The 55417-nt window shown below is 72.1% G+C and carries 56 protein-coding genes (3 of these 56 cut by a window edge); 29 read left to right on the top strand and 27 right to left on the bottom strand.

The features are described 5' to 3' along the window. Positions 1-46: the 3' portion of a DUF1295 domain-containing protein gene (locus tag CF165_RS36810; protein WP_093952208.1), read on the top strand. It extends 749 nt beyond the left edge of the window; only the last 46 of its 795 coding nucleotides appear in the window; its start codon lies off the left edge, out of view; it ends in the stop codon at positions 44-46. A 61-nt stretch (positions 47-107) separates the two neighbouring features. Here CF165_RS36810 and CF165_RS36805 read toward each other — a convergent pair whose 3' ends face one another. From CF165_RS36805 to CF165_RS36790, 4 genes are all read right to left on the bottom strand, one after another. Continuing rightward, positions 108-854: an SDR family NAD(P)-dependent oxidoreductase gene (locus CF165_RS36805; RefSeq protein WP_093952207.1), complete on the bottom strand. Its 747-nt coding sequence runs from the start codon at positions 852-854 to the stop codon at positions 108-110. A gap of 92 nt (positions 855-946) precedes the next feature. Continuing rightward, positions 947-1840, bottom strand: coding sequence for a LysR family transcriptional regulator (locus CF165_RS36800; RefSeq protein ID WP_240521953.1), 894 nt, complete (start codon positions 1838-1840; stop codon positions 947-949). Continuing rightward, the gene (locus CF165_RS36795) at positions 1840-3093 is read right to left on the bottom strand and encodes a cytochrome P450 (protein WP_093952205.1); all 1254 of its coding nucleotides are present in this window, start codon (positions 3091-3093) and stop codon (positions 1840-1842) included. The genes CF165_RS36800 and CF165_RS36795 overlap by 1 nt, the downstream gene beginning before the upstream one ends. Positions 3094-3110: 17 nt before the next feature. Then, positions 3111-3848, bottom strand: coding sequence for an SDR family oxidoreductase (locus CF165_RS36790; protein ID WP_093952204.1), 738 nt, complete (start codon positions 3846-3848; stop codon positions 3111-3113). A gap of 86 nt (positions 3849-3934) precedes the next feature. Between CF165_RS36790 and CF165_RS36785 the strand changes: the two genes are divergently transcribed. The 3 genes from CF165_RS36785 to CF165_RS36775 all read left to right on the top strand — a co-directional run bounded on the left by CF165_RS36785 (position 3935) and on the right by CF165_RS36775 (position 8746). Then, a complete protein-coding gene (locus CF165_RS36785) occupies positions 3935-4507 on the top strand; it encodes a TetR/AcrR family transcriptional regulator (RefSeq protein ID WP_093952203.1) in 573 nt (190 codons plus the stop codon). Positions 4508-4521: 14 nt separating this feature from the next. After that, positions 4522-5250: an alpha/beta fold hydrolase gene (locus tag CF165_RS36780; protein ID WP_093952202.1), complete on the top strand. Its 729-nt coding sequence runs from the start codon at positions 4522-4524 to the stop codon at positions 5248-5250. 244 nt (positions 5251-5494) lie between these two features. Continuing rightward, a complete protein-coding gene (locus tag CF165_RS36775) occupies positions 5495-8746 on the top strand; it encodes a tetratricopeptide repeat protein (RefSeq protein ID WP_093952201.1) in 3252 nt (1083 codons plus the stop codon). A gap of 97 nt (positions 8747-8843) precedes the next feature. On the opposite strand, the gene CF165_RS36770 is transcribed toward CF165_RS36775, so the two are convergent. Further along, positions 8844-9626 carry a methyltransferase gene (locus tag CF165_RS36770; protein WP_093952200.1) on the bottom strand — a complete coding sequence of 261 codons (783 nt, stop codon included), beginning with the start codon at positions 9624-9626 and terminating at the stop codon, positions 8844-8846. Positions 9627-9654: 28 nt separating this feature from the next. On the opposite strand from CF165_RS36770, the gene pdxR reads away from it, so the two are divergent. From pdxR to CF165_RS36750, 4 genes are all read left to right on the top strand, one after another. Beyond that, positions 9655-11100: a MocR-like pyridoxine biosynthesis transcription factor PdxR gene (gene pdxR, locus CF165_RS36765; RefSeq protein ID WP_093952199.1), complete on the top strand. Its 1446-nt coding sequence runs from the start codon at positions 9655-9657 to the stop codon at positions 11098-11100. A gap of 543 nt (positions 11101-11643) precedes the next feature. Then, positions 11644-13413 carry an MFS transporter gene (locus tag CF165_RS36760; RefSeq protein WP_093952198.1) on the top strand — a complete coding sequence of 590 codons (1770 nt, stop codon included), beginning with the start codon at positions 11644-11646 and terminating at the stop codon, positions 13411-13413. Between the two features lie 58 nt (positions 13414-13471). After that, positions 13472-13984 (top strand): hypothetical protein, encoded by a 513-nt coding sequence (locus CF165_RS36755; RefSeq protein ID WP_093952197.1) that lies wholly within the window; start codon positions 13472-13474, stop codon positions 13982-13984. Positions 13985-14021: 37 nt separating this feature from the next. Continuing rightward, positions 14022-14300, top strand: coding sequence for a DUF6881 domain-containing protein (locus CF165_RS36750; protein WP_093952196.1), 279 nt, complete (start codon positions 14022-14024; stop codon positions 14298-14300). A gap of 1 nt (position 14301) precedes the next feature. Here the strand turns inward: CF165_RS36750 and CF165_RS36745 are convergent, their stop codons facing one another. Both CF165_RS36745 and CF165_RS36740 read right to left on the bottom strand, forming a co-directional pair. Then, on the bottom strand, positions 14302-14961 hold the full coding sequence (locus CF165_RS36745; RefSeq protein ID WP_093952195.1) for a peptidylprolyl isomerase: 660 nt from the start codon (positions 14959-14961) through the stop codon (positions 14302-14304). Positions 14962-14986: 25 nt separating this feature from the next. After that, the gene (locus CF165_RS36740; RefSeq protein ID WP_020644532.1) at positions 14987-15244 is read right to left on the bottom strand and encodes a DUF2631 domain-containing protein; all 258 of its coding nucleotides are present in this window, start codon (positions 15242-15244) and stop codon (positions 14987-14989) included. Between the two features lie 94 nt (positions 15245-15338). Here CF165_RS36740 and dxr point away from each other — a divergent pair, with 94 nt between their 5' ends. From dxr to ispG, 3 genes are all read left to right on the top strand, one after another. Then, entirely contained in the window at positions 15339-16541 is a 1203-nt protein-coding gene (gene dxr / locus CF165_RS36735; protein WP_093952194.1) for a 1-deoxy-D-xylulose-5-phosphate reductoisomerase, read from the top strand. A gap of 3 nt (positions 16542-16544) precedes the next feature. After that, positions 16545-17771, top strand: a complete 1227-nt coding sequence (locus CF165_RS36730) for a M50 family metallopeptidase (protein WP_093952193.1) — start codon at positions 16545-16547, stop codon at positions 17769-17771. Positions 17772-17889: 118 nt separating this feature from the next. Beyond that, complete coding sequence (gene ispG / locus CF165_RS36725; protein WP_167441674.1) at positions 17890-19041, top strand: flavodoxin-dependent (E)-4-hydroxy-3-methylbut-2-enyl-diphosphate synthase; 1152 nt, start codon at positions 17890-17892, stop codon at positions 19039-19041. A 46-nt stretch (positions 19042-19087) separates the two neighbouring features. Here the strand turns inward: ispG and CF165_RS36720 are convergent, their stop codons facing one another. Next, positions 19088-19342 carry a hypothetical protein gene (locus CF165_RS36720; protein WP_093952192.1) on the bottom strand — a complete coding sequence of 85 codons (255 nt, stop codon included), beginning with the start codon at positions 19340-19342 and terminating at the stop codon, positions 19088-19090. Positions 19343-19423: 81 nt separating this feature from the next. On the opposite strand from CF165_RS36720, the gene CF165_RS36715 reads away from it, so the two are divergent. Together CF165_RS36715 and CF165_RS36710 are read left to right on the top strand one after the other, a co-directional pair. Next, positions 19424-20230: a helix-turn-helix domain-containing protein gene (locus CF165_RS36715; RefSeq protein WP_205661069.1), complete on the top strand. Its 807-nt coding sequence runs from the start codon at positions 19424-19426 to the stop codon at positions 20228-20230. Next, positions 20227-20619 carry a VOC family protein gene (locus CF165_RS36710; RefSeq protein WP_093952190.1) on the top strand — a complete coding sequence of 131 codons (393 nt, stop codon included), beginning with the start codon at positions 20227-20229 and terminating at the stop codon, positions 20617-20619. The genes CF165_RS36715 and CF165_RS36710 overlap by 4 nt, the downstream gene beginning before the upstream one ends. Before the next feature lie 19 nt (positions 20620-20638). Here the strand turns inward: CF165_RS36710 and CF165_RS36705 are convergent, their stop codons facing one another. Next, positions 20639-20845 carry a DUF4177 domain-containing protein gene (locus tag CF165_RS36705; protein WP_093952189.1) on the bottom strand — a complete coding sequence of 69 codons (207 nt, stop codon included), beginning with the start codon at positions 20843-20845 and terminating at the stop codon, positions 20639-20641. A 98-nt stretch (positions 20846-20943) separates the two neighbouring features. On the opposite strand from CF165_RS36705, the gene CF165_RS36700 reads away from it, so the two are divergent. The 3 genes from CF165_RS36700 to map all read left to right on the top strand — a co-directional run bounded on the left by CF165_RS36700 (position 20944) and on the right by map (position 24534). Next, positions 20944-21798 carry a GNAT family N-acetyltransferase gene (locus CF165_RS36700; RefSeq protein ID WP_093952188.1) on the top strand — a complete coding sequence of 285 codons (855 nt, stop codon included), beginning with the start codon at positions 20944-20946 and terminating at the stop codon, positions 21796-21798. A gap of 61 nt (positions 21799-21859) precedes the next feature. Next, the gene (locus tag CF165_RS36695; protein WP_205661068.1) at positions 21860-23653 is read left to right on the top strand and encodes a penicillin-binding transpeptidase domain-containing protein; all 1794 of its coding nucleotides are present in this window, start codon (positions 21860-21862) and stop codon (positions 23651-23653) included. Between the two features lie 23 nt (positions 23654-23676). After that, entirely contained in the window at positions 23677-24534 is an 858-nt protein-coding gene (gene map / locus CF165_RS36690) for a type I methionyl aminopeptidase (RefSeq protein ID WP_093952186.1), read from the top strand. Between the two features lie 3 nt (positions 24535-24537). Here the strand turns inward: map and CF165_RS36685 are convergent, their stop codons facing one another. The 5 genes from CF165_RS36685 to CF165_RS36665 all read right to left on the bottom strand — a co-directional run bounded on the left by CF165_RS36685 (position 24538) and on the right by CF165_RS36665 (position 28485). After that, the gene (locus CF165_RS36685; RefSeq protein ID WP_167441673.1) at positions 24538-25341 is read right to left on the bottom strand and encodes an ABC transporter permease; all 804 of its coding nucleotides are present in this window, start codon (positions 25339-25341) and stop codon (positions 24538-24540) included. Beyond that, the gene (locus CF165_RS36680) at positions 25341-26297 is read right to left on the bottom strand and encodes an ATP-binding cassette domain-containing protein (protein ID WP_093952184.1); all 957 of its coding nucleotides are present in this window, start codon (positions 26295-26297) and stop codon (positions 25341-25343) included. The genes CF165_RS36685 and CF165_RS36680 overlap by 1 nt, the downstream gene beginning before the upstream one ends. Positions 26298-26324: 27 nt before the next feature. After that, positions 26325-27167, bottom strand: a complete 843-nt coding sequence (locus CF165_RS36675; protein ID WP_093952183.1) for a DUF4097 family beta strand repeat-containing protein — start codon at positions 27165-27167, stop codon at positions 26325-26327. 56 nt (positions 27168-27223) lie between these two features. After that, positions 27224-27709: a toxin-antitoxin system HicB family antitoxin gene (locus CF165_RS36670; protein WP_093952182.1), complete on the bottom strand. Its 486-nt coding sequence runs from the start codon at positions 27707-27709 to the stop codon at positions 27224-27226. 92 nt (positions 27710-27801) lie between these two features. Beyond that, a complete protein-coding gene (locus CF165_RS36665) occupies positions 27802-28485 on the bottom strand; it encodes a FadR/GntR family transcriptional regulator (RefSeq protein WP_093952181.1) in 684 nt (227 codons plus the stop codon). Positions 28486-28534: 49 nt separating this feature from the next. Here CF165_RS36665 and CF165_RS36660 point away from each other — a divergent pair, with 49 nt between their 5' ends. Beyond that, on the top strand, positions 28535-29752 hold the full coding sequence (locus CF165_RS36660) for an MFS transporter (protein WP_093952180.1): 1218 nt from the start codon (positions 28535-28537) through the stop codon (positions 29750-29752). Positions 29753-29759: 7 nt separating this feature from the next. Here CF165_RS36660 and CF165_RS36655 read toward each other — a convergent pair whose 3' ends face one another. Beyond that, on the bottom strand, positions 29760-31154 hold the full coding sequence (locus CF165_RS36655; RefSeq protein WP_093952179.1) for a mycothione reductase: 1395 nt from the start codon (positions 31152-31154) through the stop codon (positions 29760-29762). 96 nt (positions 31155-31250) lie between these two features. After that, the gene (locus CF165_RS36650; RefSeq protein WP_093952272.1) at positions 31251-31934 is read right to left on the bottom strand and encodes a M15 family metallopeptidase; all 684 of its coding nucleotides are present in this window, start codon (positions 31932-31934) and stop codon (positions 31251-31253) included. Positions 31935-32287: 353 nt separating this feature from the next. Here CF165_RS36650 and CF165_RS36645 point away from each other — a divergent pair, with 353 nt between their 5' ends. Together CF165_RS36645 and CF165_RS36640 are read left to right on the top strand one after the other, a co-directional pair. Next, the gene (locus tag CF165_RS36645; protein ID WP_093952178.1) at positions 32288-33103 is read left to right on the top strand and encodes a S1 family peptidase; all 816 of its coding nucleotides are present in this window, start codon (positions 32288-32290) and stop codon (positions 33101-33103) included. 17 nt (positions 33104-33120) lie between these two features. Next, on the top strand, positions 33121-33564 hold the full coding sequence (locus tag CF165_RS36640; protein WP_093952177.1) for a GNAT family N-acetyltransferase: 444 nt from the start codon (positions 33121-33123) through the stop codon (positions 33562-33564). A 164-nt stretch (positions 33565-33728) separates the two neighbouring features. Here CF165_RS36640 and CF165_RS36635 read toward each other — a convergent pair whose 3' ends face one another. From CF165_RS36635 to CF165_RS36625, 3 genes are all read right to left on the bottom strand, one after another. Then, positions 33729-34904 (bottom strand): 8-amino-7-oxononanoate synthase, encoded by a 1176-nt coding sequence (locus tag CF165_RS36635; protein ID WP_093952176.1) that lies wholly within the window; start codon positions 34902-34904, stop codon positions 33729-33731. Between the two features lie 99 nt (positions 34905-35003). Next, a complete protein-coding gene (locus tag CF165_RS36630; RefSeq protein ID WP_093952175.1) occupies positions 35004-36572 on the bottom strand; it encodes a DEAD/DEAH box helicase in 1569 nt (522 codons plus the stop codon). Positions 36573-36895: 323 nt separating this feature from the next. Then, positions 36896-37861, bottom strand: a complete 966-nt coding sequence (locus CF165_RS36625; RefSeq protein WP_093952174.1) for an RIO1 family regulatory kinase/ATPase domain-containing protein — start codon at positions 37859-37861, stop codon at positions 36896-36898. 276 nt (positions 37862-38137) lie between these two features. Here CF165_RS36625 and CF165_RS36620 point away from each other — a divergent pair, with 276 nt between their 5' ends. Further along, positions 38138-39670 carry a phytoene desaturase family protein gene (locus tag CF165_RS36620; RefSeq protein WP_093952173.1) on the top strand — a complete coding sequence of 511 codons (1533 nt, stop codon included), beginning with the start codon at positions 38138-38140 and terminating at the stop codon, positions 39668-39670. Positions 39671-39676: 6 nt separating this feature from the next. On the opposite strand, the gene CF165_RS36615 is transcribed toward CF165_RS36620, so the two are convergent. Then, positions 39677-40564, bottom strand: coding sequence for an MBL fold metallo-hydrolase (locus tag CF165_RS36615; protein WP_093952172.1), 888 nt, complete (start codon positions 40562-40564; stop codon positions 39677-39679). Positions 40565-40647: 83 nt separating this feature from the next. Here CF165_RS36615 and CF165_RS36610 point away from each other — a divergent pair, with 83 nt between their 5' ends. The 3 genes from CF165_RS36610 (at position 40648) to CF165_RS36600 (ending at position 42896) form a co-directional block, all read left to right on the top strand. Beyond that, complete coding sequence (locus CF165_RS36610; RefSeq protein WP_093952171.1) at positions 40648-41493, top strand: LysR family transcriptional regulator; 846 nt, start codon at positions 40648-40650, stop codon at positions 41491-41493. Between the two features lie 65 nt (positions 41494-41558). Continuing rightward, positions 41559-42362: a class I SAM-dependent methyltransferase gene (locus CF165_RS36605; RefSeq protein ID WP_093952170.1), complete on the top strand. Its 804-nt coding sequence runs from the start codon at positions 41559-41561 to the stop codon at positions 42360-42362. Then, complete coding sequence (locus CF165_RS36600) at positions 42363-42896, top strand: TetR/AcrR family transcriptional regulator (protein WP_093952169.1); 534 nt, start codon at positions 42363-42365, stop codon at positions 42894-42896. Here CF165_RS36600 and CF165_RS36595 read toward each other — a convergent pair. Further along, a complete protein-coding gene (locus tag CF165_RS36595; protein ID WP_240521951.1) occupies positions 42893-43447 on the bottom strand; it encodes a suppressor of fused domain protein in 555 nt (184 codons plus the stop codon). The two genes, CF165_RS36600 and CF165_RS36595, sit on opposite strands and share 4 nt — an antisense overlap. Before the next feature lie 83 nt (positions 43448-43530). Between CF165_RS36595 and CF165_RS36590 the strand changes: the two genes are divergently transcribed. Then, positions 43531-44634, top strand: a complete 1104-nt coding sequence (locus CF165_RS36590; RefSeq protein ID WP_205661067.1) for an NAD(P)/FAD-dependent oxidoreductase — start codon at positions 43531-43533, stop codon at positions 44632-44634. Here CF165_RS36590 and yaaA read toward each other — a convergent pair. After that, positions 44621-45367, bottom strand: a complete 747-nt coding sequence (gene yaaA / locus CF165_RS36585) for a peroxide stress protein YaaA (protein ID WP_093952167.1) — start codon at positions 45365-45367, stop codon at positions 44621-44623. The two genes, CF165_RS36590 and yaaA, sit on opposite strands and share 14 nt — an antisense overlap. Positions 45368-45422: 55 nt before the next feature. On the opposite strand from yaaA, the gene CF165_RS36580 reads away from it, so the two are divergent. Further along, a complete protein-coding gene (locus tag CF165_RS36580) occupies positions 45423-46376 on the top strand; it encodes a GNAT family N-acetyltransferase (RefSeq protein WP_093952166.1) in 954 nt (317 codons plus the stop codon). Positions 46377-46410: 34 nt separating this feature from the next. Here the strand turns inward: CF165_RS36580 and CF165_RS36575 are convergent, their stop codons facing one another. Both CF165_RS36575 and CF165_RS36570 read right to left on the bottom strand, forming a co-directional pair. Further along, on the bottom strand, positions 46411-47313 hold the full coding sequence (locus CF165_RS36575; protein ID WP_093952165.1) for a 2-hydroxyacid dehydrogenase: 903 nt from the start codon (positions 47311-47313) through the stop codon (positions 46411-46413). A 157-nt stretch (positions 47314-47470) separates the two neighbouring features. Continuing rightward, positions 47471-47821, bottom strand: a complete 351-nt coding sequence (locus CF165_RS36570) for a VOC family protein (RefSeq protein ID WP_093952164.1) — start codon at positions 47819-47821, stop codon at positions 47471-47473. Positions 47822-47944: 123 nt separating this feature from the next. On the opposite strand from CF165_RS36570, the gene CF165_RS36565 reads away from it, so the two are divergent. The 3 genes from CF165_RS36565 (at position 47945) to CF165_RS36555 (ending at position 51432) form a co-directional block, all read left to right on the top strand. Further along, positions 47945-49693, top strand: a complete 1749-nt coding sequence (locus CF165_RS36565; protein WP_093952163.1) for a proline--tRNA ligase — start codon at positions 47945-47947, stop codon at positions 49691-49693. Further along, on the top strand, positions 49693-50559 hold the full coding sequence (locus CF165_RS36560; RefSeq protein WP_093952162.1) for a DUF8017 domain-containing protein: 867 nt from the start codon (positions 49693-49695) through the stop codon (positions 50557-50559). Before CF165_RS36565 ends, CF165_RS36560 begins: the two co-directional genes overlap by 1 nt. Positions 50560-50745: 186 nt before the next feature. Next, complete coding sequence (locus CF165_RS36555) at positions 50746-51432, top strand: hypothetical protein (protein WP_093952161.1); 687 nt, start codon at positions 50746-50748, stop codon at positions 51430-51432. On the opposite strand, the gene CF165_RS36550 is transcribed toward CF165_RS36555, so the two are convergent. Both CF165_RS36550 and CF165_RS36545 read right to left on the bottom strand, forming a co-directional pair. Continuing rightward, entirely contained in the window at positions 51410-53536 is a 2127-nt protein-coding gene (locus CF165_RS36550; RefSeq protein ID WP_240521950.1) for a bifunctional lysylphosphatidylglycerol flippase/synthetase MprF, read from the bottom strand. The two genes, CF165_RS36555 and CF165_RS36550, sit on opposite strands and share 23 nt — an antisense overlap. 114 nt (positions 53537-53650) lie before the next feature. Next, on the bottom strand, positions 53651-54346 hold the full coding sequence (locus CF165_RS36545) for an HAD family hydrolase (RefSeq protein WP_093952160.1): 696 nt from the start codon (positions 54344-54346) through the stop codon (positions 53651-53653). A 105-nt stretch (positions 54347-54451) separates the two neighbouring features. Between CF165_RS36545 and CF165_RS36540 the strand changes: the two genes are divergently transcribed. Next, positions 54452-55417, top strand: partial view of a YhgE/Pip domain-containing protein gene (locus CF165_RS36540; protein WP_093952159.1) — the 5' portion only. The gene runs 39 nt beyond the window's last position; only the first 966 of its 1005 coding nucleotides appear in the window; its start codon is at positions 54452-54454; its stop codon lies beyond the right edge, outside the window. After that, on the bottom strand, positions 55394-55417 hold the final stretch of the coding sequence (locus CF165_RS36535; RefSeq protein WP_093952158.1) for a secondary thiamine-phosphate synthase enzyme YjbQ. Its footprint extends 387 nt past the window's final position; only the last 24 of its 411 coding nucleotides appear in the window; its start codon lies off the right edge, out of view; it ends in the stop codon at positions 55394-55396. The two genes, CF165_RS36540 and CF165_RS36535, sit on opposite strands and share 63 nt — an antisense overlap.

Here is a 55417-nt window from a genome sequence, read left to right as displayed (position 1 = left end):
GGCGGTGGTGCCGTGGCGGCCCGGGCGCGAGCCGGTCCGCGGCTGACGGTGGACGAGCGTCCCCAGGACGGCGTCACCTTCCTGCGGTGACGCCGTCCTGACCGGGCTCAGACCGCCGCGCGGCCGCCGTCCACCGGGAGGATCGCGCCGTGGACGAAGCTCGATTCGTCCGCCGCGAGGAACGCGATCGCCGCGGCGATCTCCTCCGGCGAGGCCACCCGGCCCGCCGGGCCCGCCGCGGCCAGCTCGTCCAGGCCGTCGCCGAACGCCGCCGTGCCTTCGGTGCGCGTCGGGCCCGGGCTGACCGCGTTGACCCGGACGCCGGACGGCCCGTACTCCGCCGCCCACGCCTTCGTCATCAGCTCGACGGCCGCCTTCGACGAGCCGTAGAGCGCCATCCCGGTCATGCCGTTCTTCGCGACGATCGTGGACACGTTGACGATCGCGCCGCGCCCGCGGGCCGCCATCTCCGGCGCCAGCTCGGCTACCAGGAAGAACGGCACCTTCACGTTGGTCGCGTAGACGCGGTCGAAGTCCGTTTCGGAGATGTCCGCGGTGGGGCCGGTGGGGAAGATCCCGGCGCTGTTCACCAGCACGTCGACGTGCCCGCCGATCTCCCGCGCCCGGTCGGCGAGAGAACGCGCCGACGACGCGTCCGTCAGGTCGGCCGCGACGAAGTCCGCCTTCCCGCCGGCCGCGCGGATGCCTTCGACGACCTCGGCGCCGCGTCCGGCGTCCCGCCCGGACACCACGACGTGCGCGCCGAGCCCGGCCAGTGCGGCGGCCGTCGCCCGGCCGATCCCGCTCGTCCCGCCGGTCACCAGCGCCGTCGACCCGGACAGTTCCGTAGTCATGCTCAACTCCTTCGAAACCGGGGTGTTTCCCCTGTCGCAGAGTTCAAGCAAGACCGCCCGTGAAACACTTCCGAACGAGCCTTCGGCACTGCTTATGCCCGCGATTCGCCCCGCCGATGGTCTTCCAGCGCCGCGACGAACTCCGCGACGTCGCGCCGGTGCGAGTTCGCCGGCCACACGGCCCAGGTCCGCCGCACGATCGGGTTCCCGGCCAGCGGCCGCCACCGCACCGTGTCCGGCAGCGGGTACGGCCACTCGGGCGGCGCGAACGCGTAGGCCGTGCCCGCGCTGACCGCCGGGATCTTCAGCTCGACGATCAGCCGCTGCTCCTCCGGGACCTCGGCACCGACGTCGAGGCCGTGGCTGCGCAGGATCGCCGCCAGCTCGTCGTACCACGCCGGGCTGCCCGCGCGGGGGAAGGCGAACCAGTCCAGCCCGGCCAGCGCATCCAGCCGCACCGGCGAGCCCAGCTTCTCGGCGAGGTCCGCCGCGAGCAGGACGCCCACGTCCTCCTCGACGACCAGCACCGCGTCCAGGTCGGGCCCGGCCGGGCGTTCGCGGACCAGCCCGACGTCCAGCTCGCCCGCCCGCAGCGCGGCGACCTGCGCCACCGACGACAGGTGCCGCGCCTGCACCCGCGTGTCCCCGAGCCGCGCGAGCGCCGACGGCAGCAGCTCCGGCGGCAGTTCCAGCGGGACGCCGACGCGCAGCACGCCGCCGCCGGTCTCGGTGTGCCGGGCCATCGCGGCGAGCGCCTGGTCGTGGCGCGCCAGGACCGCGCGCGCTTCGCCCAGCAACGTCGTCCCGGCGTCGGTCGCCTGTACGCCGGTGCTGGTGCGCACCAGCAGCCGGACGCCGAGGCGGCGTTCCAGCGCGGTGATCGTCTGGGACAGCGCCGGCTGGCTCACGTGCAGCAGCCGCGCCGCCTTGGACATCGCCCCGGCTTCGACGACCGCGACGAACGCCCGCAGTTCCCGGATCTCCATCAGCGGGCCCACCGGACCGGCAGCGACTTGAGGCCGTTCTGGAAGTTCGACCGCAGTCGCACCGGCTCCCCGGCGAGTTCCACGAAGCCGGGCAGATCGAGCACGGCGTCGAACATCGCCCGCAGCTGGACCCGCGCCAGGTGCGCGCCGAGGCAGAAGTGCGGGCCGTGGCCGAAGGTCAGGTGGTCGTTCGGCGTCCGGGCGACGTCGAAGACGTCCGGGTCCTCGAACACCTCCGGGTCCCGGTTGGCCGAGGAGAACCAGACCACCACCTTGTCCCCGGCCCGGATGTCCACATCGGACAGCCGGACGTCCGCGGTCGCGGTGCGCCGGAAGTGCATCACCGGCGTCCACCAGCGCAGCATCTCTTCGACCGCCGACGGCAGCAGGGACCGGTCTTCCCGCAGCCGCCGGTACTGCCCGGGGTGCGACAGCAGGGCGAGCAGCCCGCCGGGCAGGCCGTTGCGGAGGGTTTCGTTGCCCGCCACCGAAAATAGCCAGAACAGGTTCTCGAACTCGGCGAGCGAGACGCGGGCGCCGTCGTCGCCGACGTGCCGCATCAGGTTGCTCATCACGTCGTCGCCCGGGTGCTCGCGCTTGTACTCGCCGAGCGCGTTCGCGTACGCGTAGAGGTCCGGCATGCCCGCGCGGGTCCGCGGGTCCGGCATCGCGCCGTCCGGGCCGGGCACCGGTCGGACGGCGAGCGCGGCCCGCGCCAGCCCGGTCACCTCGGCGGGGGAGACGGTCGAGCTGACCGCGTACTCGGCGTCCTGGTAGCCGATCACGCGGTTGCTCCAGTCGTACATCAGCCGCCGGTCCTGTTCCGGCACGCCGAACACCGCGGCCAGGGTGAGCAGCGGCAGATCGGCGGCGACCTGAGCGAAGTCGCACTCACCCTGGCCGGCGACCGCGGCGACGAGGTCCCGCGCCCAGGTCTCGATCTGCGAAGTCAGCTTCGCGACCGCACGCGGGGTGAACGCCTTGGTGAGCAGCCCGCGCAGCCTGCCGTGCTCCGGCGGGTCCATGTTGAGCATCATCCGGCGCACGTATGCCAGGTCGGCGGCGTCACGGATCTGCGTCCCGCCGAGCTGCGAGGAGAACAGCGCGGGGTCGCGCAGCACCCGCCGCACGTCGGCGTGGCGCAGCACCGCCCAGAAGTCGTCGACGCGCACCACCGGCGACTCGCGCCGCAGCCGCGCCAGCTCCTCGTACGGGACACCCCGCACGTAGGTGTCCGGATCGGTGATCCCCACGAACCGACCCTAGCCGCTCAGCCCTGCCGGGTGGGCCGGATGGTGAGCTCGCCGATTTCGACGTCGTCCGGCTGCTCGATCGCGAACGCGATGGCGCGCGCGACGGCGTCGGGGCTGATCCCCAGGGTGGCCATGGCCTGCTGGGCCTGCTCGCGCTGACCGGGGTCTTCGACGTGGTCGACGAGCTCGGTGCGGACATACCCCGGGGAGATGGCCGTCGTCCGGAGCACGCCGTCGGTGGACTCCTGGCGCAGCGCTTCCAGCAGCGTGCGGACGGCGTTCTTCGTCCCGGCGTAGATGGCCTGGCCGGGGACGATCTTGAGGCCCGACGTCGACACGGTGGTCACGAAGTGCCCGCGGCCCTGCTCGCGGAACACCGGCAGCGCGGCAGCGATGCCGTGCAGGACCCCGCGCAGGTTGACGTCGATCATCGCGTCCCAGTCGTCGACGTCGAGGGCGGCCACGGGCGCGATCCGGGCGACCCCGGCATTGCCCACCAGCACGTCGAGGCGGCCGAACCGGTCCACGGCCAGCGCCACCAGCCGCTCGAGGTCGGCGCGCCGGGTGACGTCGGTTTCCGCCAGTTCCGCGCGGCCGCCCGCGGCGCGGATGTCCGCGACGAGCGCGTCGAGCCGGTCGGTGCGCCGCGCGCCGAGCACGACGGCCGCACCGCGGGCCGCCAGCTCCCGTGCGGTGGCTTCGCCGATCCCGCTGCTGGCTCCGGTGATCGCGACGACCTTGTCCAGGGTGCTCATGAGACTCTCCTCGGCTAAGTTGACAACTGTCCGGTTAACGGCACCACCGTACCGGACAGTTGTCCACTTATCTGAGGAGGCCCTTCGTGAGCCGTGAGCGCCGGTCGGACGCGGTCGCCAACCGCGACCGCATCGTGGAGGCCGCGCGGGCCGAGCTGAGCAGGTCCAACGGCGCGGTGGACGACCTCAAGCTGCACCTGGTCGCCAAGGCGGCCGGGGTGGGGCAGGGCACGCTCTACCGGCACTTCCCGACCCGCGAGCACCTGCTGGCGGAGGTGTACCGCCACGAGCTGACCGAGCTGGTCGACGCCGTGGCGCCCTTGCTGGCCGAGCATCCCCCGCTCCGGGCGCTCACCGGGTGGCTCGACCGGCTGGTCGAGTACGCGCGCGTCAAACGCGGGGTCATGGCGGCGATCGAGGCGTCGGCGTGGCAGGACCTCTACGCCGGCCAGCACCACCGGCTCGACGAAGCGCTGGAGCTGTTGCTCGACCGGGGGAAGGCCGCCGGCGAAGTGCGTGAAGGCGTCGACGCCACCGACGTCATCCTGCTGCTGGGCGCGTTGTCGCGGATTCCCGGGCCGGAGTGGGACAAGCGCGCGCCCACGGTGGTGACGGTCATCGTCGACGGCCTCCGCCCTAGCCGCGCGCGGCCGTCTTAGGGAAGGCTGCTGCGATGGACACGCTCAACATGCGCACCGGCGGCCAGGGCGAACCGGCCGTCCTCCTCCTGCACGGCCTGGGCGCGACCGGCGCCGTCTGGGCCCACTTCTCCGTCGCGTTCGAGCGGCGCGTCCTGGTGCCCGACCTGCCCGGCCACGGCCTGTCCGCGCCGCTGCCGCACTACAGCTTCGAGACGCTCACCGCCGCGGTCGCGCGGGCGCTGCCGGGGAAGGGCCCGTTCGTCGTCGCCGGGCACTCGCTCGGCGGGGTGCTGGCGCTGGAACTGGCCTCCGGCCGCTACGACGTCGAGGTCGAAGGCGTGCTGGCGCTTGGGGTGAAGGTCGAGTGGAGCCAGGACGACCTGGGCCGCGCGGCGTCCTTCGCGGCCCGGCCGGCCCGGGTGTTCGAGACGCGGGAAGACGCCGAGCAGGCCTACCTGAAGGTCTCCGGGCTGCTCGGGATCGCGCCCGCCGACCCGGCCGGGCTGCGCGAGACCGAGGGGGGTTGGCGTCTCGCGATGGACCCGGCCGCGTTCGGCGTCGGCGCGCCGGACATGCCCGCTCTGCTCGCCGCGGCGCGATGCCCAATCGTGTTGGCAGCGGGCGAAAACGACCCGATGAGCCGTCCGGAGCAGCTGCGGGCACTCGATCCGGACGCGGTCACGCTCGACGGTCTCGGCCACAACGCCCACGTCGAGGACCCGGCCGCCGTACGCGCGCTGCTGAAGCGCTTCGGCGTGTGAAGGTCCGGGCGCAGCCGTCGTACCCCATGCGACGGCTGCTCCCTCGAACCCCTCGCCACCACTACCGGACGCGGGAAAGCCTAGGAAACGGCGGTGGACGAGCGCCTGTACCGCCGTCCCCCGCCGTCGTCACCGTCCGCACCTGCGGAAATGGTTATCTTCGCCGTTCGGTGGTACATCCGGAGCGGCACGATGGTGATGCTGGAGGGGTACGTGCCGCGGGGGTACGCGGGAGAGGACGTCTGTGGAGGAAGGCCTGTCGTTCGCCGGCTGGCTGCGGAAGCGGCGCGGGCTCGCCGGCCTCACCCAGGCCCAGCTCGCCGAACGCGCCGGACTGAGCCTGCGCGCGGTGCGCAACGCCGAGCTCGGCAGCGTCCGGCGGCCCCGGCCGGAGACCGAACGGCGGTTGCGGGAAGCGCTTGCCGAAGCCCCGCCGGAGCCGGTGCGGATCGGTGTCCTCGGACCGCTCGCCGTGACGCGCGGGGCCGAGCCGGTCGAGATCGGCGCGGAGAAACAGCGCCTGCTGCTGGCGTTGCTGGCCCTGCAGCCGAACCGGACCGTCCGGCGGGAAGACCTCGTCGACGTCATCTGGGACGAGCCGCCGCCGTCGTGCCTGGAACTGCTCCACACCTACGTCGCGCGGCTGCGGCGGGCGCTGCGTCCCGCCGACCTGATCGTCACCGACAAGGGCGGCTACCGGCTCTCCGCCGGCGAAGCCGAGCTGGACCTCCTCGAGTTCGAGGCCTTTCTCAGCCGGGAACCGCCGGCCTACCGCGAGGCCCTGGACCTGTGGCGCGGGCCCGCGCTCGCCGACGTCGAACGGCTCCGGCAGCATCCCGTCCGGCTGGCGCTGGCGATGCGGCACGCCAAGACGGTCCTGGCCTACGCCGGGACCGCGGACCCCGAAGACGCGGCGGTGCGGCTGCGGGCGCTGACCGCCCAGGAGCCGCTCGACGAGGCCGCGCACGCCAAGCTGATGCTGGCGCTCGCCGCGTCCGGACGCCAGGCCGCCGCCCTGGACGTGTTCGAGGACGTGCGCCGCCGGCTGGCCGGCGAGCTGGGCATCGAACCGGGCCCCGAGCTGCGCGCGGCCCAGCGACAGGTGCTGCGGCAGGACTTCGCCGTCCCGGAACCGCCGTCCCGGGTGCCGGCGCAGCTGCCCGCGGACGTCGCCGGGTTCCGCGGCCGCGCGGCGCAGCTGGCCGAGCTGGACGCTCTGCTGCACCGCGCCGAAGACGACACCGGCGCGCGGATCGCCGTCCTGTCCGGGACCGGCGGGGTCGGCAAGACCGCGCTCGCCGTGCACTGGGCACAGCGGTCGCCCGCCGCGTTCCCGGACGGGCAGCTCTACCTCGACCTGCACGGCTACGGCACGGTCCGGCCGGTGGAGCCGGGTGACGCGCTGTCCGGGTTCCTCCGCGCCCTCGGCGTCGACGGCGCCGACATTCCCGCCGAGCAGGACGAGCGGGCCGCGAAGTTCCGCACCGTGCTCACCGGCCGCCGGATGCTGCTGGTGCTGGACAACGCCGGTTCGGCCGGGCAGGTCCGCCCACTGCTGCCCGGTTCGGCGTCGTGCCTGGTCCTGGTGACCAGCCGGGACGCGCTGCCTGGCCTGGTCGCCCGCGACGGCGCCCGCCGCGTGCTCGTCGACCTGCTCACCGAGACCGAAGCCCGCGACCTGCTGCGGGCGCTGCTCGGACGGCGTGTCGACGACGAACCCGAGGCCACCTCGGCGCTGATCGGGTACTCCGCGCGGCTGCCGCTGGCCCTGCGCCTGGTCGCCGAGCTGGCGATCGGCCGGCCGGGGGAGCGCCTCGCCGAGCTCGCGGCGGAGCTGGCCGACGAACGGCGGCGGCTCGACCTGCTCGACGGCGGCGGTGACCCGCTGACCGCGGTCCGTGCCGTGTTTTCGTGGTCCTATCACCATCTGGAGCCCGACGCCGCGCGCGTGTTCCGGCTCTGCGGCCTGCACCCGGGCCGCGACCTGACGCCGGCCGCGCTCGCCGCGCTCGCCGGCGTTCCCCTGACCGAGGCGGAACGGCTGGCCGGCACGCTGGTGCGGGCTCACCTCGCGCAGCAGACCGGCGAGGACCGCGTCCAGCTGCACGACCTGCTGCGCGTCTACGCGGCCGAGCTGGCGGCCGCCGATCCGGACGAAAGCCACGCGGCGCGAGAGCGGCTGTTCGACTTCTACGTCCGGTCGGCGGCGCAGGCCATGGACGTCGTCCTGCCGCAGGAGCGGCACCTGCGCCCGCGGGTGCCGGACCCGGACGTCAAGGTGATCGACGCGCAGGCGTGGCTGGAGGCCGAGCGCCGCAACCTCCTCGCGGTGGCCGCGCACGCGACCCGGCACGGGTGGCCGGAGCACCTGCGGCTGCTGTCCGGGATCCTCTGGCACTACCTCGACGTCGGCGGCTACCACGAGGAAGCGCTGGTGCTGCACACGCACGCGTCGGCGCTGGCCCACTACGCCGGCGACCGGGCGGCCGAGGCCGAGCCGCTGATCCTCATCGCGCTCGGCCACTGGCGCGTCGGCCGGTCGCGGGAAGCGCTGCGGTACCTCGAGGAGGCGCTCGTCCTCGCCCGCGAGACCGGCGACCGGCGGACCGAGATCCACGCGGTCAACACCCTCGGCCTGGTCTGCCGCGCACTGGGCCGGTTCGCCGAAGGGATCGGGTACTCGGCGGAGGCGCTCGAGCTGGCCCGGCGGACGGGCGACCGCACCAGCGAAGGCCTGGTCCTGGTGGTGCTCGGCTGTTCGTGCCGCGGCATCGGCCGGTACGGCGAAGCGATCGGCCACTTCGAAGCGGCACTCGCCCTCGCGCGGGACATCGCCGACCGCACCAGCGAGGGCTACGCGCTGGTCAACATGGGCGACGCGTTGTCGGCACTGGGACGCCACGACGAAGCGGTCCGGGCCCTGGAAGAGGGGCTGGAACACCTCCGCGCGATGGGCGTGCGGGTGAGTGAGGGGTACGCCCTGGGCATCCTCGGCGACGTCGAACACGCCCGCGGCCGGCACGCGGAAGCCGCCGCGCACCTGGAGCGGGCGCTGGAAATCGCGCAGGAGACGGGAAGCCCGACGAACCGCAGTGTCGCGCTGAAGCACCTGGGCGACGTCCGGCTGGCCCAGGGGCGGCACGCGGAAGCGGCCCGGCACCTCGAAGAGGCGCTGAGCCTGGCCCGCGAATGCGGCGACCGGGGCGTGGAATCCCGCGTGCTCAACAGCCTCGGTGCCCTCTCCGCCGCGCGCGGTGCTTCTTCGGACGCGCTCGCGTACCACCGCGAAGCCCTTGCGGTGGCGAAGAAGACGGGCTGCCGTCCCGAACAGGGGCGGGCCCACTGCGGGCTCGGCGAAGTCCACTGTGGACTCGGCGACCCGGATGCCGCGCGCGAGCACTGGGAACGCGCGCTGGCCTGCTACGCCGGGGAATGCGTGCCCGGCGCGACCCGGGTCCGGAACCACTTGACGGCCTTGGACCGCGTCGTGGGATAGGAACGTTCGAGAGCCGCGATGTCCTGTTCGATCCGCTGGAGATCCCGGTCGACGACGTCGGTACTGCCGGCCAGCCGCGGCCGTGGGCGCCAGGTGCTCATGACTTCCTCCCGGTGGCCTTGAAGAACGTGTAGTGGAAGGTCCCGTCTCCGGTGCCCGCGCGGTGGAGGTCGGCGACCCCGCGCGCCCAGCCGTCCTCGGTGGCGAGCCCGCGGGCGACGGCGGTCTCGCCGACGCCTTCGACCATCGCGGTGAAGGTGTCGCGGGTGAACCCGGTGACGAGGTGGGGCCGGGACGCGTCGGCGTAGACCGTCCGGGGTTCGACCGCCACGCCGTCGAACCCGGCGCCGGTGAGCAGCGGGTACAGGCGCCGTCCGATGAGCGCGTCACCGCCGGCGTCGGCCTGCAGGCGGACGAGGCAGTCGATGGCGGCCTGGGCGTACTCGCTGCGCGGGTGGTGGAACGCCGACCCGTGGTCGCCTTCGATCACCGTGATCGTGCCGCCCGGCCGCAGCAGGGTGCGCAGGTGCGCCAGGGCTTTCTCCGGCTCCGTCAGGTGTTCCAGCACGAAGCAGACGAAGACGTGGTCGTATTCGCCGTCGAGGTCGAAGAGGTCGGCTTGGCGGAACTCGACGCCCCTGACTCGCTTCCGCGCCTCCGCGAGGGACGCCGCGGAGACGTCGACCGCGGTCAGGTGCGCGCCGGGGCTGCGGGCCACGAGGTGGACGGTCTGGGCGCCGACGCCGCAGCCGGCCTCCAGCACGCGGCTCCCCGCCGGATAGGCCGTCCCCGCGTGCAGCAGCTCAGCCAGGGTGTCGGCCTGGTCGCCGAGGCGCCGGGCTTCGGGTTCGGTGTATCCGTGCACGTAACCGGTGTCCATGAGCCCAGCGTGCTGCGATAATGGTCCGATGGACAGAGCCAAAACCGCCCTCGCTGAGGGGTCCATAGGGTCGGACTTCCTCCAGCTGGACGTCCGCGAGGCGCCACCAGGCGGGCTCGCGGACTGGCTCGCCGGGCAGCTGCGCGCGGCGATCGCCGACGGCAGGCTCCCGGTCGGCGGCCGGCTGCCCGCGTCCCGGGTGCTGGCCGCCGAGCTGCGCGTGTCGCGGGGCGTGGTCACCGAGGCCTACCAGCGGCTGGTCGACGACGGCCACGCCGCGGGCCGCGGCCGGGCGGGCACCGTCGTGGTCGCCGCACCGGTGGTTCCGCCCGAGCCGGTCCCGGTTTCTTCGCCGGCGAAGGTGATCACGCCATCGCCCGGTCCCGACATCTTCGACGTGATCCGCGCGGCTCCGGCCCGGATCGACCTCACCCCCGGCGTGCCGGACCTGACGGCGTTCCCGCGGGCGGCCTGGCTGCGGGCGGAACGCTCGGTGCTGGACGAGCTGGAGCCGTCCCAGTTCGGTTACGGCGATCCGCGCGGGGCACCGGCGATGCGGCGGGCGGTGTCGCACTGGCTGGCGCGCAGCCGCGGGATCAGGGCCGATCCGGGGGAGATCATCATCGTGGCCGGGGTGGCGCAGGCGCTGACGCTGCTCGGGGACGTGCTGAGGCAGCGCGGCGTCACCGAACTGGCGGTGGAGGACCCGAGCTCGCTCGGCGCCCGGCAGCACCTGCACCACTGCGGCCTGGCGACACCGCCAGTCGGAGTGGACGACGACGGCCTGCGTGTCGCCGAGCTGAGCGCGCCGGCCGTGCTGCTGACGCCGGCCCACCAGTTCCCGATGGGCGTGGTCCTGGGCGGCGAGCGCCGCCGGGACCTGATGCGCTGGGCGGCCGAGGGCGGCATCGTCGTCGAGGACGACTACGACGCGGAGCACCGCTACGACCGCGCGCCGGTGCCCGCGGTCCGGTCGATGCTGCCCGAAGTGTGTTACATGGGCAGCGTTTCGAAGCTGCTGGCGCCGGCGTTGCGCATCGGCTGGCTGCTCGCGCCGCCGCGGTTCCGGGAAGACCTCGTGGCGGCGAAGCGGTTCGCGGACCTCGGCAACGGAGTGCTGCCGCAGCTGGTCCTGGCCCGCTTCATGGAGACCGGCGAGCTGGAGCGGCAGCTGCGGGTGGTGCGGGCCCGCCACCGCCGCCGCCGCGACGCGATGATCCGCGCCCTGTCGGCGGCCCTGCCGTCGGCGGTGGTCCACGGCGCGGCGGCGGGCCTGCACCTGACGATCACGTTCGGCGGCGAGGTGGACGACGTCGCCCTGGCGGCGGCCGCGCTGGCGGAGGGGGTGAAGGTCCAGCCGCTGTCGTGGCACCGCCAGCACCCGGGGAGCCCCGGTTTGGTGCTCGGCTACGCGGCGCGGACGGCGACGGAGATCGCCGAAGGGGTGGCCGTGCTGGGGAAGCTCCTGCGGTGACGCCCGGGTCGCCTCGCTCCGGCAAAGTCGTAGCGCCCCTTCCCAGGCGCCTCACCGGCGTGAACGGCACGCTGAGGCACGACCGGCACCCCACCCAGACCTCCCCCGCCGCCCCGATCCGAAGCCAGAACACGGCCGGTAGTACCGGGTCAAGGCACGCTTTCCCGCCTTGACGCGGTGCTACCGGCCGTAGTCACAATCGGGCTTCGGGGTGGTGGGTCGATGAGCGCCGTGCGGAGCTACCTGGAATTGCCAGAACCCCAGACCCGCGAGGGGGACCCCCGGTTTCAACGTTACCGGCGCCCACCGACAGTTCCGCCCACAAGAGCCCGAGTTGTCCACACCGCACCCCCGGACGACCGAGTTGTCCACAGGCTGCCGAACTGTCCACAGCCCAGCACCTCCGCGGCCATCAGTAAACAGTCCTCAAAGGACATTCAGCGACTGTGATCACGCTCTCCCATGCGTTTCGCATGATTGGTTGCCATGGGCAATCAAGTTGCTTAGCCTAGCTAAGGGACTGATGAGCAGAAGGGTTGCACAGTGGCGGAACGCCGGACGTATTCGATCGCGGAACTGGGGCCGCGGTACAAGTGGATCGCGCTGTCCAACACGACGCTGGGCATGCTGATCGCCACGATCAACTCCTCGATCGTGCTGATCGCGCTGCCCGACATCTTCAAGGGCATCGGCATCAACCCCCTCGAACCGGCCAACACCAGCTACCTGCTGTGGATGATCATGGGCTTCCTCGTGGTCACCGCGGTGCTGGTGGTGAGCTTCGGCAGGCTCGGCGACATGTACGGCCGCGCGAGGATGTACAACCTCGGCTTCGCCGTCTTCACCGTTTCTTCGATCATGCTGGCCATCACCTGGTTCGACGGCGACGCGGCCGCGTTGTGGCTGATCGGCTGGCGGATCGTGCAGGGCGTCGGCGGCGCCTTCCTGATGGCGAACTCCTCGGCGATCCTGACCGACGCCTTCCCGGCCAACCAGCGCGGTCTCGCGCTCGGCATGAACGGCGTCGCGGCGATCGCGGGCTCGTTCCTCGGCCTGGTCGTCGGCGGGGTGCTCGCCCCGGTCGACTGGAACCTGATCTTCCTCGTGTCGGTGCCGTTCGGCGTGATCGGCACGGTCTGGGCGTACCTCAAGCTGCACGACACCGGCGTCCGCAAGCACGCGCGGATGGACTGGTGGGGCAACATCACCTTCGCGGTCGGCCTCATCGCCGTCCTGATCGGCATCACGTACGGCATCCAGCCCTACGGCTCGTCCCCGACCGGCTGGGGCAGCCCGTTCGTGCTCAGCTGCCTGATCGGCGGGTTCGCGGTGCTGGTCGCGTTCGTGATCATCGAGTCGAAGGTCGACAACCCGCTGTTCCGGCTGTCGCTGTTCCGGATCCGCTCGTTCACCTGGGGCAACGTCGCGAACCTGACGGCGTCGCTCGGCCGCGGCGGGCTCCAGTTCATCCTGATCATCTGGTTGCAGGGCATCTGGCTGCCGCAGCACGGCTACACGTTCGAGCAGACGCCGCTGTGGGCGGGCATCTACATGCTGCCGATGACGGTCGGCTTCCTGCTGGCCGCGCCGACGTCGGGCATCCTCGCCGACCGGATCGGCAGCCGCCTGCTCGCCTCCACCGGGCTGCTGATCACGGCGATCACGTTCCTGCTGCTGATCATCCTGCCGGTGAACTTCGACTACTGGGCGTTCGCGGCGATCCTGCTGATCAACGGCATCGGCATGGGCATGTTCTCCTCGCCGAACCGCGCCGAGGTGATGAACAGCCTCCCGGCGGACGCCCGCGGCTCCGGCGCGGGCATGATGACGACGTTCCAGAACGCGGCGATGGTCCTGTCGATCGGCTTCTTCTTCAGCCTGATCATCGCGGGCCTGTCGAGCAGCCTCCCGTCGACGATGAGCCAGGGCCTGACGGAGCACGGCGTCCCGGCGGCCTCGGCGGCGCAGATCGCCAACCTCCCGGCGGTGGCGGTGCTGTTCGCGGCGTTCCTGGGCTACAACCCGATCCAGCAGCTACTGGGTGGTCAGCTGTCGGCGCTGCCGCCGGACCAGGCGGCGTTCCTGACGGGCCGCAGCTTCTTCCCGAACCTGATCTCGGGCCCGTTCCAGTCGGGCTTGGCGGTGGCGTTCGGCTTCGCGATCGTGGTCTGCCTGATCGGCGCGGTGGCATCGCTGTTGACGAAGGACACGCGCCCGGCGGACGGCGAATCGGTGGGCGAGGAACTGGCCGCGGTGGCCGGCGAGTCGGGCGGCGGGCCGAGCGAATTGGTGTCGCCGTCCCGCGAACGCTGACGATAGTTTGAAGCCGGGTGCCGGACGGCACCCGGCTTTTGACGTCCTGGGGAGCGCCATGCGGGAGCCGACGATGACCGCCGCCCGCCTGGACGAGCTGCTGGCCGAAGCCGGCACCGAACCGTGTGCCCTCGCTCGCGAGGCCTTGGCGGCAGGTACACCGGCCGAGTTCCAGAACGGTACCCAGCCGCTGGTGCCGATGCGGTCGCTCTTCAGCCGCCGCGAAAACCGCAGCCGCCGGAGCGGCCAGGGTTCAGTCGGTTTCGAAGCGGCTCTCCGAGCGCTGGGGACGTACCCAGGCGCCTCGCTGGCCAGGGCGACGATCGACGACCGGCAGCGTGACCGCTACTTCTTCGAGCTGTTCTTGACGCCGGATCTCACCAGGGTCGTCGCGTGCTTCGGCGTGGCCCGGCCGTCCCGGGACGGAGTGCGGCATCCGGACGGCATTGGCCGAGCTTCGGCAGGTACGCAGAACTCGTGCCGTTCTTCCCGTCCCCCGAGGCCGCGACGTATCTGGCCGAGGCGCTGGAACGGGCTCGGAGGGATCCGCGCGCCGGCGACGTCCTGGTGACGACGGTGAAGGACGCGCTGGCCTCTATCGTCGGTCCATGACCTCGTACGTGAAGGTGCGCTGGGACCACGGCTTCGCCGACGAGCCGGTCGAGCTGTTCAGCGAACTCGGTGAGGACCGCTACGAGGTGCGCAAGGTCGACGTCTACCGCGACGGCCGGGCCGACTGGGCGGACGCGGGGCGGGAGACGGACACGATCGGGCTGGGGGAGGTGCCGTTCCCCGGCCTCGGGGAGATCAACGCCCAGCCGGAGTTCCACGCGGAAGTCATCACGGCCGAGGAGTTCGAGGCCGCTTGGGTGCGTGCCCGCGGGTGAGCTACCAGCCGAGCGAAGCCTTCCGGATCTTCACCGGATGCGCCGGCGCCCCGTCGAGCGGCCCGTTCGGGTCGGTCGGAATGATTCCGTCCGCCACCATCCGGTCGAGGGCGTCCATTCCGCGGATCACCTTGCCCATCACCGAATAGTTCGCCGGGATGTTCGCGAACGAGTGCACGATGAAGAACTCCGACCCGTTGGTCCCTGGCCCCTGGTTCCCCATCGCGATCGTCCCACGCGGGTACGTCTCCGTCCCGGAAACCTCGTCCGGGAACTTGTACCCCGGCCCGCCCTTCTCCACCTCGTAGATGTCCCCGCACTGAAGAACACCGAGCCGGGCGGAGTTGGAAAGACGCCAGCACTGGGACCGGTCGTAGAACCGCTGCGAAACCAGCGAAACCATGTTGTGCACCGCACAAGGAGCGGCTCCGGCGCGGTTCAGCCGCACCGTCACCGGCCCGTAGTTGAACCGGAACGTCACATCGACGGTCCCGCGCGTCAGAGCGAACGGCAACGGACGCACCACCGGCCGCGCGGCCGGGTTCGAGGGCGTCGGCGTGAACGTGCATCGGACCAACGGCACTGATGCGGAAGCCGGCGCGGGAGCCGCCACCAGCGCACCCAACACGGAAAGAACAGCCAGACCCCAGCGCAGCTTCATGCCGGGGACGTTAGCGAATGACGAACTACTTGCGCCAGGCCGTGCGCCGCTTGCGGATGTCCAGCACGAGCAGGAGGACGAGGAACAGCGCCAGGCCGACCAGCCAGACGTTCTCGGTGTTGTTCTCGTGGTTGCCCTTGATCATCACCAGCAGGATGATCGCGCTGACCCAGCCGGCGATGCGGGTGGCCTTCGGGAACGAGCCGTGCCAGCCCCAGGCCGCGGACGGCTCGTCGCGCGGGTCGACCTCGGGCCGCCTCTTCTCGACCGCCTTGCCTGCCACGATGAACTCCTCAAACCCCGTGAACCTCGGACCCGCCGATGATCCCACACCTCCGGGTGCGCCGCGGAGACGCCCCGCGCGACAATGACCGGCGATGACTACCTCGCGAAGCGTTCTCGTGCTCGGCTCGACCGGGTCCATCGGCGTGCAGGCCCTCGACGTCGCCGCGCGCAACCCGCACCTGTTCCGGGTGGCCGGGATCGCCGCGGGCGGGGCCGATCCGGCCGCGCTGGCCGCGCAGGCGCTCGCCCACGGCGTCGAGGCCGTCGCCGTGACCAAGGCCACGGCCGCCGAAGACGTGCAGCTCGCGCTGTACGCCGAGGCGCAGCAGCGCGGCTACGCCCAGGGCGAGTTCAAGCTCCCGCGGCTCTTCGCCGGTTCGGACGCCGTCACCGAGCTGATCGACGCCGTGCGAGTCGACACCGTCCTCAACGCGCTTCCGGGCTCTCGAGGCCTCGAGCCGACGCTGCGGGCGCTCGCCACCGGCGCCACGCTCGCTCTCGCCAACAAGGAGTCGCTCATCGCCGGCGGGCCGCTGGTCCTCGCCGCGGCCAAGCCGGGGCAGCTCGTGCCCGTCGACTCCGAGCACTCCGCCATCGCGCAGGCCCTGCGCGCCGGGCACCGCGGCGAGGTCGCCCGGCTCGTGCTCACCGCCTCCGGCGGCCCGTTCCGCGGCCGCAAGCGCGCCGAGCTGGCCGACGTCACCGTCGAGCAGGCCATGGCGCACCCGACGTGGTCCATGGGCCCGCTCATCACGATCAACTCCGCCACCCTGGTCAACAAGGGCCTGGAGCTGATCGAGGCCGCGCTGCTGTTCGACATCGCGCCGGACAAGATCGACGTCACCGTGCACCCGCAGTCGATCGTGCACTCGATGGTGACTTTCGCCGACGGCTCGACGATCGCCCAGGCGAGCCCGCCCGACATGCGGCTGCCGATCGCGCTGGCGCTGCACTGGCCCGACCGCGTCCCCGACGCCGCCCCCGCCTGCACCTGGGACAAGGCCGCCACCTGGACGTTCGAGCCGCTGGACGACGAGGCCTTCCCGGCCGTGGAGCTGGCCCGGCACTGCGGTGCCGCCGGCGGCTGCCTGCCCGCGGTGTACAACGCCGCGAACGAGGAGCTCGTCGCCGCTTTCCTCGCGCAGAACACCGGCTTCACGTCGATAGTGGACACTGTTTCCGAGGTGGTGGGAGCCGCCGACGAATGGCGTCGCGAACCCCGTGACGTCGAGGACGTACTAGCGGCCGAGCGCTGGGCTCGCGCCCGGGCAGGGTCGATCATCGAGGGGAAGTAGCGGGTGCTCGCCTACATCATCGGCATCGTGCTGTTCGCGCTGGGGATCTGTGTCTCCGTGGCGTTGCACGAGGCCGGGCACATGGTCACCGCGAAGGCCTTCGGCATGAAGGTCCGCCGGTACTTCGTGGGCTTCGGGCCCACGGTGTTCTCCTGGCGCCGCGGGGAGACCGAATACGGCCTGAAGTGGATCCCGCTCGGCGGGTTCTGCGACATCGCCGGCATGACCGCCCTCGACGAGGTCACCCCGGACGAGGCGCCGCGCGCGATGTGGCGGTTCAAGACCTGGAAGCGCACCGTCGTGATGTCGGCCGGGTCGATCACCCACTTCATCCTGGGTTTCGTGGTGCTCTACCTGCTGGCCGTGACGATCGGGCTGCCGAACGCGGCGGCCGCGGCCCCGGCCCAGCCGGTGCTGGACTCGACCTCCTGCGCCCGCTCGGCCACGACGAAGGAGCAGGCCGAGGCTCAGGCGAGTTCCGCATGCCCGCAGGGCGCACCGACCCCGGCGGCGACGGCCGGGCTGCTGGCCGGCGACAAGGTGCTCGCCGTCGGTGGGAAGCCAGTCGCGACCTGGGACGAAATGCTCGCCGCCGTGCAGGCCACCAGCGGCCGGACGGTGTTCGAGGTGCAGCGTGGCTCCGAGCAGCTGTGGCTCGTCGTCGACGTGCCGAAGGTGCAGCGCTGGACCTCGGCCGGGGTCAAGGAGGTCGGCATGATCGGCGCCTCGCCCAAGGTGCCGCAGCTGACCACGCAGTACGGCCCGGTCTCCGCGATCGGCGCCACGTTCGGCTTCACCGGCTCGATGTTCGCCGAGACGGCGCAGCGGCTCGTCCAGTTCCCCGAGCGGATTCCCGCCGTGGTCACCGCGATCTTCGGCGGCGAGCGCGACCAGAACACCCCGGTCAGCGTCGTCGGCGCGAGCCGGCTCGGCGGCGAAGCGGTCGAGCGGGGCGTCTGGCTGCTGTTCTTCCTCCTGCTGGCCAGCCTGAACTTCTTCATCGGCGTGTTCAACCTGCTGCCGCTGCTGCCGCTCGACGGCGGGCACATCGCGGTGGTCTGGTACGAGCGCGTCCGCGACTGGATCCGCGGGCTGCGCGGCAAGGCGGCCGGTGGCCCGGTCGACTACACGAAGCTGTCCGGGATCACGGTGGCCCTGGTGCTCGTCGGTGGCGCCGTGACCCTACTCACCGTGACGGCGGACATCGTCAACCCGATCCGTCTGCCGTAGTGAGCCGCCACGGAGGGGTTCCGGCCCCTCCGCGGCGGTTCACACCGCCCGTAACGCTGCTCACCGTGACGGTTGACATGGTGAAGGTGGCCCACTAGGGGTAGGTACGCTGGAAGCCGTGACCGTCGCACTCGGAATGCCCGCCCTGCCCCCGCCCGTCCTGTCCGAGCGCCGCAGGACCCGCCAGCTCCAGGTGGGCTCGGTCGGTGTCGGCAGTGACTTCCCGATCTCCGTCCAGTCGATGACGACGACGCTCACCTCCGACGTCAATGCGACCCTGCAGCAGATCGCCGAGCTGACCGCCGCGGGTTGTGACATCGTCCGCGTCGCGTGCCCGTCGGCCGATGACGCGGAGGCGTTGCCGGCGATCGCGCGCAAGTCGCAGATCCCGGTGATCGCCGACATCCACTTCCAGCCCAAGTACGTGTTCGCCGCGATCGAGGCGGGTTGTGCGGCGGTGCGGGTGAACCCGGGCAACATCCGGAAGTTCGACGACCAGGTCAAGGAGATCGCGCAGGCGGCGAAGGACCATGGCACCCCGATCCGGATCGGGGTGAACGCGGGTTCGCTGGACAAGCGGATCATGGACAAGTACGGCAAGGCGACGCCGGAGGCGCTGGCGGAGTCGGCGTTGTGGGAGGCGTCGCTGTTCGCCGAGCACGACTTCCACGACATCAAGATTTCGGTCAAGCACAACGACCCGGTCGTCATGGTCCGCGCCTACGAGATCCTCGCCGAGCAATGCGACTACCCGCTGCACCTCGGCGTCACCGAGGCCGGCCCGGCATTCCAGGGCACGATCAAGTCGGCCGTCGCCTTCGGCGCGCTGCTGCGCCAAGGCATCGGTGACACGATCCGGGTGTCGCTGTCCGCGCCGCCGGTGGAAGAGGTCAAGGTCGGCATCCAGATCCTGCAGTCGCTGAACCTCAAGCAGCGCAAGCTGGAGATCGTGTCGTGCCCGTCGTGCGGGCGCGCGCAGGTCGACGTCTACACCCTCGCCGAGCAGGTCACCGCCGGGCTCGAGGGCATGGAAATCCCGCTGCGCGTGGCCGTCATGGGCTGTGTCGTCAACGGCCCGGGCGAGGCCCGCGAGGCCGACCTGGGGGTCGCCTCGGGTAACGGCAAGGGCCAGATCTTCGTCAAGGGCGAGGTCATCAAGACCGTGCCCGAGCACGCCATCGTCGAGACGCTCATCGAAGAAGCCATGCGCATCGCCGAAGAAGCGGGCGAAACCCTCGGCGAAGGCGCCCCCGTCGTCACCGCCGGCTGAGTTCTTCCGGCTGAAAGGCCTCCTCACGCCGGTGAGGAGGCCTTTTTCAGCCCTGGAGGTGGTGCTGGGCGGCGTCGCGGATCTGCAGGCGGACGTTCTCCAGCGCGGCCGCGACCTCGTCGATCTGCTGCGCCGCCAGCTGGATGGCGCCCTGGATCGAGGTCGCGGTGGACGTCTCCCCGAGCAGGCCGAGCACCTGGGCCTGCAGGTCTTCGAGGTCGCTCTTCGTCGCGAGCGCGATGCCGGTGGGCACCTGGTCGGCGAGCAGCTCCAGCTGCTGCGCCTGCTCCTGGATCGTCATGGGGGTTCCTTCCGCGGTGGGGACGCACCTCCGTGTTAGCAGAACCCGGAACTGTCGGTGGTGACGATTACGCTCGCATCCGTGAGCGTGACCTGGGCCGTCCGGGAGCCGCACCCGGTGGTGCGGCCCCTGGTCACGCGCTATGTCGGGTACGCGCAGGACGACGTCACGCTGACCGTCCACCGCGGCCTGCCGTCCCGGCATGTGACGCTCGTCATCAGCCTGGCCGGCCCGGTGCGGATGGCCGGGTGCAGCCTGCAGGGCCTCGTCGGCGGCCTGCACACGAGCGCGGTGCTGATCCGGCAGGACCGCACGCAGGAAGGGCTGCAGCTGGAGCTGGACCCGCTGGGGGTGCGCACGCTGTTCGGCGTCACGGCGGCGGAGCTGAGCGGCGAGGTGGCGGACCTGGCCGAGTTCGGCCTGGGGACGCTGCCGGACCGGTTGCGGGAGCTGCCGACCTGGGGCGAGCGGTTCGCGCTGCTCGACGACGTGCTGGCCGCCCGGGCCGTGGATCCGGTGCCGCCCCAGCCCGAGCTGGGGGAGGCCTGGCGCCGGATGCGGGGCGCGGACGGGCGGGTGCGCGTCACGGACCTGGCGGGCGAGATCGGCTGGAGCCGTCGTCACCTGGGGGAGCGGTTCCGGGCGGAGCTGGGCCTGGCCCCGAAGCAGGCGGCGCGGGTACTGCGGTTCGAGCGGGCGGGCCGGCTGCTGCGCGGTGGCCGGCTCGACCTGGCGTCGGTGGCCGCCGAGAGCGGGTTCTACGACCAGGCGCACCTGACCAACGAATGGCGTGCGCTGGCGGGGTGCACGCCGGGGCGGTGGATCGCCGAAGAGCTCCCGTTCCTCCAAGACGAGGAGGTGCCGGCCGGGCAAGACTCCCCGGCATGACTCCCGAACCGAACGTGTGGCCCGCCCTCCGCTACGACGACGCCCCGGCGGCGATCCGTTTCCTGGTCGACGTCCTGGGCTTCACCGAGACGCTGGTGGTGCCCGAAGGCGACCTCATCGCGCACGCGGAGCTGCGCCGGCCCGAAGGCGGCGCGGTGATGCTGGGCAGCGTCCGCCCGCCGGACGGCGTCCACGACACCATGAAACCCGGCACGGGTGCGGTGTACGTCGTATCGGACGAAGTGGACGAAATCTACGCGAGGGCGCGGCAGGCGGGCGCGGAGATCACGGCGGAGCTGACGGACACGGACTACGGCTCGCACACGTTCAGCCTCCGCGACCCGGAGGGCAACTCCTGGACGATCGGCACCTACCGCGGCGCGGCCTGACCGAAGCCGGGCCGGCCGCTCATCCCACTGGTTTCTCGAACGTCACCAGCAAGCCCTCGACCCCGCCGGGGCCCACGCGCCCCTTCACCTCGGTGGCGGTGATGGCCTTCAGCTGCCACCCGTCGGCGGCGTGCTCGTTGAGCAGCTTCTCGAGCTTGCCGCCGGACATCTTGCCCCCGAGCAGCTTCTCCCGGACCTCGACGACCTTGTACGTGTATCGCTGCATCCGTCCATCCTGCCGGAAGCTCCGACCTGGGCGCTTCATCTCAGCGTGTCGAGAGCCTTGCGTTCCGTTTAGGAGCCGGATCTGGCACCCTGGAGCCCGTGTTGCGGCTTGCAGGTGCACGGCTGCTCGATGATCGGGACTATCCGGCGGTCCGTGCCGCGCTCGCCGCCGACCCGGTGGGCAGCTGCATGGTCAGCGCCCGGGTCGAGGCTGCGGGCCTTGATCCGTGGCGGCTCGGTGGTGAGCTCTGGGCCGCCGACAGCCGCCCGGTCCGTGCCGGGCGGCTCCAAGGGCTGTGCTTTTCCGGGCCCAACCTCATCCCCCTCCGCGGCAACGCGCCCGCTCTCCGCTCCTTCGCCGACCGCGCGCTGCGGCGGCAGCGGACGTGTTCCTCCCTCGTCGGCCCGGCCGAGCAGGTCCTCGGGCTCTGGGACGAGCTCGAAGACGAGTGGGGCCCGGCCCGGGAGGTCCGCGGCGACCAGCCGCTGATGGCCCTCGACGCGATGCCGCTGGTCGCCGCCGATCCGCTGGTGCGAGCGGTCCGGCCGGACGAGCTCGAGCGGTACCTGCCCGCGGCCGTCGCCATGTTCATCGAAGAGGTCGGCGTCGACCCGCGCAGCGGCGACGGCGGCGCGAGCTACCGCGCCCGGGTAACGGAGCTGATCGGCGCCGGGCGCGCGTTCGCCCGGTTCGAACACGGCGAGGTCGTGTTCAAGGCCGAGATCGGCGCGATGTCGGCGACCGTCGGGCAGATCCAGGGCGTCTGGGTGCACCCGGACCGCCGGGGCGACGGGCTCGGCACCGCCGGCACGGCCGCGGTCGTGCACCGGCTCGTCCGCGGCCTCGGCCGGACCGCGAGCCTCTACGTCAACGCCTTCAACACCCCCGCCCTCGCGGCCTACCGCAAGATCGGGTTCAAGCAGGTCGGCCAGTACGCGACGGTGCTGTTCTAGCCACTCTTCCGTGGCGGCGTTTCAGCCCGAGGGTAACCCCCTGACCAGGCACGATCCCGCCATGAGTGCACGTCGATGCCGCGGTGCGCTCGCGGTGCTGCTGCTCGCCGCCGCGACCACGGCCGGGTGCTCGGGCGACGGTCCCGAGGACGCCCTCTCCGCCTTCCTGGACGCCTTCGCGTCGGGGGACGTCGCCGCCGCGGCGGCGGACACCGACTCGCCGGACACGGCCAAGACCGTGCTCTCGCAGGTCCGCGGGGCGCTCGACCCCGAATCCCTCGAAGCGGACGAAGAAGAGGTGAAGCAGCCGGAAGGCGACGTCGTCACCGCGGGCTACCGGCTCACCTGGCACCTGTCGCACGGCCGCACCTGGTCCTACCGCGCCGACGTCCAGCTGCGGGCGGCCGAGCACGGCTGGCAGGTGCACTGGCAGCCGACGGTCGTGCACCCGCAGCTGACCGTCGGCCAGACCATCGGACTGCTGCCCCAGCTGCCGGAGACGGCGCCGGTGCTCGATCGCGACGGCGTGCCGCTGATGCGCCCGCAGACCGTGATCGGCGTGGTCGTCGACCCGCAGAAGACCGGCAACCCGAGCGCGGTCGCCGGGTCGCTGGCCAAGGCGCTGCACCGGTTCGAACCGTCGGTCACCGGCCGGTCGGTGCTCGAGGGGATGACCAAGACCAAGCCCGGCGACGCCTACCCGGTGATCACCCTGCGCGCCGGTGACTACCACCAGGTCAAGCCGGCGATCTACGACCTGCCCGGCGTCCGGTTCGCCAGCCAGGAGCGGCTGCTGCCGGTGACCCGCGGGTCCGGGCGGCAGGTCCTGCCGGCCATCCGCGCGCTGGTCGAGCAGGAGCTGGCCGGGGCGGCGGGCTGGCGGATCGTCACCCGGGACGTCACCGGCGGCGAGGTGTCGGAGCTGCGGGCCGAGCCGCCGAGGCCCGGGCCCGCCATCACCAGCACGCTCAGCGCGCGGATCCAGGCCGCCGCCGAGAAGGCTCTCGAGACCGAGACGCACCCGGCGGCGCTGGTCGCGATCCAGCCGTCGAGCGGGGACATCCTCGCTGTGGCGCAGAACGACGCCGCGGACGACGAAGGCCCGGTGGCCCTGACCGGGCGCTACCCGCCGGGGTCGACGTTCAAGATCGTCACGGCGGCGGCCGCGCTGTCGGCGGGGGACGTCGAGCCGGGCAGCCTGGTGGACTGCCCCGGCACCACGGCGATCGAGAACCGCGTCGTGCCGAACGAAGGCCGGTTCGACCTCGGCCGGGTGCCGCTGAAGACGGCGTTCGCGCGGTCCTGCAACACGACCTTCGCGCGGCTCGCCGCCGGGCTTCCGGCGTCGGCGCTCACCGACGCCGCCCGGTCCCTCGGGCTCGGCGCCGACTTCGTCGTCCCCGGCCTGCCCACGGTCACCGGCGACGTCCCGGCCGGCGACTCGGCAGTGCAGCGCGCGGAGGACGGTTTCGGCCAGGGCACGGTGGTGGCCAGCCCGTTCGGCATGGCCTTGGTCGCGGCGACCGTGCGGGCCGGGAAGGTGCCGGCGCCGTCGATCGTCAAGGGGATGCCCGCGACCGCCGAGAAGGTCGGCGACGCGCCGTCGCAGCAGGTCCTCGACGCGCTGCGCGGCATGATGCGCGACGTCGTCACGGCGGGTACCGCGACGGGCCTGCGCGACCTGCCCGACGTCGCGGGCAAGACCGGGACCGCCCAGTTCGGCGACGGCTCCCGCGCGCACGGCTGGTTCGCCGGCTACCGCGGCGACCTGGCGTTCGCCGTGCTGCTGACCGACGCCGGCTCATCCAAACCGGCGGTGCAGGCCGCGCACCGGTTCCTGGCGGGGATCGGCTGAGCGGCCCGTCGTAAGGTGGAGGCATGTCCGTTCGTGCCCCGCTCGTTCCCGGCGTCCAGACGCCGCGCCGTGACGTCCCCAGTTCCATCGCCCGTCCCGAGTACGTGGACAAGCCGGCGCCGAAGCGGGACACCGGCAACGGCGTGCGCACGCCCGAGGTGATCGAGGCGATGCGGGTGGCGAGCCGCATCGCGGCCCAGGCCCTCGAAGAGGGCGGCAAGGCGGTCAAGCCGGGCGCCACCACGGACGACATCGACAAGGTGGTGCACGAGTTCCTGCTCGACCACCACGCCTACCCCTCGACGCTGGGCTACCGCCGGTTCCCGAAGTCGTGCTGCACCTCGCTGAATGAGGTCATCTGCCACGGCATCCCGGACTCGACGGTGATCGAGGACGGCGACATCTGCAACATCGACGTCACCGCCTACATCGGCGGCGTGCACGGCGACACGAACGCGACGTTCCTGGCCGGTGACGTCTCTGAGGAGGCCCGCCTGCTGGTGGAGCGCACCCGCGAGGCGACGATGCGGGCGATCAAGGCGGTCCGGCCGGGCCGTCAGCTGAACGTCATCGGCCGGGTCATCGAGGCCTACGCCAAGCGCTTCGGCTACGGCGTGGTCCGCGACTTCACCGGCCACGGCGTCGGCCCCGCGTTCCACACGCCGCCGACGGTCCTGCACTACGAAGAGCCCTCCGTCGACACGATCATCGAGGAGGGCATGACCTTCACGATCGAGCCGATGATCACCCTGGGCACCATCGACTACGACATCTGGTCCGACGACTGGACCGTCACCACGAAGGACAAGAAGTGGACGGCCCAGTTCGAGCACACCCTCGTGGTGACGGCCGACGGCAGCGAGATCCTGACGCTGCCCTGAGCGTCAGTGGCTGGTGGCCTTCTTGTAGCAGCGCACCGAAAGCGGCACGAAGACCGCCAGCAGCACCGCGATCCACAGCACTGACGCGAGCAAGGCGTGCTGCATCGGCCAGATGTCGCGTGGCGGCATCGCGGCACTGGTGTTGCCGAACAGCTCCCGCGCCGCCTGCGTGACCGCCGAGACCGGGTTCCAGTCCGCGATCACCCGCAGCGGCGTGGGCAGCCGCCCGCTGTCGACGAACGTGTTGGCCAGGAAGGTGAGCGGGAAGACCACCACCATCGACACGTTGTTGAACACCTCGGGTTTGCGGACCGCCAGGCCGAGCGTGCCCATCACCCACGACAGCGCGTAGGAGAAGGCGAGCAGCAGGACGACGCCGCCGAGCGTTTCGAGGACGCCGGTGTGGATGCGCCAGCCGACCAGCAGGCCGACCAGGCCCATGATGAGCAGGCTCGCCGTGCTGAGGATGAGGTCGGCGGTGGTCCGCCCGATCAGCACGGCGGCGGGCGACATCGGCAGTGAGCGGAACCGGTCGATGATGCCCTTCTGCAGGTCGTCGGTCAGCCCGTAGCCGGTGACGATGCCGCCCATGGCCACCGCGAGGGTGAAGATCCCCGGCAGCATGAACTCGCGGTACGACAGGCCGGGGATGTCGATCACGCTGCCGAACACGAAGCCGAAGAGCAGCACGAACATCACCGGCGTGAACACGAGCGACCCGAGCAGGTCCAGCGACCGCAAGATCTTGATCGAGTTGCGCTTGGTGATGGTGACGCCGTCGGTCACGGCCAGCTGCACCGCGTTCATCACACGGCCTCCTTCGCGGGTTCGGCCGTCTCGCGGCCGGTCAGAGTGAGGAAAACGTCGTCGAGGGTGGGGCGGCGGACGCCGACGTCGCGGACGTCGACGCCTTCCGCGGCGAGCAGGGCCAGCGCTTCGGTAAGCGCTTTCGCGCCGTGGGTCACGGGCGCGGTGACCCGGAAGCCCTCGGCCTGCGGCTCACCACTGGCCAGCCGGGCGAGCGTGTCCCGTGCGACGCCGAGGTCGGCGTGGGTGCCGACGGTCAGTTCGATCCGCTCGCCGCCGACGAGGTCCTTGAGCTCGTCGGCGGTGCCGCGGGCGATCACGCGGCCGTGGTCGACGACGGCGATGCTGTCGGCGAGCCGGTCGGCCTCCTCCAGGTACTGCGTGGTGAGCAGCAGCGTCGTGCCGCCCGCGACCAGCTCGGTGATGACGTCCCACAGCTCGGTGCGGGCCCGCGGGTCGAGGCCGGTCGTGGGCTCGTCGAGGAACAGCACCGGCGGGTTGGCCACGAGCGCGCCGGCCAGGTCGAGCCGGCGCCGCATGCCGCCGGAGTAGCCCTTCACCGGCCGGTCGGCGGCGTCGTCGAGGCCGAACCGGGCCAGCAGTTCCCGGCCGCGGGCCTTGGCGCGCTTGGTGCCCAGGTGGTAGAGCCTGCCGACCATCTCGAGGTTTTCGGCCCCGGTCAGCTCCGGGTCGACGGCGGCGTACTGCCCCGAAGCACCGATGTGCGAACGCAGCTCGTGCGCGTCCTTCACGACGTCGAACCCGGCGACGGTCGCTCTCCCCGCGTCCGGCTTCTGCAGCGTCGTGAGGATCTGGACGGTGGTGGTCTTCCCGGCGCCGTTCGGCCCGAGCACGCCGAGCACGGTGCCTTCGGGCACGCTCAGCGACATCCCGTCGAGCGCGGTGACGGTGCCGTACTTCTTGACGAGGCCCTCGGCCACGATGGCGTCTGCCATGGATCTTCCCCTTGTCTTGTGGAGTCTTCAGGCCCGGCGGATGACGATGTCGCCGGTGGTGGACCGGGCCCGGACCTCGACGGTTTCGTCGGTTCCGCCGGGGCCGTCGGCCGCGGTGAGCGTGTTGTGCACGGTGCCGGTGACGGTGTTGAGGACGAGCCACGCGGCACTGCCCTCGCGGATGCCGACCTCGATCTCGCCGACGGCGGTTTCGAGGACGACGGTGTCGCGCACGACGTGGCCGATCCGGATGTCGCCGGCGGCGGTCTTCGCGTCGACGGCCGTGTGCGCGAGGTCGACCAGGATGTCGCCGTTGGCGGTGCTGACCCGCAGTCCGCCGGTCACCTCGCCGACGCGGGTTTCGCCGTTGGAGTTCTTGAGCACGGCGGTCCCGTCGATCTCGCGGATCCGCAGTTCGCCGGAGCCGGTGCCGACTTCGGCGTGGCCGGTGGCCCGGTCGACGGAGACGTCGCCCATCGCCGTGGTGGCCTCGATCCGGGCGGTCTCGCCGAGGTCGATGTTGCCCAGGGACGTCTTGAAGCGGCTGTCGCCGATGCGGCCGCTGACGCGGAAGTCGCCCATCGCGGAGGTGCCCCTGAGTCGCGAACCGGCGGGCAGTTCGACCACGACGTGCAGCGCGCCGCCCTTGCCCCACAGCTTGTGGGTGTACTTCGGGCCCTTGACCAGCAGCTCGCCGTCGGCGAACTCGACGCGGGTCTTGGCGGCGGCCTTGACATCCTCGGTGTCACCCGGGTCGGCCGGCTCGACCTCGACCGTGGTTTCGGCGCGGTCGCCGGCGACGATCCGCACGTCGGCGACGCTGAAGTCGAGCGTGGCGGTGATCGGCTCGGGGGTGGCGAAAAATGGCATGGCTGTGCCCTCCTGGGGTGCTTTGGCGGTGTTGTCGCTGGTCGGAGCGGCCGGGTCTAACGGACCCAGCCGGTGTACTTGTCGCCGTAGAGCGAGCGGTGCTGGGACGTCTTGACCGGGCCCAGCGCGGCGCCGGCGGCCCGGACGAGCCAGGCGTTGATCGAGAGCCGGTCCCGGCTCGCGGCTTCCTCGACGCGCTGCTTGAGCTGTTCGGGCAGCCGCAGGTTGATCCGCGCCACGGCGCCGTCGTCGGCCTCGGGCGGGGGCGGCGGCTCCTCTTGGACGGCCGGCTCGGTGGTCGCGGGGAGCGCGACCGCGAATTCGGCGTCACGGCGGCGAAGGCGGACTTCGACGGAACCGGGCGCGAGGTCGCGGGTGATCTCGTCGGCCGCGGCCGAGAGGGCGTCGAGCAGGGTGAGCCGGATCGCCGACTCGAGCGGCGCGGTGAGCCGCTCGGCGAGGGCAACCGCGTCCTCGCCCGCCGCCTCGGCGGCCACCGCGAGCTCCCGGCGGAGTTCTTCCACGAAGGGCGTCAGGTCCATGGCGCAACTATGGCGCCATCGTGGCACCACGACAACCCTGAAATGGCACCCTTAGGGGTCGTCGGTGGTGCCACTTTCGGGTAAAGCCCAGCTCAGGCGCGTTCGATGCGCTCCAGGAGTTCGTCCAGGAAGCCGCAGGCCTCCGCGGCGGCGCGGTCCGGGTCGCGGTCGGCGATGGCCTGGGCGAGGCCCTCGTGGCCGATCTCCGGCGCGTGGTCCGCGCCCGGCGCGATGCTCGACGTCGTCGCGATGCTGGCCGCGATGACCTCCGTCAAGCCGCGGTAGAGCTCGGTCAGCAGCCGGTTGTGACCGGCGCGGACGACGGCGCAGTGGAACTCCGCGTCGGTGCGCGCGAAGTCCTGCCAGCGCCCGTCGCGCAGCTCGGCTTCGCGGCGGGCGAGGAGCGTCCACAGCTCGGCGACCTCCTCCCGGGTTCGCCCGAGGGCCGCCAGCCGCGCGCCTTCGACCTCGAGGGTGCGCCGGACCTGCAGGACCTCGCGCAGCTCCGAGCCGCAGAGCCGGCGGATCGCCCCGGACACCTCGCTGGTGGCGCGCACGTAGGTGCCGTCGCCCTGCCGGACCTCGAGGATCCCGGTGTGCGCGAGCGCGCGCACGGCCTCGCGGACGGTGTTGCGCCCGACGCCGAGCTGTTCGACCAGCTCGGTCTCGGTGGGGATGCGTTCGCCGATCGGCCATTCGCCCTGCGTGACCGCGGCCCGCAGCTGCTCGATGACCTGGTCGACGAGGCCTGCTCGCCGGGGGGTGGCCAGAGGCACAGGATTTATCCCTTCATCCAATCATCCTACGTATGCGATGATAGCGGCCATGCGTGTCGGACAGCGTGAACCCGAACTGGACGGCGTCGTCGCGACGCGGACACCGGGCGTGATCGCGGCCGGAACGCTGCTCGCCGTCGCCGTGGTCCTGACCGCCCTCAACCTGCGCCCGGCCATCACCGGGGTCGGCCCGATGCTGGCCGAAATGCGCGCGGACCTGGGCGCGTCCGTGCTCTGGGCGGGTGCGCTCACGACGTTGCCCACGCTCTGCTTCGCCGGTGCCGGCCTGGCCGCGCCGCTGCTCGCCCGCAGGGCCGGGATCGGTGCTGCCATCGCGATCGCGCTCGCCGCGCTGGCGGCCGGGCTCGCGCTGCGCGTGCTCGACGGCCCGGCCGTGGTGCTCGGCGGGACGCTCGTCGCCACCGCCGGGATCGCTCTGATCAACGTGCTCGTCCCGGTGGTCATCAAGGACTCCTTCCCGGCCCGGATCGGCGTGCTGACCGGCGTCTACACCGCCGCGCTGCAAGGCGGCGGCGCGCTCGGGTCGGCGGTGACCCCGCGGCTCGGCGACGCGTTCGGCGGCTGGCGCCCGGCACTGGGCGGCTGGGCGGTGCTCGCCGTCGTCGCTCTGCTGGCGTGGATTCTCGCAGCCCGCGGCACCGGACGGGCACCGCGTCACGACGCCGCCGCCGAGGCCGGACGGTCGCTGCTGCGCAACCGGCTGGCCTGGGTCGTCACTGTCTTCTTCGGCCTGCAGGCGTTCTACGCCTACGCAGCGATGGGCTGGTTCCCGCAGGTGCTGATGGACGCGGGCGTGTCGCGCGGCGACGCCGGCCTGCTGTTCGGCCTGGTCTCGCTGATCGCCGTGCCGATCAGCCTGGTCGTCGCGCCGATGGCGGCCCGGCAGCGCGGGCAGGGGCCGTGGATCGTGGTGCTGGGGGGGTTCGGCTTCGCCGGGACGGCCGGGCTGATGCTGGCCCCGGCGTGGTCGCCGCTGCTCTGGAGCATCCTCGTCGGGCTGGGGATGAGCGTGTTCTCACTGGCCCTGACCGTGATCGCGCTGCGCGCGCGGACCGGCGCGGACACCGCCCGGCTGTCCGGGATGGCGCAGGGCTTCGGCTACCTCTTCGCCGCGCTCGGGCCGTTCCTGTTCGGCCTGCTGCACGACGTCGCGGGCGGCTGGACCGTGCCGCTGGCGATGCTGCTCGGCCTGCTGCTGGTCCAGGTCGTGTTCGGTGTCCTGGCCGGCCGCCACCGCTTCGTCTGACAGCGGCTCAGTCCAGGGGCAGGTTGAGCAGGGCGTTCTCGACCAGCTCCGGCATCGCGGGGTGGATCCAGTACTGGCCGCGCGCCATGCTCCGCGCGTCGAGGCCGAAGCTCATCGCCTGGATGAGCGGCTGGATCACCGACGACGCCTGCGGGCCGATGATGTGCGCGCCGAGCAGCTGCCCGGTCGCCGGGTCGGCCAGGAGCTTCGCGAAGCCCGTGGTGTCCTCCATCGCCCAGCCGTAGGCGATCCCCGCGTAGTCCTGCTTCGAGACCACATAGGACACGCCCAGCTCGCGAGCCTTCCGCTCGGTGAGCCCGACCGAGGCCACCTGCGGGTGGGTGAAGACCGCGTGCGGCACGAACCGGTGGTCGGCGGTGATCCGCTCGTCCGGGTGCAGGAGGTTGTGCTGCACGACGCGCGCTTCGTGGTTCGCGACGTGCTTCAGCTCGTGTGGCGAGGAAAGGTCGCCGAGCGCGTAGATGCCTTCGACCGCGGTCTCCTGGTAGTCGTCGACGACGACGTGCCCACTGTCCATTGTGGTCACCCCGGTGGCGGCGACGTCAAGCAGATCCGAATTCGGCTTGCGGCCGGTGGCGATCAGCAGCAGGTCGCCCTCGACGGTCTCGGCGCCCTGCGGCCCTTCGAGGTCGAGCGCGACGCCACCCTCGGTCTTGCGCGCCCGCACGGTCTTGCGGTCCAGCCGGACGTCGAAGCGTTCCGCAGCCAGCTCCGTGAACCGCTCGCTGATGTCGTCGTCCTCCGAGCGCAGCAACCGCCCGGACCGGTTGACCAGCGTGACGTGGACGCCGAAGGAGGCGAAGACGTGCGCGAACTCCGCGGCGATGTACCCGCCGCCGAGGATGACGATCCGCCCGGGCAGCTCGTCGAGCCGCATCACGGTGTCGGAGGTGTAGTAGTCGACTGCGTCCAGGCCGGGGATCTCCGGGATCACGGGACGCCCGCCCGCGGCGAGCACGAACCGGTCGGCGGTCAGCACCTCGTCGGGGCGTCCGTCGGCGAAACCGACGCGCAGCTCCTTGTGCCCGGTGAAGCGGCCGGTGCCTTCGTAGACGTCGACGTTCGCGTTGTCCTCGTGGCTGCGGCGGTACTCGGCGCCGCCCGCGGCGATCGGGTCGATCCGGCCGAAGATGCGGTCGCGGATGTCGCGCCAGCGCACACCCTTCAGCTCTTCGTCGACGCCGTACTTCGAACTGTGCGAAGGCGTGTACGCGACATCGGCGGCGTACACGAACATCTTCGTCGGGATGCACCCGACGTTGAGGCAGGTGCCGCCGAAGGTGCCCTTCTCCACGATCGCCGTCTTCTTGCCGGCGAAGTCCGGGCCGAGGATGGAATTCCCCGATCCCGTCCCGACGATCACCAGGTCGTAGTGGGGCACTGCATCCTCCGCGGGTCCGGGTCCGGTCGATTCACCCTAGCCAACCTCGCCGGGAGGGCGGGTGTTCCTGGTTGTGCTTAAGGTCGTATTACGCGGTCAGTGGCCGGTGGCGGTGAAGTGCATCCGGTCGGTCGGGCTGCGCCAGTTCCCGCCCCAGCTCCACCCGATCGCCGCGAACGCGCGCACGGTCGCGTCGCCGGCCAGGACCATGCCCGGCCGGACGCGCGAGCGGTCGACGTACGCCGAGGCCAGCTCGGGCAGCACGAGGTCGCCCTGGGTGTAGGGGTTGCAGAACGGGTTGACGTCCACGGCGAGCCCGTAGGCGTGCGCCGACCACGTCGTCAGGCCGCGAGCAGGGCGGCAGACGAACGCGCTGGTCGTGTTGCCGTCGCCGGTCGGCGGCGCGGTGAGCTCGCTCGCGCTGGTCACGCGCATCTCTTCCAGCGGGAAACGGGCCGCGAAGAGCATCCCGAACACCTTGGCGATCCCGGCCGCGCCGGAGGCGTTCACCAGCATTTCGCCGGTGTGCGCGTGGCCGTCGAAACCCCAGAAGGCCAGCCTCAGGTAGCGGAGGTCGGTGGCCTTGACCGGGCACGCGGGCTGCCACGTGCTGCGCGCGAGGACGTCGGCGGGCACGGCACCGATCGTCGCGGCGTAGCGGTCGCCGGCCGGGGGCGGAAGAAGGTCTTTTGTCGGAAGTGCCCGGTTCACCAGTTCGGGTGGCGTCGGCTCGACCTCGCCGAAGCCGTCGGGACGGCGGGGGAGCGGACGCGCCCCCACCTGCCAGGTGACGGCGGGCGCGCTCGACGTCGTCGCCGGCGGGGTGGTGACTCTCGTCGTGGTCGTCACCGCGGGGGCGGGGTGCGGCGTCGACGGGACTTCCGACGAGCACGCGGCCAGGGGGAGGGCCAGAAGCGCCCACGCCGCCGTTCTCGCTCTCCGCCGCATCCGGCCAGCTTCGCAGAAGCGGTGCGTGAGCGCGGAGTCCACCCGTTTCAGTGACACCGTTTCGGGCCCACTCGGATTAGGGTATTCAGGGCCACTCGTTCACGCACCGGAGTCGTTCGGCTGCCGAGTGCTTTTTTTCTTGTGCCGTGTCGAAGCCTTGTGCCGCGTCGAAAAGGGGAAGACCCATGTCCGTGAAGTCCCGCCGATCCCTGCTGCTCGCGTGCGGCGCGCTCCTGGCGGTCGCGGCGGTGGCCGTCCCGGTCGTGGTCGGCACGGCGTCGGCGGACCAGGCCTCCGCCAACCAGCCCCGGATCGTCGGCGGCAACCAGGCGTCCCTCGCCGACCACCCGTACGCGGTGTACCTGACCGACGCGGGCGGCAACCAGTTCTGCGGCGCGGTGATCGTCAGCTCCACGGCGGTCGCGACGGCGGCGCACTGCGCCAAGGCGCTGGCGAAGCAGGAAATCCGCGTGGTGGCCGGCCGGGAAGACAAGCGCACCAGCGACGGCGACGTCCTGGCCGTCTCGAAGATCTGGATCGGCCGGGGTTACAGCGACCCGACCCAGGGCGACGACATCGCGGTGCTGACGGTCCGCGGCCAGCTCGGCTACCGGCCCGCGAAGCTGCCGGAAAGCGGTGACGCGGGGTTGTACGGCAAGGGCACGCAGGCGACCGTGCTCGGCTGGGGCCGCATCGCCGACGGCGGCGCCCGCTCCGACTACCTCCGCGGCGCCCAGGTCCCGCTGGTTTCGGACAGCGAATGCCATTCCGACTACACCGTCTACGACCAGCGGAGCATGGTGTGCGCGGGATACGCCGAGGGCGGCATCGACGCCTGCCAGGGCGACTCCGGCGGCCCGCTCGTCGTGGGCGACACGCTGATCGGGATCGTCTCCTTCGGTGACGGCTGCGCCAAGGCGGGCAAGCCGGGCGTCTACACGCGCGTCTCGACGTACACGGACGACATCAAAGCCCAGGCCACCCCTCGCCTCCTCGGCTGAGCGTGCTAGGCAGGGGTATGCCGACTCTGCACGACGCGACCGGTCCCGAGCTGACCGCCGCCCAGCTGCACGACATCCTCCGCCTGCGCGCCGAAGTCTTCGTCGTGGAGCAGAAGGCCGCGTACCTCGACGTCGACGGCCACGACCTGCGGCCGGACACCCGGCACCTGTGGTTCGAGGAGGGCACCGGCGTCACGGCGTACCTGCGCGTCCTGCTCGACCCGGACGGCGTCCGCCGCATCGGCCGGGTGGTGACGGCCGCGCAGGCGCGCGGCCGGGGCCTGGCGGCCCGGCTGATGGAAGCGGCGCTGACGATCCCCGGCGAGTACGTCCTGGAAGCCCAGACATACGTCCAGGGCTTCTACGCCCGCTACGGTTTCGTCGCGGAAGGCACGGAGTATATCGACGAAGACGGAATCCCCCACATCAGAATGCGCCGCCTTCCACGGCAACTCACGTGATCAGCTGGTCAACTCGCGTGATTGAGGGGTCAACTCGCGTGATTGGAGCGACGACACGTCGGTAGCTCCAGGCGGCGTCGTGTCGACCCTCGGAACACGTGTGTCGGCTTCCCAATCACGTGTGTCGGCCCTTCAATCACGCGAACCGGCCCTCCGGGTACGGCTCAGGCGAGCGCACCCCGGGGCGCCGTCGCGGTGATCACCTTCACCGCACGGTCCACATCGGACTCCGTGAGGTCGGCACGCGCCGTCAGCCGCAGCCGGGAGATGCCGTCCGGCACCGACGGCGGCCGGAAGCACCCGACGCGGATGCCCTGCTCGGCACACGCCGCCGCCCATGCGACCGCCGTCTCCGCGGACGGCGCCTGGACCGAGATGACGGCGGCGTCCGGCAGGCTCGCCTTCAGCCCGGCCGCTTTCAGCGACATCGCCAGGTTGCCCGCGTTCTCGACCACCTTCTCCGCCAGTCCCGGCTCCTCCTTCAGCGCGTGCAACGCGGCCAAGGCGGCGGCGGCGCTCGCGGGTGCCAAAGCGGTGTCGAAGATGAAGCTGCGCGCCGTGTCGATCAGGTGCTTGATCACGCGACGCGGCCCCACCACCGCCCCACCCTGGGCGCCGAGGGACTTCGACAGCGTCAACGTCGTGACGACGTCGGGTGCGCCCGAGAGCCCGGCCGCGTGGACGGCCCCGCGGCCACCCTCACCGAGGACGCCGAAGCCGTGCGCGTCGTCGACCAGCAGCGCCGCACCGTGCGAACGGCAGATCCCGGCCAGCTCGCCGAGCGGCGCGAGGTCGCCGTCGACCGAGAACACCGAGTCGGTCACCACCAGCGCCCGCGGCTTGCGCCGGGTCGCCAGCGCGTGCTGGATCGCCGACGGCGTCGAATGCGCGACCGCGGCGACGTCGGCCCGCGACAGCCGGCACCCCTCGATCAGCGACGCGTGGATGTACTTGTCGGTGACGATCGCGGATTCGGACCCGGACAGCGCGGTCACCGCGCCGAGGTTCGCGGTGAAGCCGGACGAGAACACGAGCGCCGCCTGCGCGCCGCAGAACCGGGCGAGCTCCAGCTCGAGCTCGGTGTGCAGCTCCGTGGACCCGGTGACCAGCCGTGACCCGGTCGCGCCCGCGCCCCAGCGCAGCGCGGCGGCCGCGGAGGCCCCGGCGACGCGCTTGTCGCGGGCCAGGCCGAGGTAGTCGTTGCCCGCCAGATCCAGCTCGTCGGCCCGCGCGGGACGCGGCCGCAGCTGCCGCACGAGTCCCGCGTTCGCGCGCTTTTCCGCCTCGATGTCGAGCCAGTCGAAAACCTGGTCGGGCAGGGGCGTCGGCGGCGTAGTCACGTCCCGCAGTCTCCCATCCGGACCGCGCGCGGCCGCGAAGCGGGCCCGGAAACGCCGGAAGCCCCGGACCAGGCGGTCCGGGGCTTCCGAAGAGGATGATCAGCTGTCGTAGCCGCGACGCGGGCCACGGCTCGGGCGGCCGTAGCCACCGCCGTTGCCCGAGCGGGGCTGGCGGCCGCGGCCGCCGAAGCCACCGGGACGGCCCTCGCGATCGCCGCCGCGGTAACCACCACGGTCGCCGCCGCGCTCGCCACCACGGTCACGGTCGCCGCCGCTGTGGCTGCGCTCGCCACCACGGCTGTAGCCGCCGCCGCGCTCGCCGCGGAAACCGCCACCGCCGCCACGACGCGGGCTCTCGCGCCGACGCTCGATGACCGGCTCGCCGCTGGGCTCCTTGGCGCCGGTGATGCGGGTCAGCTCGGCGTCGCCCGGGCGGACCGTGGTCGACTCGGCGCGCACGCCGGCGCGGTCAGTCAGCCGGCGGACCATCCGGCGCTGGTCGTGCGTCGCCACGGTGACGACGACCCCCGACGCCCCGGCGCGCGCCGTGCGGCCCGCGCGGTGCAGGTAGTCCTTGTGGTCGGCCGCCGGGTCGACGTGCAGCACCAGCGAGATGTCGTCGACGTGGATGCCGCGCGCGGCGACGTCCGTGGCGACCAGCACCGGGGTGTGGCCTTCCTTGAAGTCGGCGAGGACACGGTTGCGCTGCCCCTGCGTCTTGCCGCCGTGCAGCGCCGCCGCGTTGACGCCCTGCTCGCGCAGCCGCTCGGCGAGGCGGTCGACGTGGTGCTTGGTGCGCACGAACATGATCGTGCGGCCGTCGCGGGCGCCGATCTGGGTGATGACGTCCTGCTTGTCCTGGTGCGAGACCTGGAGCACGTGGTGGTCCATGGTCGTCACGCTGGCGGTCGACGGCGCGACCGAGTGCGTGACCGGGTCGGTCAGGTACTGCCTGACCAGGCGGTTGACGTCACCGTCGAGGGTCGCGGAGAACAGCAGCCGCTGGCCCCCCGGCGGGGTGAGGTCCATGATTTCGCGGACCTGCGGCATGAAGCCCATGTCCGCCATCTGGTCGGCCTCGTCGAGGGCGATGAAGTTGCAGTCGCCCAGCGACGCGGTGCCCTGGCGGACGTGGTCCGACAGCCGGCCCGGCGTGGCGATCAGCAGGTCGACGCCGCGGGACAGCGCGTCCGCCTGGCGGGCGAAGGCCATGCCGCCGACGGCGGTGCGGCACCACAGGCCGAGCGCCCTGGCCAGCGGGGTCAGCGAGTCGGCGACCTGCATGGCCAGCTCGCGGGTCGGGACCAGGATCAGCGCGCGGGGGCGCTTCGGGCGGGCCTTGCCGCCGTCGAGCCGGGCCAGCATGGCCAGGCCGAAGGCGAGGGTCTTGCCCGAGCCGGTCTGGGCGCGGCCCAGGATGTCGCGGCCGGCCAGCGCGTCCGGGATGGTCGCGGACTGGATGGGGAAGGGGCTGTTGATGCCCGCCTCGCTGAGCGCGCGGAGCAGCGGCTCCGGCAGGCCCAGCTCGGCGAAGGTCTTGGTGGCCACGAGCTCGACCGCGTCGTCGCGCAGCATGTCCCCACCGGCCGGGCGGGTGCGCGGCTTGCGGTCGGGACGGCCCGCGTGCGCGGACGTCGAGGAAGAGCCGGAGTTGAACGTGACGGTCACAAATGCCTCTCGGACGTGGTTCGTCGCAAGGGAGGCCCGGGCAGCCCGCGCGCAGGCAGGGCAAGATGGTGTGCGATGGGCGTTCACAGGGACGGACCCGGCACACCGTGTCATCGCTTGCCGACACTGCGCACCGCTTGGGTTACGGATCACCGCGAGCCATTCGGTGGCTCTGGAGGCGACGGACACCAACTCATCCACGCCGCCGGTTGCGGTCTGTGCTTACTGTACCCGAACCGGAGCCAGTACTACTCATCGAGGTCACCGGTTGTGGGCGGCGTCGCAGGCGTGTTCCGCGCCACAGCCGCGACGCCGCCACGAAATCACCCGATTCCGGCCACGGAAACGAGCTCGGCCAGCAGTTCTTCGGTTCTCGTGAGGTGCTCGCCGAGACCGCGTCCGTGGAACCAGCCGGCCAGGTTGCGCACGTCCCGCGCCAGGAACTCGACGCCGCCGGGGTTGGCCACGACGTCGACGACCTGGGGCAGGTCGATCACCATCAGCCTGCCCCGGTGCACCAGCAGGTTGTACGCCGAGAGGTCGCCGTGCGCGAGCCCTTCGGAGGCGAGCAGCTCGAGCGCCGCGGTGGCCTGGAACCACAGGTTCTTCAGCTCGTCCGGGTCCGGGCGGACCTGGGCCAGCCGGGGCGCGGCGGTGCCGTCCTCCTCGCCGAGGAACTCGAGCAGCAGTTCCGTCCCCTCGCGCTGCACCGGGTACGGGACGGGCGCACCGAGCGTCCACAAGCGACTGAGCGCGGCGAACTCCGCGACGGCCCACTGCTCGGCGATCAGGTTCCGGCCGAACGCCGTGCGTTGCTCGATCGCGCGCATCTCGCGGGACCGGCGCATCCGCCGCCCTTCGAGGTAGCCCGCGTCGCGGTGGAACAGCTTGTGTTCGTCGCTGCGGTAGCGCTTCGCCGCGAGCAGCGTGCCGGGAGTGCCGGGCAGGCCCCGCCGCAGCAGGTGGACGTCGGCCTCCTTGCCGGTCTTGAGGACGCCGAGGTCGGTGTCGACCGCGGCGAGCTCGGTGACGACCCAGTCCGGCCGGGGGAGCGGGCCGTGCTCGGCGTCGTCCCAGGTGGACCAGCGGTCGGCGTCGTCGGGCAGCAGGCGCTCGGTGTAGGCGTCGTCGCGCAGCTTCGCGAGGCGGACGCGTTCGCCTTCGGTCAGCCGGCCGCTGCGGGTGGGCTCGGGTTCGTCGAGCCGTCCGCGGCGCCGCGAACGCGCTTCGCGGCGTCGGGACGGTTGTCCGTCGAACAGGTCGAAGTCTTCGAATTCGTGCTGGCGCACTGGTGGGTTTCTCCTTGGTCAGGGATGCCCCACCGGGCGCGTGGTCAGCGTCGGGGGGCGAGTGGGTGCGGGCGCGAAAGGGCCCGGACAGTCATCACGTCAGGCACCTCCCTGTCGTCGCACGCACCGGCTCCCTGCCGGACGAGCCCAGCTTGCCGGACCGATCCGGTGCGGCGCAACCGAATAGCGCGAACGGTCCGTTCGTGACGTTTCCTTGAATTCCGCCCGGCGCCGTGGTCACGATGAACGGGCAGGCCGAACTAGGAGGGGCGGCGGATGAACAGCTACGACGTGGTGATCGTCGGCGGCGGGCACAACGGCCTGGTGGCGGCCGCGTACCTGGCGCGGGCGGGCCGGTCGGTGCTCGTGCTCGAACGGCGGGGTGAGACCGGTGGCGCCGCCGTCTCGTTCCGCGCGTTCGAGGGCGTGGACGTCCGGCTTTCGCGCTACTCGTACCTGGTCAGCCTGCTGCCGAAGAAGATCGTGGCCGACCTCGGCCTCGACGTGGAGCTGCGACGGCGCCGGATGTCGTCCTACACCCCGTCGGGCGGCTCCGGTCTCCTTGTCGACACGGGCGACGCCGGCCGGACGGCGGCGTCGTTCCGGGCGGTCACCGGGTCCACATCGGACTTCTCGGCCTGGCAACGGTTCTACGAGCTGACCGGGCGCGTCGCCGGGCGCGCGTTCGGAACGCTCACCGAACCATTGCTGTCCGAAGTGGACTTCCGCGAACGGATCGGCGACGCCGATGCGTGGTCCCTGCTGTTCGAACGGCCGATCGGCGAAGCGCTCACGTCGTGGTTCGGCCACGACACGGTGCGCGGCGTGGTGCTCACCGACGCGCTGATCGGCACGTTCGCCCCGGCGGACGGCGAGGACCTGCGGCAGAACCGGTGCCTGCTCTACCACGTGATCGGCAACGGCACCGGCGACTGGGACGTCCCGGTCGGCGGCATGGGCGCGGTCACCCGTTCGCTCGCGGCGGTGGCCTCCGCGGCGGGCGCGCGCCTGATGACCGGTGCGGAGGTGCTCTCGGTCGACCCGGACGGCGAGGTGCGTTATCGGCGTGACGACGCCGAGTTCGTCGTCCGGGGCGGGCACGTCCTGGCGAACGTCGCGCCGGCGACGCTCGCGCGGCTGCTGGGCGAAGAGCCGGCGGAAAGCCCGGAAGGCGCGCAGCTGAAGGTGAACATGGTGCTGACGCGGCTGCCGAGGCTGCGTGATCCGGACGTCAGCCCGGCCGAGGCGTTCGGTGGCACCTTCCACGTCAACGAAACCTTCACTCAGCTGGAGGCGGCGTACCGCGAGGCGGCGGCGGGCAGGATCCCCACGCTGCCGCCCTGCGAAATCTATTGCCACTCGTTGACGGATCCGTCGATCCTCGGCCCGGCCGAACGCGCGGCCGGCACGCACACCCTCACCCTGTTCGGCCTGCACATGGCGGCACGCCTCTTCGAGGGGCGCTACGAAGAGGCACGCGAAGCGGCGTTGCGCGCGACGCTGGCTTCACTGAACAGCGTGCTGGCCGAGCCGATCGAGGACTGCCTGCTGACCGCGCCGGACGGCAGGCCCTGTGTGGAGGCGAAGACCCCGCTGGACCTGGAAGCCGAGCTGGGCCTTCCGGCGGGGCACATCTTCCACCGGGACCTGTCGTGGCCGTACGCGGAAGACCCGGCCCAGGCCGGCCGCTGGGGCGTCGAAACGGCGCACGAACGCATCCTGCTGTGTGGCGCGGGAGCCGCGAGAGGAGGTGGTGTCAGCGGCATCCCGGGCCACAACGCGGCGATGGCGGTTTTCGGCGCCGGGTGATCCGGGTCAGGCGTCGTGTTCGGTGCACAGACACGCGACGCCCGGCTCGATCCACTCCCGTCCGGCCCATTCCGGGTGGCGTTCGAGGAGCAGCGAACGGACTTCGGCGGTGATCTCGTCCACGCCCATCGCCGAGTCACGGCGATGCCAGGTCTCGTCGCGCAGTTCCCGCAGGTAGTCACGGACGTCGGTGAGCACCGCCCCGCCACCGACCTCTCCGTGCCCCGGGACCACCACCCGGTGCCCGGCGGCGGCCAGCCGGTCGAGGACCGCCAGCCAGCCGACGCCCGAGACGTCCGTGTCGTGCGGCGGGAACCACGGGAAGATGGCGAACTGCCCGGTCTCGGCCAGGTCGCCGGTGAACAGCACGCCGGCGTCCGGCACCTCGACGACCTGGTCGCCCTTCGTGTGGCCGCGGCCGGTGGGGCGCAGCCGGACGGTCCGGCCGCCGAGGTCGAGTTCTCGCGAGCCGTCGTAGACCTCGTCGGGAGTGGGCACGCGGACGCCGTCGAGGCGGCGGGCGATCGTCTCGCCCAAGCCGCGGAACATCTCCAGGTAGCCCGGGCCCTTGGCAGCGAGGTCATCGGCCTGGCCGCGGTTGACCAGGTAGGTGGCTTCACCGGCGAACACCTGCGCGCCGAACGCGTGCTCGGGGTGGAAGTGCGTCGTGGTCAGGTACAGACGCCGGCCCTTCGCCACTTCGCGTGCGAAGGCGAGCACCTGCGCCGCGTTGGCGGTGCCGATGCCCGTGTCGACGACCAGGACGGCCTCGGCGCCGCCGACGACGCCGATGTTGGGTACCAGGTCGACGTGGTCGTTCGGGATCACCAGCAGGTCGCGGGCGATCTCCCGGGCGCCGGAGACGCGCACGGCGGGATCGGTCAGTTCGGTCATGCCCCCGATTCCACCGCCGTCCGGCCGTGGCCGTCCAAGACCGGTTTCGTGGTGCCGATACCGGGCGAATATCGTCGCCGGTCATGGAGCTGCGCACGCTTCGGTATTTCGTCGCGGTCGCCGAAGAACTCCACTTCGGCCGGGCCGCCGCGCGGCTGCACATGAGCCAGCCGCCGCTGAGCCGGGCGATCAAGCAGCTGGAGGCCGACGTCGGTGCCGAGCTGCTGCTCCGCTCCGCCGCGGGCGTCACGCTGACCCCGGCCGGGGCGGCGCTGCTGGACGAGGCGCGGACGCTGCTCGACCAGGCCGACCGGGCCCGCGTGCGCGTGGCCGCGGCGGTGGGCGTGGCCACCCTGACCGTCGGCATCCTGGGCGACAGCGCCGACCCGGGCGCGACGCGGCTCGCCGACGCCTACCGCCGGCGGCACCCGGACGTCGAAGTCCGCGTCCGCGACACCGACCTGACCGACCCGACGTGCGGCCTGCGCGCCGGCCTGGTCGACGTCGCCCTGACCCGCGGGCCGTTCGACGAGACCGGCCTGACGGTGCACCGGCTGCGCGCCGATCCGGTGGGCGCGGTGCTGCGCGCGGACGACCCGCTGGCCGGCCGTGACCACCTGGAGCTGGCCGACCTGGCCGGCCGGCGCTGGTTCCGGTTCCCGGACGGCACCGATCCGCTCTGGCAGTCCTACTGGCACGGCGGCGAGCCCCGCGAAGGGCCGGTGGTCCGCGCCGTCCAGGAATGCCTGCAGGCCGTGCTCTGGAACGGCACGGTCGGGCTGATGCCGCTCGGCCACCGGCCACCCGGTGAACTGGTCGTGGTGCCGCTCACCGACATGGCGCCGACCCCTGTGATCGTCGCCTGGAAGGACACCGGGCCGCTGGTCCGGTCGTTCGCGCAGCTCGCGGTGGCCGCGTACCGGGGTTGAGCGGGTCAGCGCGCCGGCCAGGGGAGCGGCTAGAAAAACGAACGTTCATTCACTATGCTTATCGCATGCGCTTTGCCAGCCGGACCGCCGAGCACGTCGCCCTCTTCCGGGCCCTCGAGACCCGGCGCCGCGACCGGCTCTTCGCCGACGACCACGCCATCCGGTTCCTGTCCGCCCGCTACCGCTGGCTCGTGCGGGCCGCCGCGGTGCCGCCCGTCGGACAGGGCATCGCGCGGCTCATCGACCGCCGCTATCCGGGCGGCCCCCGCACGTCCGCCGTCGCCCGCACCCGGCTCATCGACGATCTCCTCGCCGAAGCCCGGCCGGAACAGGTCCTCCTGCTCGGCGCCGGCTACGACAGCCGCGCCCACCGCGTCCCCGGGATGCCGCCCACCTACGAGGTCGACCACCCGGCGACCCAGCGGGTCAAGCGGCAGCGCATCGCCGACCGTCCGCACGTCCACTACGTCCCCGTCGATCTGAACACCGAAAGCCTCGCCGTGGCCCTTGACGGCCTCCCCGCCCGGCGCACGGCGGTCATCTGGGAGGGCGTCACGAACTACCTCACCGCGCAGGCCGTCGACGCGACCTTCCGCGATCTGACCATGATCGTCGCGTCCGGCAGCACGATCATCTTCACCTACGTCGACCGTGCGGCGCTCGGCGACGACACCGCGTGGCACCGGGTGGTCGAAAAGGCCGGCGAGCCGTGGACGTTCGGCCTCCACCCCGCCGACGTGCCCGGCTACCTCGCCGAACGCGGCCTGGACCTGAAGGGCGACTTGTCGGCGAAGGAAGCAGCCGCCCGCTACCACCGGGACGAGCCCGCCGCGGATTTCTACCGGATCGCGTGGGCGGTGGTCCGGTAAATGCCCAAGGTCAGCGAGGAGCACCTGACGAACCGTCGTCGGCAGATCCTCGACGCCGCCGCCGGCTGCTTCGCCCGCAACGGTTTCCACCGCACGTCGATGCAGGAGATCGTCAAGGAGTCCGGTCTGTCCGCCGGGCTGATCTACCGGTACTTCCCCGGCAAGGAAGACATGATCCTCGCGATCGTCGAGGAATGGCACACGACCCGTTCGGCCGGCCTGGGGACCGCGAGCGATCCCCTCGACGCCTACCTCGGCCTCCTGCGGGCCATCGGTGGCCCGGACGCGGCGCGGCAGCGGAACCTCGGGATGCAGGCGTGGGCCGAGACCGTCCGCGAACCCCGGATCCGTGCCCTCGCCCGCCAAGGTGTGGACGAGCAGCTCGAGGCGTTCGGGAACGCCGCACCGGAAGCCCTGATCCGCGTGCTCGTCGCCATCTACCAAGGGTTGCTGCTGCAGGCCTCCTGGGACGACAGCCTGGACGTCGAGGCGTTCGTGGCCGCGGTCGGCGAGCTCGTGAGGCGTCGCCGCTAGACCACCGGCGCCCGGCGGACGTCGTAGAGGTCCCAGTCCAGCTGCCAGAACGCGTCGATGCCGTGCTCGCGGATGTACTTCCGCTCGGTGTCGTGCACCGGGTAGCAGCCGGCGATGCTGATCGGCGCGCCGCCGGTGTCGATCAGCGTGTACTGGTGCGCGTCGAGGCCCGCGGGGGCCGAGACGGCGAACGCCGTCATGGCGGAATCCGGCGCGATCGGCTGCCCGAAGTCGATCGTGTCGCCGTAGACGAACGGGCAGGTGCCGCGCAGCTGTTCGGCGAGGTAGCCGATCGCCAGCGCCCACACGGGGTCGTCGGACCGGACGCTGATCCACAGCTCCGGCTTCACGCCGTGCCAGTCCGGGTGGTCGGCCAGGGAGAGGCCGTAGGTCGCGCCGGTCAGGTACCGCGGTTCCGGCTCGTCGGCGTAGACGAGCGCGATCACGTCGTCGAGCCCGGCGTGGGTCGACGGGATGGGCTGCAATCGCGGCGCGGTGGTCCCGGTCAGGGTGTCGAGATGGGCGACATACCGCTCGGCACGGCTCGGCATGGCGCGCAGCATACGACCGGCCGGCTGCGCGCGCGGCGCATCCCGTTGGCCCGGGCGCGGCACTTTCGGGCAGGGTGGGAAGCATGCGAGTGCTCGTGATCGGCAGCGGGATCGGCGGCGCGGCGACGGCCTGGCACCTGGCGGGCCGCGGCGCGGAAGTGGTCGTGGCGGATGCGGCGCGGCCGGGAACGGCGACGGAGGCCGGCGCCGGCATCGTCAGCCCGTGGACTTCTCGCTGGGAAGACGCGCTGTACCCGCTCGCGGCGGCCGCCGGCCGGTACTACCGCGAGTTCACGGCCGAGCTGGCGGATTCGTCGTTCGAGGTCGTCGGCGGGATGATCGTGTCGGACGACGACGCGGAGCTGGCCGAGGCCCAGGAACGGCTGACGTCACGGGCGGCGGACGCTCCGGAGATCGGCGAGGTACGGCGGCTCGACCCGGCGCAGGCCCGCGAACTGTTCCCGGCGCTGGCGCCCGGGCTGGGCGCGGTGCACCTGGCCGGTGCCGGTCGCGTCGACGGGCATCTCCTGCGCCGCGCGCTGTTGTCCGCCGCCGAGCGCCGGGGCGCGAAGTTCGTCGAGGGCGAGGTCGCGTTCCGGGCCGACGGCACGGTGGCGAGCCCGGAAGGCCCCCTGGAAGCGGACAGCGTCGTCGTCGCGGCCGGCGCGTGGAGCCGCGAACTGCTGGCGCCGCTGGGCATCGACCTGCCGGTGACGCCCCACCGCGGCCAGATCAGCCACTTCGAACTCCCGGACACGGACACGGCGGCGTGGCCGGTCGTCCTGCCCCGCAGCAGCAGTCACTACCTGCTGGCGTTCGGCGGCGGCCGTGTCGTGGCGGGTGCGACCCGCGAGGCGGAGTCCGGCTTCGATTACCGCGTGACCGTCGCGGGGCAGCGTGAAGTGCTGGAGAACGCGTTGGCGGTGGCACCCGGTCTCGCGGACGCGACCCTCGCGGAGACGCGGGTGGGTTTCCGCCCGGGCACGCCGGACGGGTTGCCGATCCTCGGCCTGCTCCGCCCGGGCCTGGCGGTGTCGACGGGCTTCGGCGCGGGCGGGCTGACGAACGCGCCGTTCGCGGGGAAGCTCGTCGCGGCGGTGGCGCTGGGCGAGGACCCGGGCTTCGACCTGAGCCCGTTCGCCCCGGACCGGTTTGAGCCGGATGCCGGGGGCGTCAGCCCTCGGTGACCAGCTCCAGCGCGTGCTCGCCGGTGCGCTCGACCACCAGGCCCGCCTTGGTGATGACCTTCACCAGCTGGTCCACAGTGGACGGTTCGGCGCGTGTCGCCGCCAGCACGCGGGCCAGGCGGCCCTTGTACGCCTTGTTGAAGTGGCTGACCGTCACGCGCTCGCCGCGGGCGTTCTCCGTCACCACCCGGACCGTCACCGCGTCCGGGCGGAGTTTCGCGAACGCCGAGTACGTGCCCGAGCGCAGGTCCACCACCAGGCCCTCGACCGCCTGCAGCACCGGCTCGAGGACCGGCTTCCACAGGCCGCGGACCGTCCCGAGCGCGGGCAGCGAATTGCCGCCCGAGAGCCGGTACGCCGGAATCGGGTCGGTCGCCGAGACCACGCCGAACAGCGATGACGTCACCGCCAGCCGCCGGTGCGCCTTCTCCAGGCCGGCCTTCGTGAAGCTCCGCACGTCGAGCGCGTCGTAGAGGACGCCGGTGTAGCGGCGCAGCGCCGGCATCGTCGGCGACGCCCACAGCTCGGCGTTGCGCGTGACCTCGCCGGCCTGCCGCTCGGTGATGCCCAGGGCCGCGATGCCGGCCGGGACGTCGGCGGCCAGTTCCACGAGCGCGTCGGCGAGCTTCGCTCGCGTCGGGTTCAGCTCGGGGAACGACAGCGTGCCCAGGTCGAGCGGGCCGCCGCGGCCGCCGTCGGCCTTGGTCTCGGAAGGGGGGAGGAGCACCAGCACGCCGTGAGCGTAAATCGGGGTGCGTGGCCGCCGCCGTCCGGCCTAGCCTCCGGGCATGGACCTGACCTGGCGCCCGTTGACCCTCGGCGACGTCCCCGCCCTCGCCCGGCTGTACGCGGCGGCCGAGGAGGTCGACCGGACGGGTGACCACTTCAGCGAGGACGACCTCCGCGAAGAGCTCGAAGGTCCCAACATCGACCTGGTCCGCGCCACCGTCGGCGCCTTCGCGGGCGACCGGCTCATCGGCTACGGCCTGATCCGCCGCCGCGACGCCGCGACGCCGGTGCACATGATCCGGCTCCAGTCGGTCGTGCACCCGGAACACCGGGACGACGCCGTCGGCGCTCACCTGGTCGAGTGGTTCGCGCACACGAGCCGCAAGGTCAACGAGCGCGCCTTCCCGGGCGCGCCGCTGGAGCTGCACCACGGCCTCCACCAGAACGAGCGCTGGATCGCGGGCGTCCTCGCCGGGGCGGGCTACCGGCACGTCCGGACCATGGTGAACATGCGCGTCGGCCTCGCCGACCTGCCGCCGCAGCCCCCGCTGCCGGACGGCCTCGAAGCGGTGCCCTTCGACTTCGAGTACGACCTCGCGGTGCTCGACGCCCGCAACGACACCTTCGCCGGCCACTGGGGCAGCACGATCTACCAGCCGGACGCCTGGCGTCACCTGGTCACCGGTTCGAAGGACTTCCGCCCGGACCTGTCGTTCCTCGTCCTCGACGGCGACAAGGTCCTCGCGTTCGTGCTGAGCCACTTCTCCGCGTCCGAAGCCGAGGCGACGGGCATCCGAGAGCACTACGCCACCTGGGTGGGAACGCGGGAGGTGCTGCGCGGCCGCGGCGTCGCGTCCGGGTTGCTGGGCCACACGCTCCGGGCGGCGAAGGACGCGGGATTCGACCGGTCGGCCCTCAACGTCGACGTCGACAATGCGCACCGGGCCCTGGGTGTTTACGAACGGTGCGGTTATCGCGTCGACGACGAATGGCACGTGTACGTGCTGTCCTGAAATGGGGGCGCCCCACCGCCGATGTGGGCCGCCGTCAGTGCTCTACGAGGTTGAGCAGCTCCTCGCCCTTCGCGTACCTCCGCAGCTGCTCCGCCGCCAGCTTCTTCGCGCGCGGGTAGAACGATGCCGATCCGCCCGCGATGTGCGGGGTGATGATCACCCCGGGAGCCGTCCACAATGGATGGTCTGCGGACAGTGGTTCCGGGTCCATGACGTCGAGACCCGCGCGCAGGCGTCCGGTGCGGGCTTCCGCGACGAGAGCGTCGGTGTCGATCGCCGTGCCGCGGCCGACGTTGACCACCAGGGCGTCGTCGGGGAGGGCGGCCAGCTCGTCCGGGCCGATCAGTCCTCGGGTCGCGGGGTTGTCCGGCAGGATCAGCACCAGGACGTCGGCTTCGGGCAGCAGCTCGCGCAGCTCGGCGACGCCGTGGACGTCCTCTTCCGGACGGGGGCGGCTCGCCACCCTCGTGACCAGCGCCTCCGCGGCGACGAGCTGGCGTTCGATCGCCTGCCCGATCGAGCCGTACCCGACCAGGAGCACCCGGCTGTCGGCGAGCGACCGCGTGTGCTCGCGCGCCCATTCACCCCTCGACTGCTGCGCGAACCACCGGGGCAGGTCCCGTTGCGACGCGTGGATCAGCGCGAGGGCGTGCTCGGCGACGCTCAGGTCGTGCAGCCCCCGACCGTTCGCCAGCCGCACGCCCGCCGGCAGCAGCGGCACGAGTGCCTCGACCCCGGCCGACAGCGACTGCACCACCCGCAGCGACGGCAGCCGGCTGATCAGCTTCGGCGGCTCCGGCCCGCGGTCGTACGGCAGCACGTAGAACTCGACATCGCCGAGATCGGCCGGAGGGGACTCGACGCCGTCGTAGTAGGCGGCCTCGAGCTCTTCCGGCACGTCGATGTCGGTCCACGGCAGCAGTACGCGAGCGCTCATGCCGCCTTTCTACCCGTTACCGCGGGTAGTAGCCCTGCAGGTCGACGACCAGGTGCGTCGAGCCCGCCGAGTGGCGGACGTCGAAGCGCGCTCCCGACCCGAGCCGGACCGTCGCGGCGAACGACCGGACCGTCGGCTGGCCGGGCGAGGGAACGGTCTAGTGCACTCCCGCCGACACGCAGAACTCGTTCCCCTCCGGGTCGGTCAGCACCGTCCACGCCAGCCCCGGCACCTCGTGCTCCGCCACCTCCTCGGCCCCCAGCTCGACCAGCCTCTTCACCTCCGCCCCGCGATCGTCGCCGACGAAGTCGATGTGGACGCGGTTCTTGCCCGTCCGTGGCTCCGGCACCCGCTGCAGCCCCAGCGGGAGGCCGCCCTCCGGGGCCGCGAGCATCACGAACTCGCCGTAGTCGTTCGCCACCGTCGTGCCCAGTGCCGCTGTCCAGAACCGCGCCAGGCCTTGCGGGTCGGCGCAGTCGATCGTGATCATGCCCATGTGGATCGCCATGTCGCCGAAGCTAGCGGGCGCCACCGACAAAACCGGGCCGCGAGTAACCCGTTGGAGTCACGGCCGGGGTATTGACTACCCTGAGCGGGACTTTCACACCCGCCCGGCGCAGGGAGCCCCGCAGTGATCACCAGGACTTCGTCGTTGTTCCTTCGCACGTTGCGCGAGGATCCGGCGGACGCCGAGGTACCGAGCCACCGGCTCCTGGTACGCGCAGGCTATGTCCGCCGGGTCGCCCCGGGCGGGTACTCCTGGCTGCCGCTCGGCCTGCGCGTTCTGCGCCGCATCGAGGCCGTCGTGCGCGAGGAGATGAACGCCATCGGCGCGCAGGAGATCCAGTTCCCCGCGCTGCTGCCGAAGGAGCCCTACGAGGCCACGGGCCGCTGGACCGAGTACGGCGACGGTCTCTTCCGCCTGAAGGACCGCAAGGGCGCCGACTACCTCCTCGGCCCGACGCACGAGGAGCTGTTCGCGCTCACCGTGAAGGGCGAGTACAACTCGTACCGCGACTACCCGGTCACGCTGTACCAGATCCAGACGAAGTACCGCGACGAGGCGCGTCCCCGCGCCGGCATCCTGCGCGGCCGCGAGTTCGTCATGAAGGACTCCTACTCCTTCGACCTCGACGACGACGGCCTGGCGCGCTCCTACCAGGCCCACCGCGACGCCTACGTGAAGCTGTTCGACCGGCTCGACCTCGAGTACGTCGTCGTGAAGGCGACGTCGGGGGCGATGGGTGGCTCGGCGTCCGAAGAGTTCCTCGCGGTCGCCGAGACGGGTGAGGACACCTACGTCCGCAGCACCGAGTCGGGCTACGCGGCGAACGTCGAAGCCGTCGTGACGCCCGCGCCGCCCGCGCAGCCGATCGAGGGCCGCCCCGAAGCGCAGGTGCACCACACGCCGAACACGCCGACCATCGAGACGCTGGTCAACTTCCTCAACAACGCGGACCTGGGCCGCACGTTCACCGCGGCGGACACGCTGAAGAACGTCATGCTCAAGACGCGTCAGCCGGGCGCGAAGGAGTGGGACCTGGTCTGCGTCGCGGTCCCGGGCGACCGCGAAGTGGACATGAAGCGCCTCGAAGCGTCGCTGGAGCCCGCCGAGGTCGCGCTGCTCGAAGAGGCCGACTTCGCGAAGAACCCGTTCCTGGTCAAGGGCTACATCGGCCCGAAGGCCTTGCAGGACAACGGCGTGCGCTACCTGGCCGACCCCCGGATCGCCCCCGGCACTGCCTGGGTCACCGGCGCCGACAAGGTCGACCACCACGTCGTCGACCTGCTCGCGGGCCGCGACTTCACCCCGGACGGCACCATCGAGGCCGCCGAGGTCCGCGAGGGCGACGCGTCGCCGGACGGGCACGGCACCCTGGTCGCCGCGCGCGGCATCGAGATCGGGCACATCTTCCAGCTCGGCCGCAAGTACACCGACGCGTTCGAGGTCGACGCGCTCGGCCCCGACTCGAAGCCGATCCGGATCACGATGGGCTCCTACGGCGTCGGCGTCTCGCGGCTGGTCGGCGTGCTCGCCGAGCAGAACCACGACGACCTCGGCCTGATCTGGCCCCGCGTCGTGTCGCCGTTCGACGTGCACATCGTCATCGCGGGCAAGGACGAGGCGGTCGCGGCCGGCGCCGAGAAGATCGCCGCCGAGCTGGACGCGGCGGGCATCGAGGTCATCCTCGACGACCGCAAGGCGACGCCCGGCGTCAAGTTCGCCGACGCCGAGCTGGTCGGCGTCCCGACGATCCTGGTGGTCGGGCGCGGCCTGGCCAACGGTGTCGTCGAGGTCAAGGACCGGCGATCCGGCGACCGCGAGGAGATCGCGGTCGACGCCATCGTCGAGCACCTGGTCAAGCTCGTCCGGTCCTGATGGGCCGGTTCTCCCGGCGCCGCGAAGACGCAAAGCCGGGATATGAGGACAACGCGGCGCTTCGCGGGTTCGGCGGTTACGAACCCGCGGACGCGCCGCGCGCCCAGCCGAAGCGGATCCGCCCGAGGGCGAAGCCGTTGAAGTGGCGGCGGGCGCCGTGGTTCGGCCTGGCGTTCATCGCCCTGGTCGCCGGTGTGCTCAACGCGCTGGGTGTCGGCAAGCCGCACCCGGCGTCGTCTTCGCCGTCGTCTTCGCTGCCGGTGGTGACGCCTTCGCCGCGAGTGGTGGTCTCTCCCACGGTCGCGGGCTGGAAGTCGGTGGCTGGTCGCGACGGCGCCTACGCCTACGACGTCCCGCCGAACTGGGAACCGGCCCCGGACGTCCAACACGGCTGGGACGAGCGCGGGATCAGGCTGATCACGAGCGCGTTCCTGGGCAAGAATTTCTGCGGCACCAGCGATCTCGGCGGCGCGGGCGTCTTGACGGAGCCGCTGCCCGACCCCGAGGCGGCGGCGCGCAAGGCCGCCACGGATCTGGCGGCGGGCGCGTATGGCGGGACACCCCAAGTGGGCCCGGGCGCGGAAGCACAGGTCACGAAGGCCGACGGCTCTGCGGTCCCCGCCCGGATCGTGGTCGTGGAAGTGGTGCCGACGGCGACGGGGGAGTGCGCGGCGAAGCACGCTCTGGTGGTGGCGATGGCGTTCGGAGGCGACTCGGGCACGTCGGGCGTCATGGTGGCGTACGCGGACAGCGACCGGTCGGGGCCTTCGGTGCGGGACGACCTGGTGCGGATCGTGCGGAGCTACCGGTTCGTCCCGGCGGCGGACCGGAGCACGACCACTCCGCCGCCGACGACGTACCGCTAGCGCCGAAGTCGCCGACGATCCAGACGTGGGTGAATTCGTCCTCGGGAGGCGTCATTCCTTCGAATCCGTGCCGGACGGTGCGCGCAGGTGGTCCCAGTTCCTGCGCTTCGAGTACCGGTCCGGTATCGGCGGCCCGGGCGTTTCGCCGCTTCCGTTGCGCGCCCGGATTCGGCAGGCTGTGTCCCCATGAGCGGTGATGCGGACAGACGGCTCGGCCGGATCCGGGCTGTCGCGTTCGGGGTGCTGGCCGTGTCCGGGGTGCTTCTTCTCTTCGGGCCGTTGCTGGCCAAGGCCTGGATCTGGCTCGTCCGGCCGCGGGATCCCAACTGGTGGGGCGCTTCCGGCCAGTGGGTCGGGGGCATCGGCACGATCGGCGCCGTCGTCGTCGCCCTGTGGATCGCCATCCGGGACGGACGGATCGCGCAGGCGGATCGGCGGGAACGGGATCTGCGCGAGCGGCAGGAACAGGCTGCGAAGGTCACCGCGTGGATCGAGCGGGCCGAGCCCGGCTCCGACGCCGCCGGGTACATGGTCGTGTCCAACGCGAACGCCGAGGCGGTCAACCACGTCGTCGTATCGTTCGACCTCGTGCACAACCTGCCGATGACCGGGTCCACGCTGCACCGCGGGCCGGACATCGAGGACGACGAGTACCTCTACGCCATCCTGCCGCCCGGGAAGTGGCGGATGCCGATCCGCGAGGAGTGGCAGCGCCCGGACATGACCCCGGGGGTGATGCTCGCCTTCACCGACTCGCGGAACGGCCACTGGCTCCGCCTGACCGACGGCAGGCTGATCCCGAAGGACCAGAACGTCGTCACCAGGCGGAAGATCCGCTTCCCCCAGCGGATCAGCGTGCCCGAGAGCTACTGACCAGCTTCGCCAGCTGCCGCAGCCGGACGTCGGGCAGGTACGCCCGGCTCAGCGCCAGCCCGATGCGCGGGAGGTCGGCTTCGTCGCGGAAAGCCAGGTACAGCGGGACGTGCCGCGGCTGGAACTTCGCCTTGAACGCGTGCAGCGAACGGAAACCGTAGTACGGCTCCATGACCCGGCCCAGCGACTCCAGGACCCGGTCCACCGAACGCGCCGGGGCATCGGAGTCGCTGCGTGCCAGCGGGGCGCCCGAGAGCGACACGAACCGCGCGCCCTCCTCGCGGAACGCCAGGCACGCCGACGCGATCAGGAACTCCATCACCGGGCGGAACCCGTGCGCGCTGCGGCGCATGACGTCCAGCGTCCAGCCGCCGACCTTGCCCGCGCCCGTGTACACCGGCAGCCACGACGTCACGCCGTGGACCGTGCCCTCCGCGTCGACCGCCAGGCCGACCCGGGTGGCCGGGTCCATCGCCTCGTCGAGACCGCCGAGGGTGAACCCCATCTCCGGCATGGCCTTGCCGGACATCCACTCCTCCGACAGCGCCCGGACCTGGGCGAGGATGGGTTCCGGCTGGTCGGCCAAGCGGACCAGCCGGAAGTCGATCTCCTGCTTGGCGGCCTTGTTCAGCGCGGACCGGACGTCCTGCCACGCCTTGCCGCGGAACTCCAGGCCGTCGAGGTCGAGCACGTTGTCCTCGGCCACCTGGACGTGCTGCCAGCCCAGCTCGCGCGTCGCCGCGACGGTGGCCTCGGTCGCCGAGAACACGCACGGCACCAGGCCGGAGTTCTCGCACATCACGGTGAACTCGGTGACGGTGGCCGCCGCGGTGCCGTCCGGCGCGATCGGGTCGCCGAGGGCGACCGCGACCCCCGCGTGCCGCCGGTAGGCGAGGTACGAACGGCCGTCCTCGCGGACGAAGTAGGTGTTGCGCGGCCAGGTCGTCATCCACGACAGCGTGCTGCCGCCGTGGTGGTCCAGCAGCGTGCGGGCCAGCGCCGGCCCCGGACCCTGCGCGTGGCGCCGCAGCCGGCGTCGCGACGGCACGCGGAAGGCGTGCCGCGCGGCGATCAGGACGACCAGCTCGACCGTCCACAAGAGATTGTCCACGAAGAACAGCGGCAGGCCGTCGGTGTCGTAGTCCCCGCCGAAGACGTCGGCCAGCCCGATGAGCGTGGCGACAGCGAGACCTTGCAGCGTCACGAAAGTCGACATCGCCACGGCCCAGCGCCACGCGACGCGGCCGCCCTTGCGCAGCCCGTTGAGCATGGGCACCACCAGCAGGACCAGGATCGCCAGCTCGAGTCCCGACAGCGAAACGCCTTCCGTCGAGCCGAACGGGCCGTCGCCGGGCACCAGGTACATCACGATCTCGGCGATGGTGAGCAGCAGCAGGCCGGCAACGGCCAGCAGCCGCCACTCCCGCAGGTTCGGGCCCGCCGTGTCGGCCGCCCGCCGCGTGCCCACCAGGCGCCGCCCGAGCGGGATCGCCAGCAGCAGCGCGAAGAAGTGCACGAGGTCGGCCAGCGAGCCGACGTAGACGATCGCGACCCCGGCGTACACGCACAGCCCGGCGCGCAGCCGCAGCGCCCACGGCGGCCGCAGCGTCGCGCTGGCGACCGCCACCGCGGCGAGCGCGCCGCCGGAGAACCCGACGTCGAGGCTGCCCGCGACCCGCTCGGCCCACAGCCAGCCGGAGTTGCGGCACAGCGCGAGGAACTGGACCGCGACGAGCACCGAGGCGAACTGGCCGCCGATGGTCACCGCCATCGCGCGCCGCGTCCCCAGCTGCCACTCGGCGAAGCCGGCGCAGAGCGCGAAGCTGCCGACCATCGGGAGGTAGTACCACGGGACGACGGCGAAGAACGGCCCGGTGAGCATGGTCCACCACCGGCCCGCCTCCAGCGACGGCAGTCCATAGGCGACGAACGGGTAGGCCGCCCGGTCTTCGGCCGCGTTCCAGAGCGCCCCGGTCGCGACGGCCAGCACGAGCATGGCGAGCGTGACGCTGCTGGTGAACGGCAGCCGCTGTCTGAGCACCGCGATGGTGCCGCGGACGCGTCCCCCTGCGGCGGGCTCGACCGCCGACGCTGTTTCGGTCATGGGGAAGAGTCTTGCGAGTTCACGCCCGAGGCGACATCGGGCACCAGAACGAGATTTCCCCTAGGGGAATCGTCCTTTCGACTGAGGGTCATCCCCCTCCCAAGGAGGATGTGCTCAGCCGAGGACGGCGGCCCGGACGGCGTCGGTGTCGGCCAGGTCCGGCAGCACGACGTGTGCTCCCGCCGCCCGCAGCTCGCCGGCGGAAAAGTGACCGGTGGCCACCGCGACGGAGACCGCGCCGTTGTCCAGTGCCGCCTTGACGTCGTTCGGGGTGTCGCCGATGACGACCACCGCGCCGGCGTCGAACTCCGTGCCGTGCTTGGCCGACGCCAGCTCCATCGCGTGGGGGACCAGGTCCGGGCGGTGCACGGAAAGCGTGCCGTAGCCGCCGATCTCCAGGTCCAGGTACTCGTGCAGGCCGAACGCCGCGAGCTTGTGCCGCGAGATCTCCGGGAGGTTGCCGGTGACGAGCGTCTGGACGACGCCGTCGTGTCCGGCGAACGCGGTCAGCGCTTCGGCCGCTCCGGGCAGCACGCGGGCCTCGGCCGGGAAGCGGTGTGCCGCCCGTTCCGACTCCGCCACCAGGGCCTTGAACAGCGCGTCGATCGTTTCCTGCGCGGCCTCCAGGCCGTTCGCGGTGAGCAGGTCGGTCGTCGTGGCGAGTTCGGTGCGGCCCCCGAAAACCGGGTGCACGCGGAGGGTTTGGCCGGTCGCGGCGGTGAACGCGGCCGAGTACCAGGCGGAGCCGAGTTCGGTGAAGTCCACCAGCGTGTGGTCGATGTCCCAGAGCACCAGGCGCGTCTTCGTCACGGGATCGAGGTTACCGGGGTCACTATTCAACACGCGTTGACTTTCTGGGGGCCGGGTCGTACCTTGGGCATGAATTCAACAAGCGACGAATAACTGGAGGCTCTCATGACCAGTCCTGCCCGGCGCCCCGCCGGGGTGCTCGCCCTGGTCGCCGCGGTGGCCGGCGCGCTGGTGGCGGTGGTGCTCGGATTCCTCACCTTCGGCGCGCAGGCCACCGTCGCGCCGGACGGCGTCCCGGTCGCCGTCGCGGCGCCGCCGGAGATCGCCCAGCGCATCGCCGCGCACGGCGGCGGCCAGCTGTCCTGGACCGTCACGACCCCGGCCGACGCGCGGAAACTGCTGGAGGACAAGAAGGTCTACGGCGTGCTCGAACTCGCGCCGGGACCGTCCGCGACGGTCGTGACGTCGGGTGCGGTGAACCCGGCGGGCACCCAGGTCGCGCAGCAGGCGCTGACCGGCGCCGCGACCGCGCTCGCCGGCGCGCCGAAGCAGGAGGTGCTGCACCCGGTGAGCCTCGCCGGCCGGGTCGCGCCTCTGGCCGCGAGCGCGCTGGCGTGGATCGGCGCGCTCGTCGCGGGCCTGGCGTTGACCCAGCTCGCGAAACGCACCGGCCGCACGGTCGGCGCCGGTGCGCGGTTCCTCCAGGTCACCGGCATCGGCGTGCTGGTCACGGCGGTGGTGGCCGGCTTCTTCGCGCTGTGGGACTCCGCGCTGCCGCTGGACGCCGGCGTCCTCGGGTTCGTCTTCCTGGCCGCGACGGCGTTCGCGGCCCTGCAGGCCGGCCTGCTGCGCCTGCTGGGGTTGCGCGCGATGGCCGTCCTCGGCCCGCTGTACCTGGTCGCGCCCGCGGTGGCCGGGCAAGTGCCGGAGCTGCTGAACCCGGCCTACCGCGCGCTGCTGTGGTCCTGGACGCCGTTCCGCTTCTCGACGGAAGGCCTGCGCAGCCTGCTGCAGGGGGTGCCGGGCGCGCCCGACGTCACGACCGGGCTCTGGATGCTCGGCGCTCTGCTGGCCGCGGGCCTGCTGGTGACGCTGTGGCCGGGTGCCTCAGCCCGCCAGGAGGCTGAACCG

Origin of the sequence: Amycolatopsis vastitatis, from assembly GCF_002234595.1 — a bacterium.
Classification (GTDB): Bacteria; Actinomycetota; Actinomycetes; order Mycobacteriales; family Pseudonocardiaceae; genus Amycolatopsis; species Amycolatopsis vastitatis.
This window is presented reverse-complemented; position numbering and strand designations above follow the sequence as displayed.

Coding starts and splice junctions, on each gene's coding strand:
- CF165_RS36670 (WP_093952182.1), bottom strand. CDS start 27,709: ATGGACCTGACGCCCTTCGTGGAAGAACTCCGCCGGGAGCTCGCGGTG.
- map (WP_093952186.1), top strand. CDS start 23,677: ATGTCCGTTCGTGCCCCGCTCGTTCCCGGCGTCCAGACGCCGCGCCGT.
- CF165_RS36780 (WP_093952202.1), top strand. CDS start 4,522: ATGGACACGCTCAACATGCGCACCGGCGGCCAGGGCGAACCGGCCGTC.
- CF165_RS36570 (WP_093952164.1), bottom strand. CDS start 47,821: ATGGCGATCCACATGGGCATGATCACGATCGACTGCGCCGACCCGCAA.
- CF165_RS36640 (WP_093952177.1), top strand. CDS start 33,121: ATGCCGACTCTGCACGACGCGACCGGTCCCGAGCTGACCGCCGCCCAG.
- CF165_RS36770 (WP_093952200.1), bottom strand. CDS start 9,626: ATGGACACCGGTTACGTGCACGGATACACCGAACCCGAAGCCCGGCGC.
- CF165_RS36595 (WP_240521951.1), bottom strand. CDS start 43,447: ATGCCGAGCCGTGCCGAGCGGTATGTCGCCCATCTCGACACCCTGACC.
- CF165_RS36590 (WP_205661067.1), top strand. CDS start 43,531: ATGCGAGTGCTCGTGATCGGCAGCGGGATCGGCGGCGCGGCGACGGCC.
- CF165_RS36615 (WP_093952172.1), bottom strand. CDS start 40,564: ATGACCGAACTGACCGATCCCGCCGTGCGCGTCTCCGGCGCCCGGGAG.
- CF165_RS36680 (WP_093952184.1), bottom strand. CDS start 26,297: ATGGCAGACGCCATCGTGGCCGAGGGCCTCGTCAAGAAGTACGGCACC.
- CF165_RS36610 (WP_093952171.1), top strand. CDS start 40,648: ATGGAGCTGCGCACGCTTCGGTATTTCGTCGCGGTCGCCGAAGAACTC.
- CF165_RS36790 (WP_093952204.1), bottom strand. CDS start 3,848: ATGAGCACCCTGGACAAGGTCGTCGCGATCACCGGAGCCAGCAGCGGG.
- CF165_RS36800 (WP_240521953.1), bottom strand. CDS start 1,840: ATGGAGATCCGGGAACTGCGGGCGTTCGTCGCGGTCGTCGAAGCCGGG.
- CF165_RS36605 (WP_093952170.1), top strand. CDS start 41,559: ATGCGCTTTGCCAGCCGGACCGCCGAGCACGTCGCCCTCTTCCGGGCC.
- CF165_RS36645 (WP_093952178.1), top strand. CDS start 32,288: ATGTCCGTGAAGTCCCGCCGATCCCTGCTGCTCGCGTGCGGCGCGCTC.
- CF165_RS36550 (WP_240521950.1), bottom strand. CDS start 53,536: ATGACCGAAACAGCGTCGGCGGTCGAGCCCGCCGCAGGGGGACGCGTC.
- CF165_RS36675 (WP_093952183.1), bottom strand. CDS start 27,167: ATGCCATTTTTCGCCACCCCCGAGCCGATCACCGCCACGCTCGACTTC.
- CF165_RS36705 (WP_093952189.1), bottom strand. CDS start 20,845: ATGCAGCGATACACGTACAAGGTCGTCGAGGTCCGGGAGAAGCTGCTC.
- CF165_RS36745 (WP_093952195.1), bottom strand. CDS start 14,961: ATGAAGCTGCGCTGGGGTCTGGCTGTTCTTTCCGTGTTGGGTGCGCTG.
- CF165_RS36755 (WP_093952197.1), top strand. CDS start 13,472: ATGCGGGAGCCGACGATGACCGCCGCCCGCCTGGACGAGCTGCTGGCC.
- CF165_RS36620 (WP_093952173.1), top strand. CDS start 38,138: ATGAACAGCTACGACGTGGTGATCGTCGGCGGCGGGCACAACGGCCTG.
- CF165_RS36695 (WP_205661068.1), top strand. CDS start 21,860: ATGAGTGCACGTCGATGCCGCGGTGCGCTCGCGGTGCTGCTGCTCGCC.
- pdxR (WP_093952199.1), top strand. CDS start 9,655: ATGGACAGAGCCAAAACCGCCCTCGCTGAGGGGTCCATAGGGTCGGAC.
- CF165_RS36685 (WP_167441673.1), bottom strand. CDS start 25,341: ATGAACGCGGTGCAGCTGGCCGTGACCGACGGCGTCACCATCACCAAG.
- CF165_RS36750 (WP_093952196.1), top strand. CDS start 14,022: ATGACCTCGTACGTGAAGGTGCGCTGGGACCACGGCTTCGCCGACGAG.
- CF165_RS36660 (WP_093952180.1), top strand. CDS start 28,535: ATGCGTGTCGGACAGCGTGAACCCGAACTGGACGGCGTCGTCGCGACG.
- CF165_RS36575 (WP_093952165.1), bottom strand. CDS start 47,313: ATGAGCGCTCGCGTACTGCTGCCGTGGACCGACATCGACGTGCCGGAA.
- CF165_RS36580 (WP_093952166.1), top strand. CDS start 45,423: ATGGACCTGACCTGGCGCCCGTTGACCCTCGGCGACGTCCCCGCCCTC.
- CF165_RS36555 (WP_093952161.1), top strand. CDS start 50,746: ATGAGCGGTGATGCGGACAGACGGCTCGGCCGGATCCGGGCTGTCGCG.
- dxr (WP_093952194.1), top strand. CDS start 15,339: ATGACTACCTCGCGAAGCGTTCTCGTGCTCGGCTCGACCGGGTCCATC.
- CF165_RS36560 (WP_093952162.1), top strand. CDS start 49,693: ATGGGCCGGTTCTCCCGGCGCCGCGAAGACGCAAAGCCGGGATATGAG.
- CF165_RS36720 (WP_093952192.1), bottom strand. CDS start 19,342: ATGACGATCCAGGAGCAGGCGCAGCAGCTGGAGCTGCTCGCCGACCAG.
- CF165_RS36600 (WP_093952169.1), top strand. CDS start 42,363: ATGCCCAAGGTCAGCGAGGAGCACCTGACGAACCGTCGTCGGCAGATC.
- CF165_RS36710 (WP_093952190.1), top strand. CDS start 20,227: ATGACTCCCGAACCGAACGTGTGGCCCGCCCTCCGCTACGACGACGCC.
- CF165_RS36805 (WP_093952207.1), bottom strand. CDS start 854: ATGACTACGGAACTGTCCGGGTCGACGGCGCTGGTGACCGGCGGGACG.